Source organism: Mycobacterium sp. NPDC051804 (assembly GCF_044452905.1).
In the GTDB taxonomy this organism is placed as follows: domain Bacteria; phylum Actinomycetota; class Actinomycetes; order Mycobacteriales; family Mycobacteriaceae; genus Mycobacterium.
On sequence record NZ_JBITCD010000005.1, the window covers coordinates 290,830 to 347,085 of the forward strand.

Annotated in this window: 56 protein-coding genes (2 of these 56 cut by a window edge); 33 read left to right on the forward strand and 23 right to left on the reverse strand. The window is 64.8% G+C overall.

Annotated elements, in window-relative coordinates:
* Positions 1-138, forward strand: the 3' end of a protein-coding gene (locus tag ACIA48_RS21060; RefSeq protein WP_396735837.1) for an NAD-dependent epimerase/dehydratase family protein. 582 nt of this gene lie to the left of the window's left edge; only the last 138 of its 720 coding nucleotides appear in the window; its start codon lies off the left edge, out of view; it ends in the stop codon at positions 136-138.
* 24 nt (positions 139-162) lie between these two features.
* Here the strand turns inward: ACIA48_RS21060 and ACIA48_RS21065 are convergent, their stop codons facing one another.
* On the reverse strand, positions 163-1,023 hold the full coding sequence (locus tag ACIA48_RS21065) for a MaoC/PaaZ C-terminal domain-containing protein (RefSeq protein ID WP_396735840.1): 861 nt from the start codon (positions 1,021-1,023) through the stop codon (positions 163-165).
* Positions 1,023-2,705 carry a 3-oxosteroid 1-dehydrogenase gene (gene kstD / locus ACIA48_RS21070; RefSeq protein WP_396735843.1) on the reverse strand — a complete coding sequence of 561 codons (1,683 nt, stop codon included), beginning with the start codon at positions 2,703-2,705 and terminating at the stop codon, positions 1,023-1,025. The genes ACIA48_RS21065 and kstD overlap by 1 nt, the downstream gene beginning before the upstream one ends.
* A 71-nt stretch (positions 2,706-2,776) precedes the next feature.
* On the opposite strand from kstD, the gene ACIA48_RS21075 reads away from it, so the two are divergent.
* Genes ACIA48_RS21075 through dmpG form a run of 3 tightly spaced genes read left to right on the forward strand, consistent with a single transcriptional unit; the run spans position 2,777 to position 5,544 of the window.
* A complete protein-coding gene (locus ACIA48_RS21075) occupies positions 2,777-3,562 on the forward strand; it encodes a 2-keto-4-pentenoate hydratase (protein ID WP_396735846.1) in 786 nt (261 codons plus the stop codon).
* Positions 3,563-3,574: 12 nt separating this feature from the next.
* Entirely contained in the window at positions 3,575-4,492 is a 918-nt protein-coding gene (locus tag ACIA48_RS21080) for an acetaldehyde dehydrogenase (acetylating) (RefSeq protein ID WP_396735849.1), read from the forward strand.
* The gene (dmpG, locus tag ACIA48_RS21085) at positions 4,489-5,544 is read left to right on the forward strand and encodes a 4-hydroxy-2-oxovalerate aldolase (protein WP_396735852.1); all 1,056 of its coding nucleotides are present in this window, start codon (positions 4,489-4,491) and stop codon (positions 5,542-5,544) included. Before ACIA48_RS21080 ends, dmpG begins: the two co-directional genes overlap by 4 nt.
* Here dmpG and ACIA48_RS21090 read toward each other — a convergent pair.
* Positions 5,541-6,182 (reverse strand): DedA family protein, encoded by a 642-nt coding sequence (locus ACIA48_RS21090; RefSeq protein WP_396735854.1) that lies wholly within the window; start codon positions 6,180-6,182, stop codon positions 5,541-5,543. The two genes, dmpG and ACIA48_RS21090, sit on opposite strands and share 4 nt — an antisense overlap.
* A 74-nt stretch (positions 6,183-6,256) precedes the next feature.
* Between ACIA48_RS21090 and ACIA48_RS21095 the strand changes: the two genes are divergently transcribed.
* The 3 genes from ACIA48_RS21095 (at position 6,257) to ACIA48_RS21105 (ending at position 10,204) form a co-directional block, all read left to right on the forward strand.
* Positions 6,257-8,344 carry a RecQ family ATP-dependent DNA helicase gene (locus ACIA48_RS21095; protein ID WP_396735857.1) on the forward strand — a complete coding sequence of 696 codons (2,088 nt, stop codon included), beginning with the start codon at positions 6,257-6,259 and terminating at the stop codon, positions 8,342-8,344.
* Between the two features lie 95 nt (positions 8,345-8,439).
* On the forward strand, positions 8,440-8,853 hold the full coding sequence (locus ACIA48_RS21100) for a hemophore-related protein (protein WP_396735860.1): 414 nt from the start codon (positions 8,440-8,442) through the stop codon (positions 8,851-8,853).
* A 223-nt stretch (positions 8,854-9,076) separates the two neighbouring features.
* On the forward strand, positions 9,077-10,204 hold the full coding sequence (locus ACIA48_RS21105; RefSeq protein WP_396735863.1) for a hypothetical protein: 1,128 nt from the start codon (positions 9,077-9,079) through the stop codon (positions 10,202-10,204).
* On the opposite strand, the gene ACIA48_RS21110 is transcribed toward ACIA48_RS21105, so the two are convergent.
* The gene (locus tag ACIA48_RS21110; RefSeq protein ID WP_396735866.1) at positions 10,201-11,127 is read right to left on the reverse strand and encodes an IclR family transcriptional regulator; all 927 of its coding nucleotides are present in this window, start codon (positions 11,125-11,127) and stop codon (positions 10,201-10,203) included. The two genes, ACIA48_RS21105 and ACIA48_RS21110, sit on opposite strands and share 4 nt — an antisense overlap.
* A 69-nt stretch (positions 11,128-11,196) precedes the next feature.
* Here ACIA48_RS21110 and ACIA48_RS21115 point away from each other — a divergent pair, with 69 nt between their 5' ends.
* From ACIA48_RS21115 to ACIA48_RS21125, 3 genes are read left to right on the forward strand one after another with little or no spacing between them, the layout of a single operon-like run.
* Positions 11,197-12,324 (forward strand): hypothetical protein, encoded by a 1,128-nt coding sequence (locus ACIA48_RS21115; protein ID WP_396735869.1) that lies wholly within the window; start codon positions 11,197-11,199, stop codon positions 12,322-12,324.
* A 2-nt stretch (positions 12,325-12,326) separates the two neighbouring features.
* Positions 12,327-13,103 carry an SDR family oxidoreductase gene (locus tag ACIA48_RS21120; protein ID WP_396735872.1) on the forward strand — a complete coding sequence of 259 codons (777 nt, stop codon included), beginning with the start codon at positions 12,327-12,329 and terminating at the stop codon, positions 13,101-13,103.
* Position 13,104: 1 nt separating this feature from the next.
* On the forward strand, positions 13,105-14,259 hold the full coding sequence (locus ACIA48_RS21125) for a sulfotransferase family protein (protein ID WP_396735875.1): 1,155 nt from the start codon (positions 13,105-13,107) through the stop codon (positions 14,257-14,259).
* A gap of 3 nt (positions 14,260-14,262) precedes the next feature.
* Here ACIA48_RS21125 and ACIA48_RS21130 read toward each other — a convergent pair whose 3' ends face one another.
* The 3 genes from ACIA48_RS21130 to ACIA48_RS21140 form a co-directional block, all read right to left on the reverse strand.
* Positions 14,263-14,901, reverse strand: coding sequence for a sensor domain-containing protein (locus tag ACIA48_RS21130; RefSeq protein WP_396735878.1), 639 nt, complete (start codon positions 14,899-14,901; stop codon positions 14,263-14,265).
* A 17-nt stretch (positions 14,902-14,918) separates the two neighbouring features.
* A complete protein-coding gene (locus tag ACIA48_RS21135) occupies positions 14,919-15,335 on the reverse strand; it encodes a hypothetical protein (protein WP_396736827.1) in 417 nt (138 codons plus the stop codon).
* A gap of 179 nt (positions 15,336-15,514) precedes the next feature.
* Positions 15,515-16,687: a Rieske 2Fe-2S domain-containing protein gene (locus tag ACIA48_RS21140; RefSeq protein WP_396735881.1), complete on the reverse strand. Its 1,173-nt coding sequence runs from the start codon at positions 16,685-16,687 to the stop codon at positions 15,515-15,517.
* 132 nt (positions 16,688-16,819) lie between these two features.
* On the opposite strand from ACIA48_RS21140, the gene ACIA48_RS21145 reads away from it, so the two are divergent.
* Both ACIA48_RS21145 and ACIA48_RS21150 read left to right on the forward strand, forming a co-directional pair.
* Entirely contained in the window at positions 16,820-17,350 is a 531-nt protein-coding gene (locus ACIA48_RS21145) for a gamma carbonic anhydrase family protein (RefSeq protein ID WP_396735884.1), read from the forward strand.
* 25 nt (positions 17,351-17,375) lie between these two features.
* On the forward strand, positions 17,376-18,362 hold the full coding sequence (locus ACIA48_RS21150) for an MOSC domain-containing protein (protein WP_396735887.1): 987 nt from the start codon (positions 17,376-17,378) through the stop codon (positions 18,360-18,362).
* Between the two features lie 32 nt (positions 18,363-18,394).
* Here the strand turns inward: ACIA48_RS21150 and ACIA48_RS21155 are convergent, their stop codons facing one another.
* Genes ACIA48_RS21155 through ACIA48_RS21180 form a run of 6 tightly spaced genes read right to left on the reverse strand, consistent with a single transcriptional unit; the run spans position 18,395 to position 23,623 of the window.
* Positions 18,395-19,015, reverse strand: coding sequence for a hypothetical protein (locus ACIA48_RS21155; RefSeq protein WP_396735890.1), 621 nt, complete (start codon positions 19,013-19,015; stop codon positions 18,395-18,397).
* Between the two features lie 28 nt (positions 19,016-19,043).
* Entirely contained in the window at positions 19,044-19,460 is a 417-nt protein-coding gene (locus ACIA48_RS21160) for a nuclear transport factor 2 family protein (protein ID WP_396735893.1), read from the reverse strand.
* Positions 19,461-19,463: 3 nt separating this feature from the next.
* Positions 19,464-20,342, reverse strand: coding sequence for a TIGR03619 family F420-dependent LLM class oxidoreductase (locus ACIA48_RS21165; protein ID WP_396736829.1), 879 nt, complete (start codon positions 20,340-20,342; stop codon positions 19,464-19,466).
* Positions 20,343-20,379: 37 nt separating this feature from the next.
* Positions 20,380-21,549: a thiolase domain-containing protein gene (locus ACIA48_RS21170; RefSeq protein WP_396735896.1), complete on the reverse strand. Its 1,170-nt coding sequence runs from the start codon at positions 21,547-21,549 to the stop codon at positions 20,380-20,382.
* A 2-nt stretch (positions 21,550-21,551) separates the two neighbouring features.
* Positions 21,552-22,610, reverse strand: coding sequence for a thiolase domain-containing protein (locus ACIA48_RS21175; RefSeq protein ID WP_396735899.1), 1,059 nt, complete (start codon positions 22,608-22,610; stop codon positions 21,552-21,554).
* 14 nt (positions 22,611-22,624) lie between these two features.
* Positions 22,625-23,623, reverse strand: coding sequence for a Zn-ribbon domain-containing OB-fold protein (locus ACIA48_RS21180; protein WP_396735902.1), 999 nt, complete (start codon positions 23,621-23,623; stop codon positions 22,625-22,627).
* 58 nt (positions 23,624-23,681) lie between these two features.
* Here ACIA48_RS21180 and ACIA48_RS21185 point away from each other — a divergent pair, with 58 nt between their 5' ends.
* The 3 genes from ACIA48_RS21185 (at position 23,682) to ACIA48_RS21195 (ending at position 26,725) form a co-directional block, all read left to right on the forward strand.
* A complete protein-coding gene (locus ACIA48_RS21185; protein WP_396735905.1) occupies positions 23,682-24,713 on the forward strand; it encodes an LLM class F420-dependent oxidoreductase in 1,032 nt (343 codons plus the stop codon).
* Positions 24,714-24,792: 79 nt separating this feature from the next.
* Positions 24,793-25,512 (forward strand): acetoacetate decarboxylase family protein, encoded by a 720-nt coding sequence (locus tag ACIA48_RS21190; RefSeq protein WP_396735908.1) that lies wholly within the window; start codon positions 24,793-24,795, stop codon positions 25,510-25,512.
* A gap of 1 nt (position 25,513) precedes the next feature.
* Positions 25,514-26,725, forward strand: coding sequence for a cytochrome P450 (locus tag ACIA48_RS21195; RefSeq protein ID WP_396735911.1), 1,212 nt, complete (start codon positions 25,514-25,516; stop codon positions 26,723-26,725).
* Positions 26,726-26,917: 192 nt separating this feature from the next.
* Here ACIA48_RS21195 and ACIA48_RS21200 read toward each other — a convergent pair whose 3' ends face one another.
* Positions 26,918-27,649, reverse strand: coding sequence for a crotonase/enoyl-CoA hydratase family protein (locus ACIA48_RS21200; RefSeq protein WP_396736831.1), 732 nt, complete (start codon positions 27,647-27,649; stop codon positions 26,918-26,920).
* A 99-nt stretch (positions 27,650-27,748) separates the two neighbouring features.
* On the opposite strand from ACIA48_RS21200, the gene ACIA48_RS21205 reads away from it, so the two are divergent.
* From ACIA48_RS21205 to ACIA48_RS21215, 3 genes are read left to right on the forward strand one after another with little or no spacing between them, the layout of a single operon-like run.
* The gene (locus ACIA48_RS21205; protein WP_396735914.1) at positions 27,749-29,437 is read left to right on the forward strand and encodes an acyl-CoA synthetase; all 1,689 of its coding nucleotides are present in this window, start codon (positions 27,749-27,751) and stop codon (positions 29,435-29,437) included.
* A complete protein-coding gene (locus tag ACIA48_RS21210) occupies positions 29,438-30,559 on the forward strand; it encodes an NAD(P)H-dependent flavin oxidoreductase (RefSeq protein ID WP_396735917.1) in 1,122 nt (373 codons plus the stop codon). It abuts the gene before it with no gap.
* A gap of 26 nt (positions 30,560-30,585) precedes the next feature.
* Positions 30,586-31,293, forward strand: coding sequence for an alpha/beta fold hydrolase (locus ACIA48_RS21215; protein ID WP_396735919.1), 708 nt, complete (start codon positions 30,586-30,588; stop codon positions 31,291-31,293).
* A 3-nt stretch (positions 31,294-31,296) separates the two neighbouring features.
* On the opposite strand, the gene ACIA48_RS21220 is transcribed toward ACIA48_RS21215, so the two are convergent.
* Both ACIA48_RS21220 and ACIA48_RS21225 read right to left on the reverse strand, forming a co-directional pair.
* Positions 31,297-33,012, reverse strand: coding sequence for an LpqN/LpqT family lipoprotein (locus ACIA48_RS21220; RefSeq protein ID WP_396735922.1), 1,716 nt, complete (start codon positions 33,010-33,012; stop codon positions 31,297-31,299).
* Positions 33,013-33,191: 179 nt separating this feature from the next.
* Positions 33,192-33,908, reverse strand: a complete 717-nt coding sequence (locus tag ACIA48_RS21225; protein WP_396735925.1) for an LpqN/LpqT family lipoprotein — start codon at positions 33,906-33,908, stop codon at positions 33,192-33,194.
* 127 nt (positions 33,909-34,035) lie between these two features.
* On the opposite strand from ACIA48_RS21225, the gene ACIA48_RS21230 reads away from it, so the two are divergent.
* Positions 34,036-34,509: a VOC family protein gene (locus tag ACIA48_RS21230; RefSeq protein WP_396735927.1), complete on the forward strand. Its 474-nt coding sequence runs from the start codon at positions 34,036-34,038 to the stop codon at positions 34,507-34,509.
* Here ACIA48_RS21230 and ACIA48_RS21235 read toward each other — a convergent pair.
* A complete protein-coding gene (locus tag ACIA48_RS21235) occupies positions 34,446-35,171 on the reverse strand; it encodes a helix-turn-helix domain-containing protein (protein ID WP_396735929.1) in 726 nt (241 codons plus the stop codon). The two genes, ACIA48_RS21230 and ACIA48_RS21235, sit on opposite strands and share 64 nt — an antisense overlap.
* 39 nt (positions 35,172-35,210) lie before the next feature.
* Here ACIA48_RS21235 and ACIA48_RS21240 point away from each other — a divergent pair, with 39 nt between their 5' ends.
* The 3 genes from ACIA48_RS21240 to ACIA48_RS21250 all read left to right on the forward strand — a co-directional run bounded on the left by ACIA48_RS21240 (position 35,211) and on the right by ACIA48_RS21250 (position 38,707).
* Positions 35,211-36,737, forward strand: coding sequence for a PucR family transcriptional regulator (locus tag ACIA48_RS21240; protein ID WP_396735932.1), 1,527 nt, complete (start codon positions 35,211-35,213; stop codon positions 36,735-36,737).
* A gap of 125 nt (positions 36,738-36,862) precedes the next feature.
* Positions 36,863-38,128, forward strand: a complete 1,266-nt coding sequence (locus ACIA48_RS21245) for an NAD(P)/FAD-dependent oxidoreductase (protein ID WP_396736834.1) — start codon at positions 36,863-36,865, stop codon at positions 38,126-38,128.
* A gap of 111 nt (positions 38,129-38,239) precedes the next feature.
* Complete coding sequence (locus tag ACIA48_RS21250; RefSeq protein ID WP_396735935.1) at positions 38,240-38,707, forward strand: GreA/GreB family elongation factor; 468 nt, start codon at positions 38,240-38,242, stop codon at positions 38,705-38,707.
* A 143-nt stretch (positions 38,708-38,850) separates the two neighbouring features.
* Here ACIA48_RS21250 and ACIA48_RS21255 read toward each other — a convergent pair whose 3' ends face one another.
* The 6 genes from ACIA48_RS21255 to ACIA48_RS21280 form a co-directional block, all read right to left on the reverse strand.
* Entirely contained in the window at positions 38,851-39,495 is a 645-nt protein-coding gene (locus ACIA48_RS21255) for a trimeric intracellular cation channel family protein (protein WP_396735938.1), read from the reverse strand.
* Between the two features lie 270 nt (positions 39,496-39,765).
* Entirely contained in the window at positions 39,766-40,878 is a 1,113-nt protein-coding gene (locus tag ACIA48_RS21260; protein WP_396735941.1) for a glycosyltransferase, read from the reverse strand.
* Positions 40,879-40,888: 10 nt separating this feature from the next.
* Positions 40,889-41,509 (reverse strand): TetR/AcrR family transcriptional regulator, encoded by a 621-nt coding sequence (locus tag ACIA48_RS21265; protein WP_396735944.1) that lies wholly within the window; start codon positions 41,507-41,509, stop codon positions 40,889-40,891.
* Between the two features lie 41 nt (positions 41,510-41,550).
* A complete protein-coding gene (fadD17, locus tag ACIA48_RS21270; RefSeq protein ID WP_396735947.1) occupies positions 41,551-43,071 on the reverse strand; it encodes a long-chain-fatty-acid--CoA ligase FadD17 in 1,521 nt (506 codons plus the stop codon).
* Positions 43,068-44,180, reverse strand: coding sequence for an acyl-CoA dehydrogenase family protein (locus ACIA48_RS21275; RefSeq protein WP_396735950.1), 1,113 nt, complete (start codon positions 44,178-44,180; stop codon positions 43,068-43,070). Before ACIA48_RS21275 ends, fadD17 begins: the two co-directional genes overlap by 4 nt.
* Positions 44,181-44,193: 13 nt before the next feature.
* On the reverse strand, positions 44,194-45,375 hold the full coding sequence (locus ACIA48_RS21280; protein ID WP_396735953.1) for an acyl-CoA dehydrogenase family protein: 1,182 nt from the start codon (positions 45,373-45,375) through the stop codon (positions 44,194-44,196).
* Between the two features lie 150 nt (positions 45,376-45,525).
* Here ACIA48_RS21280 and ACIA48_RS21285 point away from each other — a divergent pair, with 150 nt between their 5' ends.
* From ACIA48_RS21285 to ACIA48_RS21335, 11 genes are all read left to right on the forward strand, one after another.
* Positions 45,526-45,717 carry a ferredoxin gene (locus ACIA48_RS21285; RefSeq protein WP_396735956.1) on the forward strand — a complete coding sequence of 64 codons (192 nt, stop codon included), beginning with the start codon at positions 45,526-45,528 and terminating at the stop codon, positions 45,715-45,717.
* A 12-nt stretch (positions 45,718-45,729) separates the two neighbouring features.
* Positions 45,730-46,638 (forward strand): 3-oxoacyl-ACP reductase, encoded by a 909-nt coding sequence (locus ACIA48_RS21290; protein ID WP_396735959.1) that lies wholly within the window; start codon positions 45,730-45,732, stop codon positions 46,636-46,638.
* A 255-nt stretch (positions 46,639-46,893) separates the two neighbouring features.
* Positions 46,894-47,655 (forward strand): MlaE family ABC transporter permease, encoded by a 762-nt coding sequence (locus ACIA48_RS21295; RefSeq protein ID WP_396735961.1) that lies wholly within the window; start codon positions 46,894-46,896, stop codon positions 47,653-47,655.
* Positions 47,655-48,497 carry an MlaE family ABC transporter permease gene (locus tag ACIA48_RS21300; RefSeq protein ID WP_396735964.1) on the forward strand — a complete coding sequence of 281 codons (843 nt, stop codon included), beginning with the start codon at positions 47,655-47,657 and terminating at the stop codon, positions 48,495-48,497. Before ACIA48_RS21295 ends, ACIA48_RS21300 begins: the two co-directional genes overlap by 1 nt.
* Before the next feature lie 14 nt (positions 48,498-48,511).
* Positions 48,512-49,702, forward strand: a complete 1,191-nt coding sequence (locus tag ACIA48_RS21305; protein ID WP_396735966.1) for an MCE family protein — start codon at positions 48,512-48,514, stop codon at positions 49,700-49,702.
* Positions 49,702-50,730: an MCE family protein gene (locus ACIA48_RS21310; RefSeq protein WP_396735969.1), complete on the forward strand. Its 1,029-nt coding sequence runs from the start codon at positions 49,702-49,704 to the stop codon at positions 50,728-50,730. Before ACIA48_RS21305 ends, ACIA48_RS21310 begins: the two co-directional genes overlap by 1 nt.
* Complete coding sequence (locus tag ACIA48_RS21315) at positions 50,723-51,769, forward strand: MCE family protein (RefSeq protein ID WP_396735972.1); 1,047 nt, start codon at positions 50,723-50,725, stop codon at positions 51,767-51,769. The genes ACIA48_RS21310 and ACIA48_RS21315 overlap by 8 nt, the downstream gene beginning before the upstream one ends.
* Positions 51,766-53,190: a virulence factor Mce family protein gene (locus ACIA48_RS21320; RefSeq protein ID WP_396735975.1), complete on the forward strand. Its 1,425-nt coding sequence runs from the start codon at positions 51,766-51,768 to the stop codon at positions 53,188-53,190. The genes ACIA48_RS21315 and ACIA48_RS21320 overlap by 4 nt, the downstream gene beginning before the upstream one ends.
* Positions 53,191-53,237: 47 nt before the next feature.
* Positions 53,238-54,362, forward strand: coding sequence for an MCE family protein (locus ACIA48_RS21325; RefSeq protein ID WP_396736837.1), 1,125 nt, complete (start codon positions 53,238-53,240; stop codon positions 54,360-54,362).
* Positions 54,362-56,119: an MCE family protein gene (locus ACIA48_RS21330; RefSeq protein WP_396735978.1), complete on the forward strand. Its 1,758-nt coding sequence runs from the start codon at positions 54,362-54,364 to the stop codon at positions 56,117-56,119. Before ACIA48_RS21325 ends, ACIA48_RS21330 begins: the two co-directional genes overlap by 1 nt.
* Positions 56,119-56,256: the start of a mammalian cell entry protein gene (locus ACIA48_RS21335; RefSeq protein WP_396735981.1), read on the forward strand. Its footprint extends 558 nt past the window's final position; only the first 138 of its 696 coding nucleotides appear in the window; it begins with the start codon at positions 56,119-56,121; its stop codon lies beyond the right edge, outside the window. The genes ACIA48_RS21330 and ACIA48_RS21335 overlap by 1 nt, the downstream gene beginning before the upstream one ends.

The window sequence follows — 56,256 nt, forward strand, 5'->3', positions numbered from 1 at the left end:
GGCCGCAACAGCGACAACACCCTGATCCAGGAGATCTACGGATGGGAACCGTCGGTCCGGTTGGCTGATGGCCTCGAAAAGACGTATCGATGGATTTTCGATGAGCTCGCCAGCCGGGAGTCGCTGCTCGCTGTCTGATGCTGACCCGTCGGGCTTCTCCGCTCAGGTCGGGATGAGCTCCACGCCCGCCAGTGCCACCGCGTTGTCGCGCTCGGGCGCGGTGACGACGGCGGTGAATCCGTCACCCTCTTTCCAGATGCTCGCCAGCAGCGTCTCACCGGGGAACACCACACCCGCAAACCGGGCGCCGTAGCTGCCGACGCGCGCGGTATCACCGTCGAGCAGGGTGTCGACCATCGCCTTGGCCGTCATACCGTAGGTGCACAGCCCGTGCAGGATCGGCCGCGGAAAGCCTGCCGCGGCGGCGAATTCGGGATCGGAATGCAGCGGGTTGCGGTCACCGCACATGCGATACAGCAGCGCCTGCTGCGGCGACACCGCGATCGAAATCTCGTAATCCGCGGCGCGCTGAGGGGGTTCTGAGGATGTCGACGGACCGCGTTCGCCGCCGAAGCCGCCCTCACCACGCGCGAAGATCGACCGCTTCTGCTTCCACAGCACCGTGCCCTCAGGTGTGGATACCGTGGTCTCCGACCAAATCACCGCGGCCTTGCCCTTGTCCCAGATGTCGGTGAACCGCGTGACAGCGATGCCGGTGCCTGACGGTGGGATCGGCCCGGGCGCGGATACCGCCTCGCTGGCGTGCAGCACCTTCGACAGCTCGATGTCGATGCCGGGGAACTGAACGCTGGGCGGTTCGGTCATGTGGAAGCTCTGCGCCACATTCGCGAAGGTCGGCAGCACCTGCGGGGTCCCGTCGGTCAGGTAACGCAGTTCACGCTTGTCCATGGGGTCGCCGCCGGCGCCGAGGCCGAGGTGGTAGAGCTGAATATCGCTACTGGTCCAAGAGAATTCGGCGGGCGGAAGCTCAGCGCCGAGCGCCTCGTCGAGATTGATCGGCATCAGTTCTTTCCTGCAATGTGGAGGGCCGCCAGGTATCCGAATGTCATGGCGGGTCCGATTGTCCCACCCGGACCCGGATACGTATGTCCCATCACCGGTGAGCTGACGTTGCCCGCCGCGTAGAGACCCTCGATGACCGAACCGTCATCGCGCAGCGCGCGCCCGTTGATGTCGGTGCGGACGCCACCCTTGGTGCCCAGGTCGCCCGGCACCATCTTCGCGGCGTAGTACGGCGCGTTGTTGATCTCTCCGAGGTTGGGGTTCGGCTTGACCGTCGGATCGCCGTAGTAGCGGTCGTATGCGCTTTCGCCGCGCTTGAAGTCTTCGTCTTTACCCGAACGTGCGAAGCCGTTGAATCTCTCGATGGTCGCGGTCAGCGCATCGGCGGACAGGCCGGTCTTCTCGGCCAGTTCGGCGATGGTATCGGCCTTGACAATGACGCCGGACTCCATCCACTTGTTCGGAATCCGTTGTCCGGGCTGCAAACCCGCGAAGATATAACGATCGCGGTAGGTCTGGTCGAACACCAGCCACGCCGGGATGTTCTCGCCGGGACCTGGGCCCTGGCCATACTGACCGCCGTACATGTGGTGGCACGCCTCGACGTAGGGCATCGACTCGTTCATGAACCGCTTGCCGGCCATGTTCACGATGATCGATCCGGGGGAGTTGCGTTCGGACAGTGCGAACCACGGCGCGTCCACCAGCGGAACCGTCGGCCCCCACCAGGCGTCTTCCATGATCTCCAGTGCGGCGCCGAGTTTTTCAGCGGCCAGGATCCCGTCACCGGTGTTGGCCTTGGCACCGACTGTCCACTCGGTGGTGATCGGAGCGCGCTGGTACTTCACCCGCATCTGCTCGTTGTGCTCGAAACCGCCCGACCCGAGGATCACGGCGCGGCGCGCGCGGATGAGCTGCGGCTCAGCCGATTCCGGGGCATCTGAAGGCCGCGCCCAGATCCCACAAACCCTGCCGTCCTCGACATAGAGGTCGGTCAGCGCGGTGTTCAGCTGGACCGGCACCCCTGCCTGCTGGAGCCCGATGCGAAGCGGCGCGATCAGCGCGCGGCCCATGCCGACCAGGTTCTTGCGGGTGGCGTTGGCCCACACCGAGCGCACGCCGACCTTGATGCTGCGGAGCACGCCGCGCGGATGACGCTTGAGCTGGTTGAGCCGCACGTAGTCCTGCTGCATCACGACCATGTTCAGCGGCACCTTGCCGTACGGCGGTTCGAGGCCCTTCTCGTCAGGGCCGAGCTTGCGCGCGTTGAACGGCTTCGGCTCGATCGAACGTCCCGCGGGCCGTCCGCCCGGTGTCTCGGGGTAGTAGTCGGAGTAACCGGGCACCCAGCACATCTTCAGCGGCGAGTTCTTGAGCACGAATGACAACATCTCGGGTCCGCGCTGCAGGTAGGTGTCGATCTTCTCCGCGGGCACGGCATCGCCGATGATCGCGTGCAGGTAGGTGCGTGCCGCTTCGGCCGTATCGGAGACCCCGTCACGCTTGAGGACCTCGTTGTTTGGGATCCACACGCCGCCACCTGACCGCGCAGTGGAACCGCCGTAGTGCGGAGCCTTCTCGACGACTACTGTGGAAAGTCCCTGGTGGGCGGCGGTGAGGGCGGCAACCATGCCGGCGGCGCCGCTTCCCACCACGACGACGTCATACTCCTGACCAGTCATGTAGAACACGTTATAGAATTGCCCGGCCGCAGGACAACTGCGCCGGTCGAACAAACGAGGGGACTTCGCAAATGCTCAGCGTTGAGGTGCGTGAACAGCTCGCAGCCGACCTGGCCCAGGCCGAACGCAGCCGCGTCCCCATCACCCCGTTGACCGACGCGCACGCCGATATCGACGTCGTCGACTCCTACGAGATCCAGCTGATCAACATCCGCCAGCGGGTGGCCGAGGGCGCCCGGGTGATCGGGCACAAGGTCGGCCTCTCGTCGGAGGCCATGCAGAAGATGATGAACGTCGACGAACCCGACTACGGGCACCTGCTCGACGAGATGCAGGTCTTCGAGGACAAACCAGTCAGGTCCGACCGGTTTCTGTACCCGAGGGTGGAGGTTGAGGTCGGTTTCATTCTGGCCGACGACCTGCCTGGTGCCGGTTGCACTGAGGACGATGTGTTGGCGGCGACGGCCGCATTCGCTCCGTCGATCGAGCTGATCGACACCCGTATCACCGACTGGAAGATCAAACTGTGCGACACCATCGCCGACAACGCGTCGTCGGCGGGCTGGGTGCTCGGAGAGGCGAGGGTTTCGCCGAAGGACATCGACATCCGCAACATCGACGCCGTGCTGACCAACAACGGTGAGGTCGTGGCGGAGGGCCGCAGCGATGCGGTGCTCGGTAACCCGGTCACCGCGGTGGCGTGGCTGGCGCGCAAAGTCGAGAGTTTCGGAGTCCGACTGAAGGCCGGCGACATCGTGCTGCCGGGGTCGTGCACTCGTGCGATAGATGCACCCCCGGGCAGCAATTTCGTCGCCGACTTCGCCGGGTTAGGTTCAGTTCGCCTGAGTTTCGAGTAGTAGGGAAATCACATGCCGCAGAAATCTTCTGTCGCGATCGTCGGGTCGGGAAACATCAGCACCGACCTGCTGTACAAACTGCTGCGCTCCGACTGGCTGGAACCGCGCTGGATGATCGGGATCGACCCCGAGAGCGAGGGTCTGGCCCGCGCGCGCAAGCTCGGTCTGGAGACTTCGCATGAGGGCGTGGATTGGCTGCTGGCCCAGAGCGAGAAGCCGGATCTGGTGTTCGAGGCCACCAGCGCCTACGTGCACCGCGACGCCGCACCGCGCTACGCCGAGGCCGGCATCCGGGCGATCGATCTGACCCCCGCGGCCGTTGGGCCAGGTGTCATCCCGCCGGCCAACCTGCGCGCCCACCTCGATGCGCCGAACGTCAACATGGTCACCTGCGGCGGTCAGGCCACCATCCCGATGGTGTACGCCGTGTCGCGCGTGGTTGATGTGCCCTACGCCGAGATCGTCGCGTCGGTGTCCTCGGCATCGGCGGGCCCGGGAACGCGCGCGAACATCGATGAGTTCACCAAGACCACCAGTGCGGGTGTGGAGGTCATCGGCGGCGCCAAGCGCGGCAAGGCGATCATCATCCTCAACCCGGCCGATCCACCGATGATCATGCGCGACACCATCTTCTGCGCGATCCCCGAGGACGCCGACCACGACGCGATCACCAACTCCATCAAGGAGGTGGTGGCCGAGGTGCAGACCTACGTGCCCGGCTACCGGCTGCTCAACGAGCCGCAGTTCGATGAGCCGTCGATCGTCAACGGCGGCAACCACGTGGTCACGACGTTCGTGGAAGTGGAGGGTGCGGGGGACTACCTGCCGACCTACGCTGGAAACCTGGACATCATGACCGCCGCGGCGACCAAGGTCGGCGAGGAGATCGCGAAAGAGTCGCTTGCGACGACAGCGGGAGGTCAGGCATGAGTGGCATCGACGACATCTATTTCGACCCGATGTGGGACATCCGGATGACGGATACGTCCCTGCGCGACGGCAGTCACCACAAACGGCATCAGTTCACCAAGGACGAGGTCGGTGCCATCGTGGCGGCGCTCGATACTGCGGGCGTGCCGGTCATCGAGGTCACCCACGGCGACGGGCTCGGCGGGTCCAGCTTCAACTACGGGTTCTCCAAAACGCCCGAGCAGGAGCTGATCAAGCTCGCGGCCGAGACGGCCAAGGAATCCAAGATCGCCTTCCTGATGCTTCCCGGTGTGGGCACCAAGGAAGACATTAAGGAGGCGCAGAACAACGGCGGGGTGATCTGCCGGATCGCCACCCATTGCACCGAGGCCGATGTCTCGATCCAGCATTTCGGCCTGGCCCGCGAACTCGGCCTGGAGACCGTCGGCTTCCTGATGATGAGCCACACCATTCCGCCGGAGAAGCTCGCCGCCCAAGCGCGCATCATGGCCGACGCCGGCTGCCAGTGCGTGTATGTCGTCGACTCGGCGGGCGCACTCGTGCTCGAGGGTGTGGCCGACCGGGTCTCAGCGCTGGTCGCCGAACTCGGCGATGACGCCCAGGTCGGCTTCCACGGTCACGAGAACCTGGGCCTGGGCGTCGCCAACTCCATTGAGGCTGTGCGGGCGGGTGCCAAGCAGATCGACGGGTCGTGCCGCCGCTTCGGCGCCGGTGCGGGCAACGCGCCGGTCGAGGCGCTCATCGGGGTGTTTGACAAGATCGGCGTCAAGACCGGGATCGACTTCTTCGACATCGCCGACGCCGCCGAAGAGGTCGTCGCACCCGCGATGCCCCAGGAGTGCCTGCTCGATCGCAACGCGCTGATCATGGGCTACTCCGGTGTGTACTCCAGCTTCCTCAAACACGCCATCCGTCAATCCGAGCGCTACGGCGTGCCGGCGCATCAACTGCTGCACCGCGCCGGCCAGCGCAAGCTGATCGGCGGCCAGGAAGACCAACTCATCGACATCGCGCTGGAGATCAAGCGCGAACAAGAAGCGGCACCGGCCTAGCCGGCCTGGGCGCGGCGGCGCCGCACCAGCCACACCACAATGAACACGCCGACGGTGGCGAACACCGCGTACTGGTAGCGCGACGCCCAGGACGACACCGCTTCCCAATTTCCGCCCAGGTGAAATCCGGCCACCACGAGCAGGCCGTTCCACACCGCGCTGCCGGCTGCCGTGAGCCCGATGAACCGCACGAAAGGCATGCGGTACATCCCGGCGGGCACCGATACCAGGCTGCGGACGACGGGGATCATGCGGCCGAACAGCACCGCCTTGGCGCCGTGGCGGTGAAACCAGGCTTCGCTCTTGGCCAGATCGTCGATCGAGAAGAACGGCAGCCGATCGACCAACCGGTGCACCCGGTCCCGCCCGAGCAAGGCGCCCACCAGATAGAGCACGACGGCCCCGACGACCGAACCCGCCGTCGTCCAGGCGATCGCCTCCCAAAGCGTCATCTCGCCGCGAGCCGCGGCAAACCCCGCCAGAGGCAGGATGATCTCGCTCGGCAGCGGCGGAAAGATGTTCTCCACCGCGATCGCGGCGCCGGCACCCAGTCCGCCCAGCATGTCCATCAACGACACCGCCCAGCCGGCCACCCCACCGATCTCGGCGGAGCCACTGGCGAGCACGGGGGTGTCCATGCCACGACCATATGGGTCGGCGAGAACAGCGAGGTCCGCGCGTCGCCGTCGGTACCGGCAGGCACGATGGGCGCATGACGACCCGCGAGCAGGCTCAGGCACTACTCGAACAGCTGGCGGGACCGACTGCCGTCCTGCGCGACGATCAATGGACGGCGATCGCGGCGCTCGTCGTGCAGCGGCGTCGGGCACTGGTTGTGCAGCGCACCGGATGGGGCAAGTCGGCGGTGTACTTCATCGCGGCCAAACTGCTGCGCGACGCGGGCCGCGGGCCGACGGTGATCGTGTCGCCGCTCTTGGCGCTGATGCGCAACCAGGTGGCCGCCGCCGAACGGGCCGGGGTGCACGCCGCCACCATCAACTCGAGCAACGTCGCCGACTGGGACGAGATCAACGAACGCGTGCAACGTCGTGAGCTCGACGTTCTACTGGTCAGCCCAGAGCGGTTGAACAACCCCGACTTTCGCGATCAGGTGCTGCCCGCGCTCGCCCATGACGCGGGCCTCGTCGTGGTCGACGAGGCACACTGCGTTTCGGATTGGGGCCACGACTTTCGCCCCGATTACCGGCGCATCCGCACGCTGATCGGCGAGCTCGGCGCCGACGTTCCCGTCCTCGCCACCACCGCGACCGCCAACGACCGGGTCGTCGACGACGTCGCCGCACAACTCGGCGTCGGCGGGCAGGACACGCTGGTGCTGCGCGGCGGCCTGGACCGCGAGTCGCTGCGGCTCTCGGTGGTCAAGGCCGGCAATCCGGCACAGCGCGCGGCTTGGCTTGCGGCACATATCGATTCGCTGCCCGGATCGGGGATCGTCTACACCCTGACCGTGGCCCAGGCGCACGACGTCGCCTCGTTGTTGCGTGAGCAGGGCCATCAGGTCGCCGCCTACACCGGGTCGACGGAGGCCGCCGAACGCGAACAGCTCGAGGCGGATCTGCTGGCGAACAACGTCAAGGCGCTTGTCGCCACCTCGGCGCTGGGCATGGGGTTCGACAAACCAGACCTCGGCTTCGTTGTACACGTCGGCGCGCCGTCCTCGCCGATCGCGTACTACCAGCAGGTCGGCCGCGCGGGACGGTCCACAGAGAGCGCACAGGTCGTGCTGCTGCCCGGCCACGAGGATCAAGACGTGTGGCGCTACTTCGCTTCGGTGGCGTTTCCGTCGGAGTCCATGGTGCGCAACGTGATTGACGCACTGGATCTCGAGCGGCCGCAGTCGACACCGGCGCTGGAACCGCTCGTCGATCTGGGACGGTCCAGGCTGGAAATGGTGCTCAAGGTGCTCGACGTCGACGGCGCCGTACGCCGCGTGAAGGGCGGGTGGGTCGGCACCGGAGCGGAGTGGGCGTACGACGAGCCGCGGTACCGGAAGCTCGACGACGCGCGCAAGCGCGAACAGCAGGCGATGCTCGACTACCAGGCGACCGACGGCTGCCGAATGGCTTTTCTGCGTGGGCAACTCGACGATCCCTCGCTCACGGCGGGCGAGCGGTGCGGCCGATGCGACAACTGCACGGGCGAACACGTCAGCGGCGACGTCGATGCCGTCACCACCGAGGAGACGAGGCAACGGCTCATGCGTCCCGGCGTCGAACTCGCGCCGCGCAAGCAGTGGCCGTCGGGATTGGCCAAGCTTGGCATCGACCTGAGCGGCAAGATCGCCGACGGTCCGGAACCGGGTCGCGCCATCGGCAGGCTGACCGACCTCGGGTGGGGTGCGCGGTTGCGCCGCGTGCTCGACGAGCCCGACGGCGAGGCGTCCGAGGACCTGGTCGCCGCCGCGGTCAAGGTGCTGGCCTCCTGGGACTGGGCGCAGCGACCGGCGGCCGTGATGGCGTTGGATTCCGACCGCCACCCGTTGCTCATCTCTTCCCTGAGTCGCGAACTGGCGCGGCTGGGCAGGCTGGCCCACCTCGGCACCCTGCAGTATTCGCCGACTCGGCGGGCGGTGACAGCGGCGAACTCGGCCTATCGGGTCGCCGCCCTGACCGGGGCATGGACGAATCCCGATCCCGGCCTCGTCGCCTCCGCCGGCGGGCCGGTGCTGCTCGTCGACGACCTGTCCGACAGCGGGTGGACGCTGACCATGGCGGCCAGGGTTCTGCGCACGGCCGGCGCTGTGGCCGTGCTCCCCTTCACGCTGGCCGCCACCAGCTGACACGCCGAGCTGGCCAGGAGTTTGTTTAGGCCCCACCCCACATCGGTTACGCCTTTTGCAGCGGCCACGAGGTCGCCAACTAGAGGAGTGATTCGATGAAGATGTCCGAGAAGACCGTGCGACGCGGCCTGTACGGCATGTTCGCCGGGGGTCTACTTGCTTTCGGTTCCGCGGCGATCGTGATTCCGGTCGTTAATGCCCAGCCCGCACCGGGTCCGGGGACGGAAACCCAGAAATGCAGCATCAGCACGATCGCCGACACCTCACGCACGGTGTCGGAGTCCACGAGCGCGTACCTGGCGTCGAACCCCGACGCGAACACCGCGCTGACGCAGATCGTGGAGACGTCGCCGGCTGATGCGACGCAGGCTTTCCGCACGTACTTTGCTGAGAATCCGACGGTCGAGTCCGAGCTGAAGACGATCAACCAGCCGGCAATCGATCTGGCCAACCAGTGTGGTGTCGAGGTGGCGCCCACCCCGATCACCGAGGCGCTGACTGACGTCTAAAGACTAACTGAATCTCCACCGCTCAATCGCGTCGGCTGTCCCGCCGGCGCGATTGAGTGTTCTCCGTACTCCACGATGTCGTTTGTCGTTCAACGATTTCCGACGCGTATCGACGTTGGCACCGCCTGCCTCCGGGTTGGGGTGTGGCTTTCTCGCCGTTCCATATATGTACCTTAGCGGTCGATATATTGACTCCTGCTGGAACGCGTCCTAGTTTCATGAGGTGTTTTCGCAGCCATTGATTGACGCGATCGCCGAAGCGGAAAGCCTCGTCGCCGCCGCACCGTTCATCGAATCGGAAGCCGACCTGTTGGAGGGTCTTCAGTATCTAGCGGGCTGTATCTCGGCGTGCACGCATCTGGCGTTCGATCACGACCGCGACCACCCCTTTATGCAATCCGGCACCGGGCCGTTCACGAAGATGGCCCTGGACAACCCCGATGCGATGTACTTCGGCACCTGGGTGCAGCCCGGTCATGAGTACGTCGTCACCGGCCGCCGGGGTACCACCACCGACCTCTGCTTCCAGATGCTCGGTGGTGAGTACACCGACGCCAACGTGCCACCAAGCCAGCTGGCTTTCGACGACCGTGAGCTCGACATCGACGCCGACGGGTACTACGAGTGGCGGATCACCCCCACGAGTCCGTCGCAGTTATTGGTTCGTGAGGTCTACAACGACTGGTCGGCACAGCGCGGATTCATCAGCATCGCCAGAACGGACACCGCGGGAACGGCCCCGCCGCCGCTGACCCGGGAGCTGATCGAAAACCGTTACGCCGTAGCGGGTAGGCAGTTGGTGCAGCGGGTCAAGACGTGGCTGCAGTTCCCGCAGTGGTACTACAACACGCTGCCGGTCAACACGATGGTCGCGCCCCGGCTGACGCCCGGCGGTCTGGCGACGCAGTATTCGTCGGTCGGCCACTTCGACCTCGCGCCGGATCAGGCGATGATCATCACGCTGCCCGTCACCGACGCGCCCTACCTCGGCTTCCAGCTGGGCAGCCTCTGGTACATCTCGCTGGATTACATCAACCATCAGACTTCGCTGAACGGCACTCAGGCGCAGGCGGATCCGGACGACAAGATCAGGATCGTGGTGTCCGACAGCAATCCCGGCGTGACGAACTGGGTGGAGACCTTGGGGCATCGCAAGGGCTACCTGCAGTTCCGCTGGCAGCGGCTCTCCCGTGAGCTCACCGCGGCCGACGGTCCGACGCTCGAGGTCGTCGCTATCGACAAGGTCGCCGCCGCGCTTCCGTACTACGAGTCCAACAAGATCTCAGACGAGGATTGGCGAGCGCGGATCGCGCTGCGCCAGAAGCAGATCAGCAACAGGATGGTTGGCTAGACGGGCTGGCGCTTCACCCCGCCAAGCTGGGTGCTGACCGCATCCGCGGTCTTGACCAGGGCACGCGCGCGCTCAACGATTTCGTTGTCTGTCAAAGCTTTTCCGATATGCATCGAGGCCACCATCACCTGCCGCTGATAGTGGTCGTAGACCGGCGCGGAGATCACGCTGATGTCATGACGCTTCCGTCCGGCAGGGCCGTTCTCGTCGCGCAGATACACGCGCTCGCCGATGTCGGAGACCAATTCGCCAAGCAGTGCGCGCAATTCGTCGGGCAGGTTGCTCGACATTCCCGCCATCAACGAATACAACCGTCGGCCGCCGGGCGTCAGCCGCTCGACCAGATAGCCGTCGTCGCGGCACCTGGCGATCACCCTGTTGAGCCGGTCCGAATGCGTGCGCAGCGGGATCGTCGGTTCCTTGGCGAGCCAATTGCGTTCGGCCTCTTCGTCCCACAACACGAACATCAAGCCCACGGGTGGGGCGAAGGGATAGCTCTGTCCGACCTCGACCCCGGGCGGCGCGCCGGCCGGGGCCACCAGGTCCAGCAGCGTGATCCGGTCGTCGATGACGCCCGACAGTGCCGCGGTGACCCCGAATCGTGCAGACAGCCGGCGGAGTTCTTCGCGTGCCGCCGGGCTGACGCGCATCGACTCCTGCGCCTTGTGGCCGAGCGTGATCAGCGACGGGCCGAGGCGATAGGTCTTGTCGGCGGCGTCGCGAACCAGGTAACCCGCCTCGGCGAGCGAAGTCACGATCCCGAGGCACGTCGGCTTACTCAGCCCGATGCGACGGGCCAAGTCGGACACTCCGAAGCGTTCCGTGGGACGGCCCGCGAGGTAGTCGAGGATTTTGACAACTCGATCCGTCGGCGGGGACGCACGGCCGGAGGACTCGGGAGCGGACACGTGCGCAGCATACATCGCGTTCCATATATGTACCGTGCTGGTCGATATATTGACTCTTGCTGGAACACGTTCTAGTTTCATGGGGTGTACTCACAGCCGTTGGCCGACGCGATCGCCGAGGCCGAGAGCCTCGTCGTCGCCGCCCCTTTCATCGAATCCGAAGCCGATCTTCTCGAGGGGCTGCAGTACCTCGCAGGATGTATTGCGGCATGCACGCACGTGGCGTTCGACTACGACCGCGACCATCCCTTCCTGCACAGCGGCACCGGCCCGTTCACCAAGATGGGCCTGGACAACCCGGACACCATGTACTTCGGCACGCGAGTGCAGCCCGGCCATGAGTACGTCGTCACCGGCACGCGGGGCACCACGACCGACGTGAGTTTCCAGTTGCTCGGCGGCGAGTACACCGACGAGGTCGTGCCGGACAGCGAGACGGCATTCGACGATCGCAAGCTCGATATCGCCTCGGACGGCACGTTCGAGTGGCGATTCACTCCGGACACCCCATCGCAATTGGTGATCCGCGAGGTCTACAACGACTGGTCCGCGCAGCGGGGGACCTTCGCCATCGCGCGTACCGACACCGAGGGCACTGCACCACCGGCGCTGACGCGCGAGTTGATCGAGAAGCGTTATGCCGTAGCGGGTAAGCAGCTCGTCCAGCGGGTCAAGACCTGGCTGCAGTTCCCCAAGTGGTTCTATGACGACCTGCCTGTCAACACTCTGACAGCTCCCCGCCTCACCCCGGGCGGTCTGGCGACGCAGTATTCGTCGGTCGGCCACTTCGACCTCGCGCCGGACCAGGCGATCATCATCACGCTTCCTGTCACCGACGCGCCGTACCTCGGCTTCCAGCTGGGCAGCTTGTGGTACATCTCGCTGGACTACATCAACCATCAGACCTCGCTGAACGGCACTCAGGCACAGGCGGATCCGGACGACAAGATCAGGATCGTGGTCTCCGACAGCAATCCCGGCGTGACGAACTGGTGTGAAACGCTGGGCCACGCCAAGGGTTACCTTCAGTTCCGCTGGCAGCGGGTGTCGCGCGAGCTCACCGAGGCCGACGGTCCGACGCTCGAGGTCGTTGACGTCGACAAGGTCGCCGCCGCGCTGCCCTACTACGAGTCCAACAAAATCTCAGACGAGGACTGGCGAGCGCGGATCGCGCTGCGCCAGAAGCTGATCGGCGACAGGATGGTGGGTTAGAAGTGCTGCTCGAAAACAAGGTTGTCGTCATCAGTGGTGTCGGCCCGGCGCTGGGCACCACGCTTGCCAAGCGATGCGCCCAGGAGGGTGCGGATCTGGTGCTGGCCGCTCGCACGGTTGAACGGCTCGAAGACGTCGCCAAGCAGATCACCGACATCGGCAGGCGTGCGGTGACGGTGGGCACCGACATCACCGACGATGCGCAGGTCGCCAATCTCGTCGAGCAGACGCTCGAGGCGTACGGCAAGGTGGACGTGCTGATCAACAACGCCTTCAGGGTGCCGTCGATGAAACCGTTCGCCAATACGACGTTCGAGCACATGAAGGACGCCATCGAGCTGACTGTGTTCGGCGCATTGCGGATGGTTCAGGGCTTCACGCCGGCGTTGGCCGAGTCCAAGGGCTCCGTGGTCAATGTGAACTCGATGGTCGTGCGCCATTCGCAGGCCAAGTACGGCGCGTACAAGATGGCGAAGTCTGCGCTGCTGGCGATGTCGCAGACATTGGCGACCGAACTGGGCGAGCAAGGCATTCGAGTCAATTCCGTTCTACCCGGCTATATCTGGGGCGGCACGCTGAAGGGCTACTTCGAGCACCAGGCCGGCAAGTACGGCACCAGTGTCGACGACATCTACAACGCCGCCGCCGCGGGATCCGACCTGAAGCGGCTGCCCACCGAGGACGAGGTCGCGTCTGCGATCCTGTTCATGGCCAGCGATCTGTCCAGCGGTATCACCGGGCAGGCGTTGGATGTCAACTGCGGGGAGTACAAGGCCTGAAATGAGTGGAACTTCCGGCCGGACCAATGTGGGTACCGTCGACGATCTGCACGCCTCGGCGACGAAGGCATGCGGACTCGACGACTTCGGTGTCGACGACGACAACTACCGGGAGGCGCTGGCCGTCCTGCTGGAGTCGTTCCGGCGCGACGCCGACCTCACCGAAATCGGCAGCAAGATGAACCGGTTCTTCGTGCGTAACGCGCTGGTGGCGCGGCTGGTGTCGGAGGCGGCGTGGAAGCAGTATCCAGAGCACGCCGACGTGACCGTCGAGCGCCCGATCTTCGTCACCGGGCTGCCGCGAACCGGCACGACCGTCATTCACCGGCTACTCACCGCCGACCCGCGGCACCAGGGTCTGGAACTCTGGCTGGCAGAGTTCCCGCAACCCCGTCCACCGCGCGAGACATGGTCGGATAACCCGGTTTTCGCGCAGATCGACGCTCAGTTCGCCAAAGCGCACGCCGAGAATCCGGATTACACCGGACTGCACTACATGACCGCCGACGAGGTGGAGGAGTGCTGGCAACTGCTGCGCCAGTCGCTGCATTCGGTGTCCTACGAGACGCTGTCGCATCTGCCGACGTACTCGCAGTGGTTGGCGAAGCAGGATTGGACCAAGGCATATCAGCGGCATCGCAGGAACCTGCAGCTGATCGGTCTCAACGACGCCGAGAAGCGCTGGGTGCTCAAGAATCCGAGCCATCTGTTCGCACTCGACGCGATTTTCGCGACCTACCCCGACGCGCTCATCGTGCAGTGCCACCGACCGGCCGAGACCATCATGGCCTCGATGTGTTCGCTGGCTCAGCACACGACCGAAGGGTGGTCGAACTCGTTCGTCGGTGCGCAGATCGGCGAGGACGCAATGGAGACGTGGACGCGAGGTCTGAAGCGGTTCAACGAGGTTCGGGCTGACCACGACCAGGCGCAGTTCTGCGATGTCGACTACTTCGAGTTCGTCAAGGATCCGGTGTCGGCGGTCGAGGGCATCTATTCGCACTTCGACATCGAGTTCACCGACGAGGCCCGCAAGGCGATCACCGACAGCCACACCGAGAGTCAACAGGGCCCCCGTGCACCGAAGCACACGTACTCGCTTGCCGACTACGGGCTGACCGACGAGCAGGTCAAGGAGCAGTTCAAGGGGCTGTGATGGTCACGCTGTCGTATTGGCCAGCGTCTCAATGCGATTCAATGCTTCGGTGGCCAGGGTGTCCACCGGGTAGCCGCCCACCGCGGCACACGTCGAGATCTCGATCGCCGCATTGTGAGCTGCGACGAACGTGCTGTCGCACGCCCAGTCGCTCGCGGTGAACGACCACAGCAGGATGTTGGGCGAGCTCGACGCCTGTAGAGGCAGCAGCGTGAAGTCGTAGGACCGGCCTTTCATGTCGGTGACCGTGAACGGAACGTCGACGCATGACTCCAGGGTCCGTTTCGCCTGCGCCAGTGCGTTCTTCGCGTCGTAGTCCGCGGGATAGACCCCGACCATCTCCTCCATGTACACCGGGTGACCGACGCCCTCGGCCATCCAGTGTCCGCCGTCGGTCGCCGCGGGATCGAGGTCGAAGATGAACGGCGGATCCACCTCTTTGGCGACGCCGGCACATTTCTCGGGTTCGACGGTGGAGAACAGATTTCCGTCGTACTTCTCGACCTTGGAACTCAACAGGTCACTGACCTGTCCGGCGGTGATCGGTGCGACGGGTGTGCGGGGCTTCGGCGGGGTGTCGATGACCTGAGTGCAGCCACTGACCGCGATCGCGAGCAGAAGCCATGACCACCGCGCCGTCATGGCTGACAGTGTAGGAGCTAGCCGTCGCCGGGGGACGGTGCCGAGGACATCTCCTCCAGGCAGCCTTCGGCGACAGCGTGTTTGATACTGCCGGCGAGCTTGGGGCAGGACCGCTCCCGCGCGGGGTCGCCGCCGGACGCCCGGATGTCGTTGAAGTAGGCGCAGCGCCGCGTCGCCTCGGCGTTCCATTGCACCGACGTGTGGGCAGGCCCGAGCTTCTTCACATCGACCGCAACGTGGCAGAACCGGCAGTCGACCGACACCAGGCCCGACGTCAGGTAGCGCTCGCGGTCGCGCGCGGTGGCCTCCCGCAGGGCTTCCGCGCGATCGTCACCGAAAGCCGGTGCTTTAGACCAGGTTCCACGCCCGTTGCCGACATCGCCGTCGCCGTGGGAGTGGTCGTCGTCATCGTGAACGCCGTGCAGAAGCAGCATCGACCTCGCCAGCTGGTCGACGTCGGCGGGGCCGACAATCTGGCCGACGTCGGCGGGGCCGACAATCTGGCCGACGTCGGCGGGGCCGACAATCTGGTCGACGTCGGCGGGGCCGACAATCTGGCCGACGTCGGCGGGGCCGACAATCTGGCCGGAGTCGGGGGCGTCCTCACGCGGGGTCATGAGCTTGCGTGCTCTGCCTTCTCTTTCTCGTCCTGCGCGGCTTGCTCGGCCTGAACCTTCAGATTCTCTTCGACCTCGACATGCCACTTCTCGTTGGCCGCCGTGGTGTCGACCTCGATCTCGAAGCGGTCGGTCATATCGGGGGTCACGTCGGCGACGTCGACGTAGAACTGCTGATACCACCGGCGCATCTGGTAAACCGCGCCGTCCTCCTCGACGAGCAGCGGATTGTCGATGCGGGTCTTGTGCTTCCAGATCTCGACGTCTTGCAGGAAGCCCTTGCTGACGCCCTCGGTGAACACCCGCGCGAGCTTGTCGGTTGTCGCCTCGTCCAGGCCCTTGGGCTTCTCGACGATGACGCCCCACTGCAACACGAAGGAGTTCTGGCTCACCGGGTAGTGGCAGTTGATCAGGATCGACTCGGCCTTGAAGCCGCCGTAGTTGTTGTGCAGCCAGTTGATCATGAAGGACGGTCCGAAGTACGACGCCTCGGAATCGAGATGTGCCTCGCCGTAGGTGGTGCCCATGTCGCTGACATCGGGCCTGCCGACATTGTGCAGGTACTGCGACGCAACGTGGCCCTCGAAGACGTTCTTGAAATACGTCGGCAACCCGAGGTGGATGTAGAAGAAGTGCGCCATGTCGGTGACGTTGTCGATGATTTCGCGGCAGTTGCTGCCCTCGATGAGCATCGTGTTCCATCGCCAGTCGGTCCACTCGTCACTGGCGAACTCGGGGATCTCGGGGATACGCACCTCTTCTTGAGGTGGGTTGCCTTCGTGGTCGTGCCAGACGAACAGCAGGCCGCCGCGGACGTCGGTGTGCCACGCCTTGGTGCGGGCCAGTCGCGGGGTGCGCTTGGCGTAGGGCACCAGCTTGCACTTGCCGTCACCGCCCCAGCGCCAGTCGTGGAACGGACAGGCAACCTCGTCGCCCTTGATCGTGCCCTGCGACAGGTTGCCGCCCATGTGACGGCAGTAGCCGTCAAGCACCTTGAGATCGCCCTTGGAGTCGGCGAAGACCACCAGCATGGTGCCGAAGATCTCCACGCCGTGCGGCTTGCCGTCCAGGTAATCCTTGACAGGGCCGAGGCAGTGCCAGCCGCGCGCAAACCTGTCCGGAAGCGCGCCGGTGTCGATTTCGCGAATGGCTGCTGTTTCGGTAGTCACGGTGGGCCTCCCGTTTCTGTGGCTCTAACTAGAACACGTTACAGTTTTTACCTCCTGACGCGCAATCGAAACTCATTTACCTGCCTCTTCGTGCACGCACTCATCGCCAGCCATCTGCGGTATATCTAAAGAATGCCGTTGTATTCGTTCGAGGGGCGCTCACCGATCATCGATCCCAGCGCTTTCGTCGCCCCGACCGCCACTTTGGTCGGCGACGTGCATGTCGAGGCGGGTGCGTCGGTCTGGTTCAACGCGGTACTCCGGGCCGATTTCGCCCCGATCGTGATCCGCGAGGGCGCGAACGTGCAGGACTGCTGCGTACTGCACGCCCCGCCGGGCATCCCGGTCGATGTCGGCCCGGGCGCCACGATCGCGCACGGGTGCGTCGTGCACGGCGTGCACATCGGCGCCGAGGCCGTGCTGGCCAACCACTGCACCGTGCTCGATGGCGCCGTCATCGGCGCCCGCAGCCTGATCGCCGCGCATTCGCTGGTCATCGGCGGCACCAAGATCCCCGACGAGGTGGTCGTGACCGGTGCACCCGCCAAGGTGCGCGGACCCGTGGCGGGCACGGGCGCGGAAATGTGGGTGAAAACCAACCCTGGCGCCTATCAGGATCTGGCCCGTCGCTACATCGCGGGGCTACAACCGATCCCCGAGTAGCGCGTGCCCCAAGTAACCTAGCCGCATGTCGTTCGGTCAGGTCACCGCGTTGTGGCGCTACCCGGTCAAGTCGCTCGGCGGCGAGCAGGTCGACCAGATCGACATCGGTACTCGCGGTCCGCAGGGCGACCGGTTGTGGGCGGTACGCGACCTCGAACGCGACGTCACCGCGACGGCCAGGCGCATCCCGAAGCTGCTCGGCGCCACAGCGCGCTACGTGGGTTCGGTCGCGCCCGACGCCGGTCCGGGCAAGGCGCCCGAGGTCGAGATCAGCTTTCCCGACGGCACCGTGTGCTCGAGCAACGATCCCGATGTGCACAAGAAGCTGTCCGAACTCGTCGACCGCGACGTCCGGCTGACCGCGCTGCCGCCGGCGGACGACACCTCGTTGCACAAGCTGAGCAAGGACGAGCGCGAGAACATGTCGATCGCCGCGCTGCGCAAAGACTTCGGAATCACCGAGGGTGAGAAGTTTCCGGACATGTCGATGTTCCGCGTCACCGACCTCACCCTGTTGGGCAGGTATTCGACCCCGCCGGGCATGTTCGTCGACCTCGCGCCCGTCCACGTCATGACCCGGACCAGCCTGGACACCATCGGAGCCGAACTCGGCGGTGACGCCACCCAGGTCGACCCGCGCCGCTTCCGCCCCAACATCCTGCTGACGCTGACCAATCCGGCCGACGGCTTGCCCGAGTCGCAGTGGACGGGCGGACAGCTCTCGCTCGGCGGGGTCGTGCTCGACGTGACGATGCCGACCATCCGCTGCGTTGTGCCGAGTCGCGCGCAACCGGGCATCGAGGTCGACCGCCGCATCACCAAGGCGGTCGCGGGCCGGGCGGGTCGATGCCTCGGTAGTTACTGCTGGGTGGCCACCGGCGGCACGGTCAATGTCGGAGACGAGGCGGCGCTGAAGGAGGCCAAGCATCGTGCGCTCGCCGATGTCGCCCGCCGTACGAAACGGTTCGCGTTCGGGGTGGCGACGTCGGCGATGGACCGGTTCTCGCGCTAGCTACCTGCATTCGGCGGGTCCTCGGCGCCGCACTACCTAGGCAACCCGGTCCTCAGCGCGATCTGCTGCATCTTGCCGACATTGATCACGAACTCATCGGTCGTGACGTCGCCCGGCGCGCTCTGGAATTCCAGGCGCACCAGCGCGGGACCCTCGGTGAATAGCAGCAGCGTGGCCGCCTTGCTGCCGTCTTTCGACATGCCGACGGCCATGGTGCCGTTGCTGCCGACGGCAACCGGTCGTGGGGTCGCGCCGGTGATCGTATTGCCGATCGTGGGCAGGGCCGCCTGCAACGTGTTGGCCGCGGTGTCGGCGTCCGGATAGATCACGATCGTGCTGGAGATGGCCCTGGTGTCGTCCTGGTTGACGAACAGAGCACTGGCACCGGGCAATCCGTCCGGACCGGACGGTGTGCTCGACTGCTCGGTGAAGGTGTCCTCATCGTCGCTGAGGTCCGCAGGCTGAAGGAGCAACCGGCTGTAGTCGACCTGGTTGTTGGCCTCGCTGGTCGTGGTCGGAGCGGCCGATGACGATGAGGTCGTCGACGCAGGCAGACCCGGAACGGTGCCGGTGGGGGTAGTGCCGGAGGAATCGCACCCGATCGCTGCCGCGCACATCAACGTTGCCAATGCGATGGTCGTTCTGGATCTCATACGTCCACGGTGCCACAGTGCCGTGGCGTCAGATCTTTCGTGCGCTCGCCGTCGCTTTGTCGACTTCCCAGAACGCCCGCAGCGCAACGATCTTGCCCTCGTCGTTCACGCGGTACGTGAAGATGCCCTCGGCCTTCACCTCGTAGCCTGCGGCCCTGATCACGATGTGACCGACATTGGCTTCCTCGTTGCCGCACTGATATGTCTTCTCGAAATGGAAGGTCAGGTCGCTGGACGCGATCGCCTTGTCGTAGAACAGCGCGATCGCTTCCTTGCCGCGGTGGCCCGTACCGTCGGGGTCGAAGTGCGACGGTCCGATCGGATCCTCGACGATCGCATCGTCGGCGAAATTCGCCAGCCACGCGTCTTTATCGTGGGCGATCGCTGCCTCACGTGAGCGTTTACCCGCCAAGTGGACCGGTGCGTTCGGATCCGTGACGGTCACGGCTCAGTCCTGCCAGCCCGAGTGGATGTACGTCTCGGCGAACCGCTTCATCGAATCGATCTTCTTGTCCACCGGGGCGTCGAAGGCGAGCCCCTCGAACACCCACGGAATCCCGATGTAGTCGGTGACACCCGCCGCGACCAGGTCGCGGTGGCCGTCGACACCGAACTTGTCGATACACACGGCCTGGTATTCGAACGGGTCGTCGGCACGGCCGTTTTCAGCAAGCAGTGTCTTCAGCTTGGCGATCGTCTCGGCCAGCTGGTCGCACGTCATCATCGCGCTGGTCCAGCCGTCGCCGATCCGGACGGCGCGCTTCAGCGCGACATCGGTGTGCCCGCCGACGTAGAACGGTATGGGCTTCGACGGTGCCGGGCTCATCTGCAGCCGATCGAAGTCGTAGAACTCGCCGTGGTGTTCGACCATGCCGCCGGCGAGCACCAGCTTGATGATGTCGATCATCTCGTCGACTCGCTTGCCGCGCTTCGCGTAGGGAACCCCGCACCACTCGAATTCCTCTGGAGCCCAGCCGATCCCGACGCCGAATCCGAACCGGTTGTTGGTGAGGTTCGCCACCGACCCGACCTGTCGGGCCAGGAGCAGTGGATTCCGCGAACCGAGCTTCATCACGTTGGTGTAGAAGCGCAGCTTCGAGGTCACCGCACCCAACGCACCCGCGAGGATCAACGGGTCGACCCACGGCGAGTTCTCGTCGAACATCCGCTTGCCGTCGGCAGTGTAGGGATAGTCGACGGACTGCTTCTCGAAATAGAAAATCGAGTCCGGCAGCGCGATGCTGTCGAAGCCGAGTTCTTCGGCCGCCTTGGCGATTTCGATCAGCTGGTCGAGTGGGCTGAACGCGATGCTGATGGTGTACTGCATCATCCATGTCTCCTCGCGCAAGCGCTCGTCGGTCGCGTCATGGTTTGTCAGCCCCAACGACCCACATCGAGTAGTACTGCGCGCCACCGCCATACGCGTGACCTAGGGCTTTACGTGCGTTGGGAACCTGGTGGTCGCCCGCCTTGCCCATCACCTGAATGGCCGACTCGGCGAACCGGATCATGCCCGACGCGCCGATCGGATTAGACGACAGCACACCGCCGGAGGCATTCAACGGGATCTTGCCGGTGATCTCGGTCTCGCCGGCCTCGGTGAGCTTCCACCCTTCGCCCTCGGCCGCAAAGCCCAGGCTTTCCAACCACATCGGCTCGTACCAGGAGAACGGGACGTACACCTCGGCGGCGTCGATCTCATCGATGGGGCTCGTGATGCCGGCCGCTTTCCACAGGGCAGCGGCGGCGTCGCGACTGGCCTGTGGGTTGACCTGATCGCGGCCCGCGTAGGCAAGCGGTTCGGTCCGCAGTGACGTGGCGTGAATCCACGCGACCGGATGGCCGTTGGCGATATGCGCTTCTGCCGCTTCCTCATTGCCGATCACCATGGCCGCCGCACCGTCCGACGACGGGCAGGTCTCGTCGTAGCGGATCGGGTCCCACAGCATCGGGGACTCCATCACCTTTTCGACGGTGATGTCGGGCTGGTGCAGATGCGCCAACGGGTTCTTGGCGCCGTTGCGGCGATCCTTCACGGCGACGATCGCGCCGATGTGGTTGGGTGCTCCCGAGCGACGGATATATGCGCGGATGTGCGGAGCGAAGTATCCGCCCGCACCCGCACCGACGGGCTTGGTGAACGGCACCGGAATGCTCAACGCCCACATGGCGTTCGACTCGGACTGCTTTTCCCACGCCATCGTCAGCACGCGCTTGTACTTGCCGGACTGCACGAGGCTGGCCGCGACGATGGCGGTCGAGCCGCCAACCGAACCGGCGGTGTGCACCCGGATCAGCGGCTTGTTCGTCGCGCCGGTGGCGTCCGCCATGAACAGTTCGGGCATCATCACGCCCTCGAAGAAGTCGGGCGCCTTGCCCACCACCACGGCGTCGATGTCGTCGAACGTCGAACCGGAATCCTCCAGCGCTCGGTCGATGGCCTCGCGAACCAAGCCGTTCATCGACACGTCGTGGCGCTTGGCGACGTACTTCGTCTGCCCGGTGCCCAGCACCGCTGCGAGTTGGCCCGCCATTTCTAGTTCTTCCCTTCCAGAACGGCAACCAGATTCTGTTGCAGCGCAGGGCCGCTGGTCGCGTGGGCCAGCACCCGCTGCGCGGAGCCGTTGAAGATGTGCTGTGCGGCGAAGCCGATGCGCTCCAGGCCTGCCGAGAACATCGGGTTGGCAGCCAGCGCGCCACCCGAGGGGTTCACCTTCGTATTGTCCGTCAGCCCGATCGCTTCTTTCAGGATCAGCTGCTGGTGGGTGAACGGTGCGTAGATCTCCGCCACGTCGATCGAACCGGCGTCTCCGCCGGTCGCGACCTTGGCCGACGCTGCCGTCGACGGTGAGGTGGTCAGATCACGCGCGCCGAGGACCGGTGTCTCGATGCGATGCTCGAAACCCGTTATCCAGGCCGGGTTCTCGCGCATTTCCTTGGCTTTGTCGCCGGCGGCCAGCACGATGGCCGACGCGCCGTCGGTGATCGGGGCGATGTCGTGACGGCGCAGCGGGTCGGCGAAGAACGGGCGCGACAACAACTCGTCGATGCTGCCGGTGACCTCTTCTTTGTCGGTGCGGCCGCCGGCGGCGTAGGAATCCAGCGCCACCTGAGCCATCTGCTCGGCGGTCCACTTGCCCGCGTCCAGACCCGCCCGCGCCTGCAGACCGGCCATCGACACCGAGTCCGGCCACAGCGGCGCAACGGTGTACGGGTCGGTCTGCATCGCCAGCACCCGGCGCAACGTGCCCGCCGAGGACTTACCGAAGCCGTAGACCAGCGCGGTCTCCACCTGGCCGGTCAGCAGCTTGATGTAGGCCTCGTACAGCGCCCATGCCGCGTCCATCTCGACGTGGCTTTCGTTGATCGGCGGCACCGCACCGATCGAGTCGATCGCCGAGATGAACGAGAACGCGCGGCCGGCAAGGTAATCCGAGGATCCGGAGCACCAGAAGCCGATGTCGGTCTGCTGCAGTCCGAGCTCGTCATAGAGCTTGTGGAAACACGGCATCAGCATCTCGACGCCGTTGGTGGTGCCGTCGGTACGGCGAACGTGGGGCGCGTGCGCGAAGCCCACCACTGCAATGTCAGTCATGTGTTTGTGTCCCTTTACAGGTGGTGCCGGTAGGACTCGTAGTCGGCGTCGGGCTCGTCCGTCGGCCGGAAGTAGTCGATGTTGTCGATGCCCAGGCCCCACTCCTCGCGGGGCTTCCACACCGCTTGCACCCGCATGCCCATCCGGACATCCGCCGGATCGATCTCGGTGACCAGATGCAGGAACGGGATGTCGGCGCCGTCGAGCAGCACATAGGCCGCAACGTAGGGCGGCTTGATCCGTTGTCCCGGGAACGGGATGTTGATGATCGCGTAGGTGGTGACGGTGCCCTTGTCCTCGAGTTCGAGGAACTGGTCGAGCTCCTGGCCGGTGGCCGGATCGGCTTCCTTGGGCGGGAAGTAGACCTTGCCGTTGTCCCCGGTGCGCGCCGCGAGCAGCTTGCCCTCCTCGAGCGCGCGCAGGAACTTGCTCTCGGGCAGCGATGCCGTGTGCTGGATCTCGATCGCCGACGGCGTCACCTGGATCTTGACCGGCTCGCGGTCGTCGGAATCTGAGGAGGGCTCGACTGCCTCTTCTTCGTCACCCGCCACGAAATACGCGATATCGGTGATCGCGCCGACCGGCTCATCGATCCAATGCGCGTGCACCCGCGTCCCGGTGCTGAGCTCGTCAGACGATGCGGCGTTGACCGCATGCAGCAATGGGGTGTCGGCGCCGTCGAGCTTGATCAGCGCCCACGCGAACGGCTTGTCCAGCGGCTGACCCTCCAGCGGGGTGGATTGCCAGGTCCACGAGACGACGGTGCCGACGCTGCTGACCGGAACAACCTCGGTCAGAGCGTCGTAGGTCACGGGGTCATACTCAGCGGGCGGCACGTGAACCCGCCCATCCGAACCGCGCACACCGACGATCCGTCGCTCGCGCAGGGCGGTGAAGAACTGGGACAGGAGTGGTCCGACTGAACGGGTGTAGTCGAATGAGAGCCTCAGCGGCGCTGAGAGAGGCCGCTCATGCTTGTCGATCTGCACCGGGCTGCTTTGGCCTGTGGTCACGGCATCGAGTAGAACAGGTTCTAATAATAGTTTCAACCATGGGTCGAAAGGCGGGCTAATGAAGCTTGGATTGCAGCTCGGATACTGGGGCGCACAGCCGCCGGAGAACCATGCCGAACTCGTGGCAGCGGCCGAGGAAGCCGGGTTCGACACGGTGTTCACCGCGGAGGCTTGGGGATCAGACGCCTACACGCCCCTGGCCTGGTGGGGCCGCGAGACGACGAAGATGCGATTGGGCACGTCGGTGCTGCAACTCTCGGCGCGAACCCCGACCGCGTGCGCGATGGCCGCTCTGACGCTGGACCACCTGTCCGGCGGCCGGCACATCGTCGGTCTCGGGGTGTCCGGGCCGCAGGTCGTCGAGGGCTGGTACGGCGCGAAGTTTCCCAAGCCGCTGGCCCGCACCCGCGAATACATCGACATCATGCGTCAGGTCTGGGCGCGCGAGGCGCCGGTGCGCAGCGACGGGCCGCACTACCCGCTGCCGCTGACCGGCGAGGGCACCACCGGCCTTGGCAAGAATCTCAAGCCGATCACCCACCCTCTGCGTGCCGACATTCCGATCATGCTCGGCGCCGAGGGCCCGAAGAACGTCGCGCTGGCCGCCGAGATCTGCGACGGCTGGCTGCCGATCTTCTACTCGCCGCGCATCGCGGGCATGTACAACGAGTGGCTCGACGAGGGATTCGCGCGGCCGGGGGCACGGCGGACCCGCGAGACGTTCGAGATCTGCGCGACCGCCCAGGTGGTCGTCACCGACGACCGGGCCGAGATCATGGAGTTGATGAAGCCGCACCTGGCGCTCTACATGGGCGGGATGGGCGCGGAGGACACCAACTTCCATGCCGACGTCTACCGCCGGATGGGCTACGCCGAGGTCGTCGACGACGTCACCAAACTGTTCCGCACCGACCGCAAGGACGAGGCGGCGAAGATCATCCCCGACGAGCTCGTCGACGACTCGGCGATCGTGGGTGACCTGGCCTACGTGCAGGAACAGATCAAGGCGTGGGAGGCCGCCGGAGTGACGATGATGGTCGTCGGCGCGCGCTCGGTCGAGCAGATCAGGGATCTCGCCGCACAGGTGTAGACCTCGGCGGCGAGCCGCCGATCCAACCCGAGTAGACACTTCCTTGCTAGTTGTCTAGTCCGCGTTCTAGATTGACCCGATGACTGCTAGCCAGCACACGATCGCGGGCACCGTGCTCACCATGCCGGTGGAGATCCGCAAGGCCGAACAGCACGTGGCGATGTTCTCGGTCGACGCCGACGCCGCCCAAGCGATGATCGACTACAGCGGTTTGCAGGTCTGCCGCTACCTGCCGGGGAAAGCGGTAGTCGCGCTGATGTTGATGCATTACATCGACGGCGATCTCGGTCAGTATTACGAGTACGGCACCAACGTCATGGTCAACCCGCCGGGTTCCGAGGCGAAGGGTCCGCGCGCGCTGCAGTCCGCGGGTGCATTCATCCATCACCTTCCCGTCGATCAGGAGTTCACGCTCGAGGCCGGTACGAAGATTTGGGGTTACCCAAAGGTGATGGCCGACTTCACGATTCGCGACGGACATACGTACTCGTTCGATGTGACGATCGACGGCCAATTTGCGATCGGCATGGATTTCAAACGCGGACTACGGGTGCCGGCGGCATTCACCTCGAAGCCGCAGGACCCGCCCACCTACGCTTATCGCGATGGAGTGCTGCGCGAGACCGTCGGGGTGATGAGGTCGACGGATGTGCGCTACCGCCCGGGTGGTGCGAAGGTTCGGCTCGGCGAACATCCCTACGCGAAAGAACTGGCCTCGCTAGGCTTCCCCAAACGCGCGATGGTCTCCGGATCGGCGGGCAACGTTGAGATGACATTCGCAGACGCGCAGGAGGTTTGACATGGTGGCGCCGACGGTATCGACGAAACCTGACGTGGACCTTGCCGACGGCGGGTTCTACGCCGACCGGCCCGCATCCCGCGACGCGTACAAGTGGATGCGCGCCAACGAGCCGGTGTTCCGGGACCGCAACGGATTGGCTGCGGCGACAACCTACGAGGCCGTGATCGACGCGGAGCGAAACCCCGAGTTGTTCTCGAACGCCGGCGGTATCCGTCCCGATCAAGACGCGCTGCCGATGATGATCGACATGGATGATCCGGAACATCTTCTGCGCCGCAAGCTCGTCAATGCCGGCTTCACGCGGAAGCGGTTGAAGGTTCAAGGCGATTCGATCAGCTCGCTGTGTGATTACCTCATCGACCGGGTCTGCGAAAAGGGTGAGTGCGACTTCGTCAAAGACATCGCCGCGCCGCTGCCGATGGCGGTGATCGGCGACATGCTCGGGGTGCTTCCTGAAGAACGAGAACTGTTCCTCAAGTGGTCTGACGACATGATGGAAGGCCTGAGTTCCACTGTGTCCGAGGCTGATATGCAGGTCACCTTGGATGCCTTCATGGCATACAACAACTACACGATGGACAAGATCGAACAGCGTCGAGCAGAGCCGACCGAGGACCTGATCAGCGTCCTGGTGCATGCCGAGGTCGATGGCCAACGGTTGTCCGACAACGACATCCTGCAGGAAACTCTGCTCATCCTTGTTGGCGGCGACGAGACGACGCGCCACACCATCTCCGGCGGGATCGAACAACTCATCCGCCACCCTGAGCAGTGGGAGCTGTTGCAGAAGAACCCCGACCTTGTCCCCGTAGCCATCGAGGAGATGCTTCGCTGGACCTCGCCGTTGAAGAACATGGCGCGCACGATCACCGCCGATACCGAGTTTCACGGAGCGCAGCTGCGCAAGGGCGAGAAGATGCTGCTGATGTTCGAGTCGGCGAACTTCGACGAGGCCCAATTCGGTGATCCCGAAAACTTCAACATCCAGCGAGATCCCAACAGCCATTTGGCATTCGGCTTCGGCACGCATTTCTGTCTCGGCAACCAGCTGGCCAGGATCGAGCTGATCAACATGATCGGCGCGGTTCTGAAGCGCCTGCCTGATCTGCAGTTGGCATCCGACGCTGTGCTTCCGCTGCGGCCGGCCAACTTCGTCAGCGGCCTGGAGGCTATGCCGGTGACGTTCACCCCGTCGAAGCCCCTCGCCTAGCGGCCTTGGCGAGCGTGCGTGTCTGACGGCGACACACCGCGCAAAAACCCGATTCCGCGCACGCTCGTCGTGCCCAGTGCCGACGGCCGTCGCGTACGTCTACTCGTGAGCGTGCGTAGAGTCCGGCCAATCAACGGCGTGTTGCCCTCTGGGCCCACCGCGAAGCGCGGGGAACACGCACGCTCGGCGGGGTTACTTCATCTTCCAGTTGGGCTTGCGCTTCTCCAGGAACGCCTTGGGCCCCTCTTTGGAGTCCTCGGAGAGGAACACGGGAATGCCGTTCTGGGTGTCCGGCTTGAAGGCGTCGTTCTCGTGCATACCCTCGGTCTCGCGAATCGTCTTCAGGATGGCCTGCACGGCGAGCGGACCATTGTTGTTGATCACCTCGGCGATCTCCAGCGCCTTGTCCAGCGCCGAACCGTCCGGCACAACGTAGCCGATCAGCCCGATCTCCTTGGCCTCAGCGGCGGTGAGGTGCCGTCCCGTCAGCAGGATGTCGCAGGCGATCGTGTAGGGGATCTGACGCACCAGACGGACCGCGGAGCCGCCCATCGGGTACAGGCTCCACTTGGCCTCCGAGACGCCGAACTTGGCGCTCTCGCCCGCGACCCGGATGTCGGTGCCCTGCAGGATCTCGGTCCCGCCGGCAATGGCCGGGCCCTCGACGGCCGCGATCAACGGCTTGGTCAGGCGGCGGCCCTTGAGCAGTCCGTCGATGCGCGTCGGGTCGAAGCCACCCTTGAAGCTGTCGCCGGGCGACTGCTGGTCGGCCTTCTTGAGGTCCATCCCCGAGCAGAAGTAGCCGCCCGCGCCGGTCAGGACGCAGGTACGGATCTCCGGATCACTGTCGACGCGGTCCCAGGCGTCCACCATGATCGAGAGCATCTCGGTGGAAAGTGCGTTGCGCTTCTCCGGCCGGTTCATGGTGACGATCAAAGTGTGTCCGCGCTGCTCAACGAGGGCGTCGGGGCCGTTTTGATGGTCGCTCACAGGGGTCCGCCTTCCAGCGTCGATGCCACAGACTTGTCTGGAAATGTAACACGTTCTAGTTTAGGTGCCGTGGCCCTGAACATCGCTGATCTTGCCGAGCACGCCATCGACGCCGTGCCAGACCGTGTCGCCCTCATTTCCGGCGACGAACAGCTGACCTACGCCCAGTTGGAGGAGAAGGCCAATCGCCTGGCGCACTACCTCCGCGACCAGGGTGTGAAGAAGGACGACAAGGTCGGTCTGTACTGCCGCAACCGCATCGAGATCGTCATCGCGATGCTGGGCATCGTCAAGGCGGGCGCCATCCTCGTCAACATCAACTACCGCTATGTCGAGGGCGAGCTGAAGTACCTGTTCGAGAACTCGGACATGGTCGCGCTGGTGCACGAGCGCCGCTACGCCGACCGGGTCGCCAACGTGCTGCCCGAGACGCCGAACGTCACGACCGTCCTGTCAGTCGAGGACGGCAGCGACGACGACTACCAGCGCTACGGCGGTGTCGAGTTCTACTCCGCGCTCGAGCAGGCATCGCCGGAGCGGGACTTCGGCGAGCGCAGTGCCGATGACATCTATCTGCTCTACACCGGCGGCACGACCGGATTCCCCAAGGGCGTGATGTGGCGCCATGAGGACATCTACCGAGTGTTGTTCGGCGGCACCGACTTTGCGACGGGCGAGTTCGTCAAGGACGAATACGACCTGGCCAAAGCCGCCGCAGAAAACCCGCCGATGGTCCGCCACCCGATCCCGCCGATGATCCACGGCGCCACCCAGTCGGCCACCTGGATGTCGATCTTCTCGGGCCAGACCACCGTGCTGGCACCGGAGTTCGACGCCGACGAAGTGTGGGCGACCATCGAGAAGCACAAGGTGAACCTGCTGTTCTTCACCGGCGATGCGATGGCCCGTCCGCTGCTCGACGCGCTGACCAAGCTGCACGACGCGGGCAACGAACCCGACCTGTCGAGTCTGTTCCTGCTCGCCAGTACTGCCGCGTTGTTCTCGACGAGCATCAAGGAGAAGTTCCTCGAACTGCTGCCCAACCGGGTGATCACCGACTCGATCGGTTCGTCGGAAACCGGCTTCGGCGGCACCAGCATCGTGGCGAAGGGCCAGTCGCACACCGGCGGTCCGCGGGTGACCATCGACCACCGCACCGTCGTTCTCGATGAGGACGGCAACGAGGTCAAGCCAGGCTCCGGAGTGCGCGGCATGATCGCCAAGAAGGGCAACATCCCGGTCGGCTACTACAAGGACGAGAAGAAGACCGCCGAGACGTTCAAGACCTTCAACGGTGTCCGCTATGCGATTCCGGGTGACTTCGCGGAGGTCGACGAGGACGGCAGCGTGACGATGCTCGGCCGCGGATCGCAGTCGATCAACAGCGGCGGCGAAAAGATCTACCCAGAAGAGGTCGAGGCCGCGCTCAAGGGTCATCCGGACGTGTTCGACGCGCTGGTCGTCGGCGTCCCCGACGAGCGCTACGGCAACTGCGTCGCGGCGGTCATCCACCGTCGGCCGGGCACCAATCCGACGCTGGCCGAACTCGACGCGTTCGTCCGCAATGAGATCGCGGGTTACAAAGTGCCGCGCAAGGTTTGGTGGGTCGACGAGATCCACCGGACGCCTGCGGGAAAGCCCGACTACCGCTGGGCCAAGGACACCACCGAAGAGCGGCCGGCCGATGACGCGCATGCCAATCACGTGGGGTCGTCGACGTAGATGCGTACCGAACTGTGTGACCGCTTCGGCATCGAATATCCGATATTCGTCTTCACGCCGTCGGAGAAGGTCGCGGCCGCCGTCAGCAAGGCCGGCGGTCTCGGTGTGCTCGGCTGCGTGCGGTTCAACGACGCCGACGACCTCGAGAACGTGCTGTGCTGGATGGACGAGAACACCGACGGCAAGCCGTACGGTGTCGACGTCGTGATGCCTGCCAAGATTCCGCAGGAGGGCACGGCCAGCGATATCAGCAAGCTGATCCCGCAGAGCCACCGCGACTTCATCGACAAAACCCTTGCCGATCTTGGTGTTCCGCCGCTCCCCGAGGACGAAGAGCGCAGCGCCGGCGTGCTCGGCTGGCTGCATTCGGTGGCTCGCTCGCACGTCGACGTGGCGCTCAAGCATCCGATCAAGCTGATCGCCAACGCCCTTGGCTCACCGCCGAAGGACGTGATCGATCAGGTGCACGCGGCCGGTGTGCCGGTGGCGGCTCTGGCCGGTAGCGCCAAGCACGCTCAGCGCCACGTGGAGAACGGTGTGGACATCGTCGTGGCCCAGGGCCACGAGGCGGGCGGACACACCGGCGAGATCGGCTCGATGGTGCTATGGCCGGAAATCGTTGACGCGCTTGACGGTAAGGCGCCGGTGCTCGCGGCCGGTGGTATCGGTACCGGTCGGCAGGTTGCCGCGGCGCTTGCCCTCGGCGCACAAGGGGTGTGGATGGGCTCGGCGTTCCTGACGTCGGCCGAATACGACCTCGGCCACCGCAAGCCGTCGGGTGTGTCGACGATCCAGGAGGCCCTGTTGCGGGCCACCTCGAGCGACACCGTGCGCCGCCGGATTTACACGGGTAAGCCTGCGCGCCTGTTGAAGTCGAAGTGGACCGACGCCTGGGATGCGCCCGATGCGCCCGAGCCGCTGCCGATGCCGCTGCAGAACATCCTCGTCAGCGAGGCACACCAGCGGATGAACGAGTCGGACAATCCCGACACCGTCGCGATGCCCGTCGGTCAGATCGTCGGCCGGATGAACGAAATCCGGCCCGTCGCAGACATCATCGCCGAGCTGGTCTCCGGTTTCGACGAGGCTTCGAAGCGACTCGACGGCATTCGCGGGGGCTAAACCATCCGTAGGCGTATCGTTCGCACATGGCGACCTATGCCCTGGTGCACGGAGCGTGGCACGGAGCATGGTGCTGGGAACGTCTGACACCCGAACTGGAAGGCATGGGCCATCGGGTGATCGCGATGGATCTCCCGATCGAGGACAGCGGGGCGACTTTCGACGATTACGCGACCGTGGTGTGTGACGCCACGAAGGACGTCACGGATGAGGACCTAGTGCTGGTCGGCCACTCGATGGGCGGACAGACCGTCCCGATCGTGGCAGGGCGGCGACCACTGCTACGCCTTGTCTACCTCTGCGGGGTCCCTCCGATTCCGGGGAAACCATTCGTGCAGCAGATGGCCGAGGAATCGGAAATGCTCAATGTCGACTATCAGCGGGGCCTCGGTGAAAAGGATTCCGCAGGGCGACGGGGATGGGTCGACAAAGAACGAGCACATTTCCATCTTTACGGTGACTGCGACGAAGCGTCGGCATCCGTAGCGTTCATGCGGCTCCGTCAGCAGTCCCTGGCGCCCTACAAGCTTCCGTCCTCTTTGGCCGCGTATCCCGCCGTCGACACCACCTACGTCTTGTGCAGCGATGATCGGATGGTAAACCCCGATTGGTCGAGGCGAATCTCACGCGACTGGCTCAACGCCGAGCCCATAGAAATTCCCGGAAGTCACTCACCGTTCTACTCACGCCCGAGAATGCTTGCTGCGCTGTTGAATCAGTTGACGGGGCGCTGATCTTCACGGTGTGATCTTCGTCTGTTCGTCGACGACAACCGTGGCTGCGCCGACGATGTCCAGTTGGTTCTCCAGACCGTCTGCATTGAGCTGCAGTACATAGAGGCCGTCGGCGGCGGGGATGACGACGGTCTTTTGGGCGACGACCTTGGTTTGGCCTTCGGAATCCCAGGTGCCGCCCTGCTGGTAGGCCGGGAAGTTGTCGAGGGTGGTCTTCTCGCCGTCGTTCGATGGGACCCAGCCGGGCAGGTTCTGCAGTTCGCCGGGAGCGAGCTCGAGGATTTTCTGCGCGTCGATGTTGCCGGTCAGCTTCGAGAGCAGCGCGACGATGCTCGGTGAGTACTCGGCGGCCTCGGGTCCGGTATAGACGATGGCGCCGTAGGCCCACTCCGGGGTGTCCGCGCCTGCCGGCTCCCAGCTCTGGGGGACCGGTAGCTCGACGGTCGGCGCGCCGGGGTCCCCCTGCTTGACGGGAGTCTCCTGGATGTTGTTCTCGGCGATGTAGCTGGCGATGGTCGGCTGGGGCCCTGGCGGGTCCTCGTCGCGCGGTGCCACGGACGGCGTGGGGGTGGGCCTGGTCCTCGTCGTGGTGGAACCAGAAGTCGAGGTGTCGGGGGACGCAGTCGGCGCCGCGGCGGTGTCGGTTCTGCTGAGGGAGACCACGACCGCGATGATCGTCACGGCCAGCACGGCCACCGCAAGGAGAACAGCTGCACCGAGCAAGACTCTGTTGCTCTGCACTTTCTTGGGCGCCGGTTCGCTTGGTGGTGGTTGCTGCGATGGTGGAGGTGGAGGCTCGTACTGGGAGGCGTAATACGTTGGTGCAGATACAGTTTCGATGTTCCTCGGCGATGCGGCGAACGGCGCCGGAGTTGGCGCGGGTGCTTGCGGCAGTGGCCCACTTGGCGAGGTGTCGAGAGCTGCCCGTGCGGCATGGGCAAGATCCATCGGTGAGCGATAGCGATCGGAGGCGTTCTTGGCCATTCCCCTCGCCACCACCGTATCCAAGTTCGTCGGCACTCCCCGGGTGATCAGGGATGGCCGCGGCGGTGGCGTCATCAGATGCGCGGTGATCTGTTGTTCCGCACTGTCTCCCGGAAAGGGCCGGGTTCCGGTCAGGCATTCGTGCAGGACGCAGGTCAGCGCGTAGATGTCAGCGGACGTATCCGCCTGTCCAGAGGTGAAACGCTCCGGCGCCATGTAATGCCAAGTGCCGAGCGTACTTCCGGTGTTGGTCAGTCTGCCGTCGCCGGTCGCATGCGCGATACCGAAGTCGATCAAATAGGCGAAGTCGAACTTTGCGAGCAAGATGTTGGACGGCTTGATGTCCCGATGGACGAGTCCGACCTCGTGCGCCGCTTCCACGGCCATCGCGATCTGCTCGACGATGTAGACAGCACGACCGGGAATCAACGGGCCGGCCCGAAGAACTGTCTGCAGGTCACTTCCTTTGATCAACCGCATGTCCACAAAGAGACGGCCGTCGATTTCGCCGTAGTCGTGAATGGGGACGACGTGCGGCTCGTTCAGACCCGCTGCGGCGTGCGCTTCGCGGCGAAAACGCTCTTGAAAGACGGTGTCGGCGGCCCAGTGCGGGAGCAGTACCTTGACCGCGACGATCCGATCGGTGGCGGTGTCCTCGGCACGCCAGACTTCGCCCATCCCGCCGCGACCCAACAGCTCCAACAGGCGATAGCGACCGAAGTCCGTTCCCTGCATCGCCGTTCCCTCAGCTGCCGAAATCGGTGGGTTGCCACGTAGGTGTGGACCAGTATGACCAGTCCGATCGGAGATTTTCGTCGAATGACGAGACCGCTGACCGGGTCCCGGCCCCGACTCTTCCCAACGCAAACGCCGCCCGAACGCGTGAGCGCTGGGCGGCGTTGCCTCACTGCTGATTACGGCGTGATTTTCGTTTCCGCGTCGATGACTTCCGTTGCCGCGTTGACCAAGTCGCGCTGGTTCTCCAGACCGTCGGCGTTGAGCTGTAATACGTAGAGGCCGTCGGCGCCCGGAATCACCACGGTCTTCTGGGCGACGATCTTCCGCTTACCCTCCGACTCCCAGGTGCCGGCGAGCTGATAGGCGGGATATTCACCGAGGGTGCTCGTCCGACCGTCGTTGGACGCTTCCCAACCCGGCAGATTCTGCAGCTCGCCAGGAGCCAGATCGATGATCTGCTGCGGGTCGACATTGCCCGTCAGCTTCGAAAGCAGCGCGACGATGCTCGGCGAGTACTCTTCGGCTTCGGGGCCCGTGTAGACAATGGCGCCGTAGGCCCACTCTGGCTTGTTCTCACCGGCCGGCTCCCAGCCCTGGGGGATCGGCAGATCGATGGTCGGTGCGCCGGCATCCCCCGGCTTGACGGGAGTCTCCTGAATTTGGTTCTCCGCGATGTAGCTGGCGATCGTCGGATTCGGGCCAGCCGCATCCTCTTCGCGCGGAGCAACCTTCGCCGTCGTCGTTGGTTCGGCCCTGGCCGTCGTCGTGGTGCTTGTCGTGGTCTCCGACTCGCTGGTGCTCGGTTCGGTCTTGGTGTCCGAACCGCAGCCCGACAACACCAGGGCCAGGGCGGCAGCCAACGCAGCCGCTCCGGTGATCGCCGTGCGCCTCATCAGTCAACTCCTGTCGTTGTGCACCGCCTGTCACCGTTGTCGGCAAACATGTCCGGTTGCATAGGTCGTGACGAAGCGTAATCCAAAAGGGCGGTTATGACGGGAGAGTAGATCTACTCGATTCGAAATGGGCAAACCCGCTTCATGGACGGTGTCCGATTTGTTCACGACACCTCGGGTGCGATCGACATACCGTCGGCGGCATGGACATTCGTCTGACATTTACCGTCTTTCAGGATTCACCAGCAATCTCACAGCATCGCTGGACTTCTACCGGCTGTTGGGCCTTCCGGTGCCGGACGCCGACGCACCGCATGTGGTGGTCGAATTGCCCGGCGGCAATACCCTGTCGTTCGACAACGAGGAGACCATCGCCGCGATGCATCCCGACTGGGCGGCACCTCGGTCGTCGCACAGCAGGCTCGCGCTCGCGCTCGGTGTGGGAACACCCGGGGAGGTGGATGCACTCTTCGAAAAGGTAACGGCAGCAGGGTATTCCGGTGTGCTGACGCCGTACGATGCGCCGTGGCAGCAGCGCTATTCGACCGTCGCAGATCCCGATGACAACTGGGTGGATCTGTTCGCCCCGCTGGAGTCCTGACCGAACCATCCGAGCGGGACGCCTGCGAGCGCACGGACCTCACGATGCAGATGCGGTTGATCGGCGTAACCGGCGAGGGCGGCGACGTCGGAGAATGGCAGACCGTCGTCCAGCATGCGTCGGGCACGGCGGAATCGCAGGATGCGTCGCAGCGTCGCGGCACCGTAGCCATAGACCGCCGTGCAGTGGCGCTGCAGGGTGCGCGGTGACCAGCCGAGGTCCAGCGCGACGGCGGCGACGCCGGATCCGGCCGCGAGGCTGCCGGTGACATGTCTCAGCTGCGGCAACGTCCACGGCGCGGTTTCAGGGCGCGGACCGTCGGCCGCCAGTCGTGTGGTCAACTCCGTCAGCGAACGGGCCTTCGACAGCCGTCGCAGGTCCGAGAGTGGCACCCTGCTGTCGCGTATGTCGCCTGCCGGAATGCCGAGCAGCCGCGGGAGGATGCCGGGGCGAAACCGCAGGCCGACGTAGGGGTCACCGTCACGCGTCGTCATCACCGGGGCGGTATCCGGACCTGCGACGACGATGCCGTCGTCCATCGCGATGAGATCCATGCACCCGTCTGGCAGCACCCGCACAGGTGCCGGCGGTCCGTCCATCGCCCACGCGACCTCGATCAGGTCGTTCAATTCAGTGGGCGGTGCGTACTCGCGGTATCCCACGGTGACCGACAATAGACTCGGCGTGAGAAGGAGAAACGTGTGGTCACCTTGGACCGCCTGGTGAATGTGCTGGGCAGCTACGGCGTCCGACTGCGAGTTTGTCCCATGGCGCGTACCCAAGAATTGGGCAGCGTCGTCATTCACGAGACTGTAGGCGCTGGCACAATCACCGGGGACGTGCTGCTGGCTGTCGGCGCCCGCTCGGTCGACGAGGCCCTACGGTGGGCGGTCGCGGCGCGCGCGGTCGTCGTACTCCTGCGTGATGGCGATGACGACACCGTGTTCACGGGAATGGTTGAGGGTGTCGCAGTAATGGTCGTCGACGCCTCCGTGTCGTGGAGTGAGATTTCTGCAGTTGTATACGGGTTGGTTCTGGAGGGCCGCGAGACCGAATCCGGCCGTGGTCCAACAGATCTCTTCGCATTAGCCGACAGCCTTGCTGAGACGACAGGTGGTGCGGTGACCATCGAGGATCCCTTGTCGAGAGTGCTCGCGTACTCAACGATGCAGCAGAACGCCGACCCCGCTCGTATCGCGACGGTCATGGACAGGCAGGCACCGCTTTCGCTACGTGAATTCTTCGAGGCGCGAGGAGTTTTCGCCCACCTCGCGACTTCTGACGAGCCGGTGTTCGTCAGCCCGGCCGCCGAGCACGGAGTGACGGGTCGGATGGTTGCGGCAGTGCGCTCAGGCCGGGAACTCATGGGGTCGTTGTGGGTTGCTTGCGTGAAGCCGCTCGTCGAACCCGAACGCACCGCGCTGGCCGACGGTGCACGCACAGTGGCGTTGCATTTGCTGCGGTCCCGCGCAAGTGCGGATCTGGAGCGCCAAGTCGAATCTGAATTGGTGCTTCGATTGCTGAATGGCAGCGCCGACTCCGCAGCCTTGGCCAGTCGACTGGGCTTGCCGCAAGGCGCCATGCGGGTCATCGCCGTGCAGGCGTTCATCGGCCCCGATCGCGACGCGGGGCTCCTGCTGGCTTTTGAAGGGGCGACAACCGGTTTCGGTTGGTCTCGCCCTGGGCGAAGTGCTCTGGCGGGCAACACTGTCTATACATTGCTGCCCGGCGAGGAGGCGGTGGGGGCCAGGCGGTGGGTGGCTGCCCTGCGGACGTCGCTGACCGATCGGATCACCGTGGTGGCTGGAATCAGTAAGTCGGCCGATACGACCGACCTGCCTGCGGCGCGCAAGGAAGCCGACGAATGCCTGGCGCTGCATGAGACAAAGCGGCTGGATTCCGTTCCACCGGCGTATGACGAATCGTGGGACGAGATCTTGTTACAGCGGCTTCGGACTGCGGGGCTCTCTGGCCGGACGCCGGATCGTGGGCCCGTCGCTGAGCTGCGACGCCACGACTCTGATCACGCCACGGACTATGTGTCGACTTTGCGGGCGTGGCTGGAGGCGCTAGGTGACCCAGCTGAGGCCGGCGACCGATTGGGCGTCCACGAAAACACGGTGCGTTATCGGCTGCGCAAGATGGGTGAGCTCACTGACCTGCAGATGGGCGACGCCCGCAAGCGGCTAGCCATGATGATCGAACTTGCCGCGACCGACTCCGACTGACCAGGTCGCTTGTCGGATCATCACAACGGCACCATCGCTGGTTGTTCCGTTGAGGCAACCGTCGCCGGCTCGGGCGGGCAACCATTGAACTTGTCCGTGTGGGTCAAATGATGGAGGTAAAGGCAATGGTCGGCGGCGAGCGATTCGATGGCGGACCGCGGTCAGCGGTCGTGGTCGGCGCGGGGATCGTCGGATTGTCGACGGCGTGGTTCCTGCAGGAGAGGGGTGTAGACGTCACCGTGGTGGACCGCGCCGGCGTCGCCGCTGGTGCCTCGTGGGGTAACGCCGGGTGGATAGCGCCCGCACTGACGATGCCACTGAACTCACCGAAAGTCCTTCGCTACGCGCTGCGTTCGTTCTGCGACCGGAACGCTCCGCTGCATATCCCGCTGACGACAGATAGTTCGCAGTGGCAATTCCTTACCCAGTTCACCGTCAACTGCCGATCCTCGACGTGGAACCGCGCGGTACGGGCTAACGTCCCGCTCAACGAGGAGTGCATCGAGGCTTTCGACGTCCTCCTGGGGAACGGGGTTGAAGCCCCGGTGACCGACGCGCCTATCACCGCGGTCTTCCGCACCACGCATGACGCGGAGAACATGATGCGCGATCTTCGTGCAGTGCAGAACGCCGGGCAATCGCTGTTCGTGACTGGGCTATCTGGTGAGGCATTGCGCGAGCAGGTGCCATTGGCGTCGCATGCGATCACCGCCGCGATCAACGTCAACGGCCAGCGATACGTCGATCCAGGGCGCTTCGTCACGGCCCTAGGGAAGTCGGTTGCACAGCGCGGGGCGACCATGCAGACGCATGATGTGCGCGGCGTGTTCAGCTCCGGCAACACAGCGACCGTCCTGCTGGGCCACGGCGACTCGCTGACGGCGGATGCTGTCGTGGTCGCGACGGGTGCCTGGTTGTCGCGACTGACAGACCGGCGACTGCGGGTGCCGGTCGGGTCGGGTCGCGGCTACTCGTTCACCGTGCCCGTGGACCGGCCCATACCCGGACCCATCTACTTGCCCGCCGTTCGCGTGGCGTGCACTCCGTACAACGGTGGGCTTCGGGTGGCGGGCACAATGGAGTTTCGAGACCCTCGTGAGCCAGTGATAGCTGAGCGCATAGGTGCGATCGTCGCGTCCGCAAGCCCCTTCCTGGACGGCGTTCGGTGGTCCGAACGAAGTGACATCTGGGTCGGTCCGCGCCCGATCACGCCGGACGGACTGGCGTTGATTGGTGAGATGTCGCGCAATGTGTACGTCGCCGGCGGCCACGGCATGTGGGGTTTGGCCCACGGACCTGTGACGGGCCGATTACTCACCGAACAAATCACCACCGGCAAGCAATCCGAAGCGCTGCGGCCGTTCGATCCGCTGCGGCGAGCTGTGGCCTAGGCCAGGACCCGGCCCTGTGAGGGCATCGCGAGTCGTCAGGGGCGGCGCATTTGCTGGAGCCCGCCCCTGACGGCGACCACTTCTCGAACAGATGATCACGAAAGGACTGAAATGACTGGCATGAAACGTGTCTGGATTTCCCCGCAGGCGCACGAAAGCCTGCACCAAGAACTGGCCGCACTGCGTGAATTATGTTCGGCGGCAGCTGAGGACGGGGAAACAGGCGAGAACGCCACTGCCATTCAGCGGGCCCGCCAGAAGCGCATTCAACAGATCCACGACCTGCTCATCAACGCGGTAGTGGGTGAGGATCCGCCTGATGACGGTATCGCCGAGCCGGGCATGGTTGTCACCATCTGCTACGACGACACTGGTGAAACCGAGTCGTTTCTCCTCGGTCTCCGCGGGGTCGAGCACGGTGATACTGAGGTCTACTCCATCGAATCTCCCCTTGGCGCCGCCATTTTAGGCGCGCGCGCTGGTGAGCGTCGCGCATACCGACTGCCAAGTGGCGCTGAGCTTTCCGTGACGATGCTCACGGCGGTTCCATACGGTCTGCACAACGCTGCGGCAAGCTGAGAACGAAAAAACGATGACCACCTCGATCATCGGTCCGAGCGATGCGCCCGGGCCCCCGCGAGCCGCGCGCAACGACGAGCGCGTGTTACCTTCAATCGCGCTTGCGCGGTGGGAGTCTGAAGGGGGAGCGCTTCACAACAGCATCACCGGCTATCCGTGGGACCACGCCAGCCCGGCGGCGCAGGCGCGTGCAGATCGAATCTGATGCCAATCACGCGCACCGCGAAGCACACCGCAGCGGCGCCGACTGCAGCCATCGTCCCGTGATAGCCGAGGCCGTTGGCGACCGCCGCGCAGCCCGCACCGATAAGGGCGGGTATGGCGTACAACTCGCTGCGAAGAACCGTGGGTATCCGGCCGATCAGCACATCGCGGATCGTGCCTCCGCCAACGGCAGTGATCGCCCCGACAATGACCGCCTGAACCACACCGAACCCCATATCAAGCGCCTTGAAGGCGCCTAGGACCGCAAAGACACTCAGTCCGATCGCATCGAGAATGTTGATGGCGACAGCAAGGCGGTCGAGCATACGACTGAGCACAAAGGCGATCAACCCGCCGGCCCCGGCTACCGCCAGGTAGCGCCAGTCGACGAAAGTGGCCGGCGGCAGGGCATCGAGTAGAACGTCACGGATGGTACCCCCGCCGAGTCCGGTGAACATGCCCAGTGTGATCACACCGACGATGTCCAGTCGCTCGGAGCGCACTGCGGTCAACGCGCCGTTGAGCGCGAATGCGAAGGTGCCCACCAGATCGAGTACCAACCACAACGGCGTCTCGGCCAACATGTTTGAGGTATACCGCGTATGTCCCCGGGATCACTAGATCCACGCCCTCCTACGGTTGAATTGCCGGCGTGGAGGACGCTAAGGCCGCCGGACGGCCCCGTGACGCGTCGATCGACGCGCGGGTTTTCGCCGCGACAGCATGCGGACGATCGCAATGCGTTCGGGTGTCAGTCGTCCGAGTCAGCCATCGGTGGGAGTCGAAGGCCGACCTGGTGCTGCACGCGATTCTCGGCGAGACAACTGACCTTGCGGTATCCCACGTACGCCACGCTACCGATGCCGGCTGACAGCTGTTGAGCGCAGAAACTCTTCGATCGCATCGGCTGCCATGTCGGCGCCGTCGTGTTCTCGGATTCGGGCCCCGATGCCGGAGGCGGCAGCGCGGTACGCGGGGTCATTCAGCGCCTTCTCGATGGCTTCGCGAATACGTGTGATGCCGGCATTCTTAGGCAGAGAAATGCCGGCGCCGACCTTAGCCAGTTGCGCTCCGACCCGTCTTTGGTCGATGAGCGGATTGGCCGGCATCACCACCATCGGCACACCGAATGACAGTGCGCGCATCGCGGTGCTGTGGCCGCCGTGCCCGACCACCAGCGACGCGCCAGCGAGCACTTCGTCATGGTCGAGCCATGAATGCATGGACGCATTGGCCGGCACCCGCAGTCCAGCGGAGTCGATGGCGGGCCCCACGGTGACGGTCGCCTCCACGGCCAGGGGTTCGATGGCGTCGAGGATGTTCTGCAGCATGCGCCGTTGCCCGGCGTAGGCACATGTGCTCAGGCTGACCAGAATTCGCGGTACCGGAGCCGGGATCGCCTGTGTCGGTGGGCCTTGCCACACCACCCCGACGTGGCGCACCGGCGGACAGCCCCGCACGGGGTCGAGATCTGTTCGTGCAGTGACGATCTGCAACAGATCACCGGGGTCGGCACGCAGCGGCGTGATGCCGCGAAGCCGCTGCAGCCATCCAACGGGACTTGACAGGAAGTCTTGGACACCCCGGTAGAAGAAGTGCACAAAGGCCACCGTCGGGATGTTCGTTTTCAACGTCTCGGTGATAGCGGCGGCGAACACGACGTCGACCACGACGGCATCGGCTCCGATACGCCGTGCCACGTCGACCGCGCAGTGCCCGTAGCGCCTATCCATCGTGACCTTGGCGAAGTCGGCCATCATTGCGGGCAACGAGCGTTGGGCGACCGGATTGAACGGGCGACCGTCGGCGAACACCTCGAATGGAAGCCCTTCGCGTTCGATGCGCTCCCGTATGCCCCCATGACCGAGGACGTGGATGTCGGCGCCTCGGTTCCGCAGTGCGCGTGCAACTTTCACCTGTGGCGGGATGTTGCCGCCGCCATCGAACATGACGAACAGAATTTTCATCGCGTCTCCCCTATCCCCCCGTGCGGTGACGCGTAGGCGCAGTGAGCAGCGCCTCCGTCATCAGCAGCATGCGATCGGAGACGTCGTCCACCGACAGTCCGCGGTCGTGGCGCAGCAGTTTCCAGGTATAGACATCGGTTGCGACCACCAGCATGTCGACCAGCCGGGAGCGCGCGGCGGGTGGTTCGGGTAACTGGGTGTCGAACACCTGCTTCACCCACGCACGGTGGCCACGGCGGCCCACGCTGTTCATCCGTTGTGCTCGGGGATCTTTGTCTTCTTGCGCGAGCATGGCGAGCACCATGGTGCCGCGACGCTCGTAGTGCTCGATCAGTACTTTCAGCGCGGTGTCCGGATCGTCAGGAGGAGGCTCACGCTCGGCGCGGATATCGTCGAAGAGCCGCTGCCACGCAGCGTCGATCAGCGCGTCGCGATTCCCGAAATGACGCAGCACCGTCTTGACTGTGACATCCGCCCGCTCAGCCACCGCAGGCAAAGTGATCGAGAAGCTACGTTCCGCCTCGAACGCGTCGATCGCAGCGTCGATGATCGCGTCCCGGGTGGCGTCTTTTGCCAGCTGACGCGCGCGCATGTCGTACTTGCGCATGTTCATGTCCATGGCAATGTACATCAATTCGACTTTTGATGTCCATACCAAGGGACACCGATTTCTCAGTGCCGAATCGGATACACCCGATCGCCGCAGTCAATGCCTTCCGCCTGCAGCCGGCGTTTGATCACCTTGAACGTCTCGGTCCGCGGCAGATCGGTACCGACGCGCACGAACGACGGCCACTGCTTGGGTCCGAGGTCGGATTGCCCGGCTAGGAATTCCCGGAACTGCTCGGGGTCGAACGACGCGCCCTCGGTCAACACCACCGCCGCCATCACTTGGTCTCCGACGTCGGGCGCGGGTATCCCGTACACCGCGACCTCGACAACGTCGGGATGACGCAGCACCACTCGTTCGATCGGCGCCGAGCCGAGGTTCTCACCGTCGACGCGCATCCAGTCGCCCAGCCGGCCGGCGAAGTACGCATAACCGTTCTCGTCGCGGTATGCGAGATCGCCGCTGTGGTACGACCCGCCGCGCATGCGCTCGGCATCGGCGCCCGGATCGTTGTAGTAACCCTCGAAACGTCCTGCGTCAGAGGTGTTCACCAACTCGCCGGTGACACCGGGCGGACACGGCTCTCCGGTCTCGACGTCGAGAATCTCCGTTCCTGCGGGCAGTGGGCCGAGGGCCCCCGGCGGGGTGTCCGGTGTGCGGCCGATCGCGATACCACCCTCCGTCGAACCGAACCCGTCCATCACCAAGGTGTTGAACCGGCTGGCGAACCTCTCGACGTCGGCAGGCGCACCCTCGTTGCCGTAGACCGCGCGCAACGGATTGTCGGCATCGTCGGGCTGTTCGGGAGTGGCGAGCACATACGACAGGGGCTTGCCCACGTAGTTGGCATACGTGGCGCCGAACCGGCGCACGTCCGGCAGGAACTGCGAGGCGGAAAACTTGCGCCGCAACGCAAGTGAGCTCTGCGAGGCCAACGCCACCGACCAGCCCACCAGCACCGCGTTGGAGTGGAACAACGGCATCGACACGTAGCAGACGTCGCTGGAGCCGAGGTCGAACCGCTGCGTCATCATTGTGCCCGCGATGGCGACCTTGCCCTGGCTGCACTTGACCGCCTTGGGGTCGCCGCTGGTGCCCGACGTGTAGATCAACATGAACAGATCACCCGGGTCGGCGTCGTACGCGACGACGGGTTCGTCGGCGTAGCGCGCCACCTCGGCAGCCCACTGGGGTGAGTCGACCGCGATGTGCTCGATGTCGCCGACGACGGCCGCCGATGCCGAATCCGCAAGTACCACCTGGCAATCCGCATGGTCGACGTCGCGCTGCAGCGCTGCGCCCCGGCGCACCGGGTTCAGGCCCACCGGCACCAGGCCCGTCAGCGCGGCCGCCATCAGAACCGACGAGAAGAACGGTGTGTTCTGCAGCAGCACACCGACATGCGGCGGCTTGTCGGGATCCATGCGGGCGCGCAGTGCTGCCGCCACCGCAGCACCGTTGGCGATGTGCTCGCGCCACGAGGTGAACGTGTCCTCGAAGTACACCCCGCGGTCGTCGACCTCGACCAGCGGTGCGATCAGCGAGGTTACGGTGGGGAGCTCGCTTCCCGTCGCCGGATTCAAGCGGGAGTGTCGGCCAGTTCGCGTCCGATGCGAAGCAGCTGCCCGGTGGCGCTGCCGACCGCGAACTCGGTCTGCTTGGCCGCCAAGAAGTACCTGTGCACCGGGTGATCGGTGTCGATCCCGACGCCGCCGTGGACGTGCACCGTGGTGTGCGCGACCCGATGGCCGGCCTCAGCCGCCCAGAACGCCGCAGTGTTGACCTCGACCTCGGCGGGAAGATCCTCGGACAACCGCCACGCCGCCTGCGTCACCGTCAGGCGCAGCGCCTTGACGTCGATGTAGCCGTCAGCCAGCCGGGACGACACCGCCTGGAAGCTGCCGATCGGCCGCTCGAACTGCTCACGCTCGCGGGCGTATTCGGACGTGAGCTCCAACGCCCGCTCCACGACGCCGAGCTGGAAAGCACTGCGGCCCAACGTGCCTTGCGTGGTGAGCCAACCGACGACCTCGCCGCCGGCTGAGCCGGAGTCACCCACGATCCGGTCCGCAGCCAGCTCGACACCCCGCAGTTCGAGGTGCCCGACGCTGCCGTGGCCGGTGGTGCTCAGCGATTCGACCGTCACGCCGGAGTCGGAAGCGGCGACCACGAAGACCTTGGTGCCCGAATCGGTTTCAGCAGGGACGAGGAACGCGTCGGCAACCGGGGCGTAGGCGACCTGGGTGCGGCTGCCGGTCAATCGGTATCCGTCGCCGTTCGCACTCGCTTGGACCGGGCCTTCGCCCATCTCGCCGTCGAGCGCTGCGGAGAGGATCTTCTGGCCGTTGACGGCTGGCACTGCCCACTCCTGCTGCAATGCTTCCGACCCGAACTTCGCCAGGGCGCCCGCCGCGACCACCGCCGACTCCAGGTACGGCACCGCCGCCAACTGCCTGCCGAGTGCGACGAGTACCGCGACCTGCTCGAGTGCGCCGAACCCGCCGCCGCCCAGGGACTCCGGCGCAGCGGTGGACAGGATGTCGGCCTCGATCAGCTTGTTCCACAGCGTCTTGTCGAAGCGTTCCTCGAGGCCGTCGAGTTCGCGCTGGCGTTCCGGCGTACTGACCGACTCGGCGATGGTGCGCGCCAGTCCGCCGAGATCCTCTGATGCCTCAGTCGTCTTGAAATCCATTGTCTCTCAGTCCTTACCGGTTGACCCTGGGCAGGCCGAGCGCGACCATGCCGATGATGTCGCGCTGGATCTCGTTCGTGCCGCCGCCGAAGGTGAGGATCAGGCACGAGCGGTGCATGCGTTCGATGCGGCCCCGCAGCAGCGCGCCCGGAGTGTTGGTGCGCAGGGTGGCGGCGGTGCCGAGCACCTCCATCAGCAGCCGGTAGGCCTCGGTGGCCAGTTCGGTGCCGTAGACCTTCGCGGCCGACGCGTCGGCGGGGGAGGGCGCGGAATCCGTGGAAGACGCGAGCTCCCAGTTGATGAGCTTGAGCACCTCGGCCTTGGCGTGCACCCGCGCCAGGTTCAGCTGCACCCATTCGGAGTCGATCACGCGTCTGCCGTGGGCGTCCTTGGTGTTCTGCGCCCACTCGCGGACCCCGTCGAGCGCCGAGAAGATCGGCTGCGCGGAGACCAGTGCGACGCGCTCGTGGTTGAGCTGATTGGTGACCAGCTTCCAGCCCGCGTTCTCCTCGCCGACAAGGCTGGACACCGGCACCCGCACGTCCTGGTAGTAGGTCGCGCTGGTGTCGACGCCTGCCATCGTGTGCACCGGAGTCCACGAGAAGCCCTCGGCCGTCGTCGGCACGATGAGCATCGAGATGCCGCGGTGCTTCTTCGCCTCGGGATTGGTGCGCACTGCGAGCCACACGTAGTCGGCGTAGGCGATCAGGCTGGTCCACATCTTCTGACCGTTGATCACGTAGTCGTCGCCGTCGCGTACGGCCGTGGTCCGCAGTGCGGCCAGATCGGTGCCCGCGCCCGGCTCGGAGTAGCCGATCGCGAAGTGCAGTTCACCGGCGGCGATCTTGGGCAGGAAGAACTTCTTCTGCTCCTCGGTGCCGAAGTGCATGATCGTCGGCGCGACGCTGTTGATCGTCAGGAACGGCACCGGGACATTGGCGATGGACGCTTCGTCGTTGAAGATCAGCCCGTCCATCGGCGGGCGCTCCTGGCCGCCGTACTCTTTGGGCCACGACAGCGTCAGCCACCCGTCCTTGCCCATTTGGGCGACGGTGTCGCGATAGACGTTGCCCCGCCCCATCTCGCCATCGCTGGAGGCCAGCGCCTCGGCGCGCTCGGGGGTCATCAGCTTGGTGAAGTACGCCCGCAGCTCGCGACGCAACTCCTCCTGCTCTGGGGTGTAGCCGATCCGCATCGCCTTGTCCTAACTTCTGTAAGAGGCACCGGCAGGCTCGAACCGAAGTCCAGCCCGACTTCACCCCCGGTTGTAACACGTTCTAGTCTTGGGGTCCAGGCCGGTGCCACACTGGCTGCGCGATGCAGCCCCGAGCGCAAGGAGAGCGTCATGCGAGTGGAAGTGGACCGTGACCGTTGCGAAGGTAACGCCGTATGCGTGGGAATCGCCCCCGACCTGTTCGATCTCGACGACGAGGATTACGCCGTCATCAAGGCTGATCCCGTGCCTGCCGACCAGGAGGAGCTGGCCGAGCAGTCGATCGCCGAGTGCCCTCGAGCAGCCCTGATCCGCAGAGACTAGAGGTATTCATAAATGACTGCAGATGCGACTGATCTTTCCGGCCTCGTTGCCGTCGTCACCGGCGCGGCGGCGGGGCTGGGCCGCGCCGAGGCGATCGGGCTTGCGCGTGCCGGCGCCACCGTCGTGGTCAACGACATCGCCGGCGCGTTGGACCGATCCGACGTCATCGACGAGATCGTCGCGGCGGGTTCCAAGGCAGTCGCAGTCGCCGGTGACATCAGCGAGCGGTCGACGGCCGACGAGCTGGTGTCCACCGCCGACGGTCTCGGTGGTCTGAGCATCGTCGTCAACAATGCGGGCATCACGCGTGACCGCATGCTGTTCAACATGACCGACGAGGACTGGGATGCGGTCATCGCGGTCCATCTGCGTGGTCACTTCCTGCTGACCCGCAACGCCGCCACGTATTGGCGTGCCAAGGCCAAGGAGAACGATGGCCAGGTCTACGGACGCGTCATCAACACCTCGTCGGAGGCCGGCCTGGTCGGGCCGGTCGGCCAGGCGAACTATGGTGCCGCGAAGGCCGGCATCACCGCGCTGACGCTGACGATGGCACGGGCCCTGGAGCGCTACGGCGTGCGAGCCAACGCCATCGCGCCGCGTGCCCGTACCGCGATGACGGCCGACGTATTCGGCGATGCGCCGGAACTGGCCGAGGGGCAGATCGACTCGCTGTCACCAGAGCACGTCGTCACGTTGGTGCGGTTCCTGGCATCGCCCGCCGCGGAAGGCGTCAACGGACAACTGTTCATCGTTTACGGTCCTACTGTGACGCTTGTTGCCGCGCCGACGGTCGAGGCTCAGTTCAGCGCGTCAGACGACGCCTGGAAACCTGCGGACCTGTCAATTACGTTGCGGGACTACTTTGCTGAACGTGGTTCGGATGCAAATTTCGCGGCGACTCAGGTTATGAATTCATAAGGTCGATATTCGTGAGTGCCGCGCACCCGGGGGACTAGAACACGTTCTAGCGTGGCCTGTGTCACACCGGTTCTGACCAGCGCTGATATAACAATTTGATCCTTTTTTCCAGTTCTTTGACACTGTGAACTTGTTCTAGTTAGTATGATCCGGCTCACTAAGAGCAGCGCTTAAACCAAGGGTGTCAGGCCCGCGTCCCGAAGTCTTCGCCACGCGAGCCCACAGCCCGCACTGCACGAGAAACGGAGCCCGAGGTTGATCGAACAGCTCGCGGCACCGACTCGGGCCGTGGGCGGCTTCTTCGAAATGTCGATGGACACGTTCGTCAAGATATTTCGACGCCCCTTTCAGTTTCGGGAGTACCTCGATCAAACGTGGATGATCGCACGGGTCTCACTCATCCCGACCCTGCTGATCTCGATCCCGTTCACGGTCCTGGTCGCGTTCACTCTCAACATCCTCTTGCGCGAGATCGGCGCCGCCGACTTGTCCGGCTCCGGTACCGCGTTCGGCACCGTGACTCAGCTGGGGCCCATCTCGACTGTGCTCGTGATTGCCGGCGCCGGGGCCACCGCCATCTGTGCCGACCTGGGTGCCCGCACCATCCGTGAAGAAATCGACGCGATGCGGGTGCTCGGCATCGATCCGATTCAGCGCCTTGTGGTTCCGCGCGTGCTGGCCTCGACCACCGTCGCGCTGTTGCTCAACGGCCTGGTGATCGCGATCGGCCTGGTCGGCGGCTATGTGTTCTCCGTACTTCTGCAGGGCGTGAACCCCGGCGCGTTCATCAACGGTCTGACGATCCTGACCGGCTTGGGCGAGTTGGTGATCTCCGAAGTCAAGGCATTGCTCTTCGGTGTGATGGCAGGCCTCGTCGGTTGCTATCGAGGCCTGACCGTCAAGGGCGGTCCTAAGGGCGTCGGCGAGGCGGTCAACGAAACCGTCATCTATGCGTTCATCTGCCTGTTCGTGATCAACGTGCTGATGACCGCAATCGGCGTTCGGGTCCTCGGCTGATGAGCTACGACGTGACACTGAAGATGCGGCGAGCGCTGGGCCTGGTGCCCAAGGCGGTCGACAACTTCGGCGAGCAGGCACTGTTCTACGCCGAGTCGGTCCGGTACATGCCGAACGCCGTGCGGCGGTATGGCAAGGAAACGACCCGGCTGATCGCGGAGATGACGCTGGGCACCGGCGCCCTGATCCTCATCGGCGGCACGGTCGGCGTCGCAGCCTTTCTGACCCTGGCCTCCGGCGGTGTCATCGCGGTGCAGGGTTACGAATCGCTGGGCAACATCGGGATCGAGGCCCTGACCGGGTTCCTGTCCGCCTACCTCAACGTGCGGATCGTCGCACCGATCATCGCCGGCATCGCGCTCGCCGCGACCATCGGCGCGGGCACCACCGCCCAATTGGGTGCCATGCGCATCTCCGAGGAGATCGACGCCGTCGAATCGATGGCCGTGCACTCGGTGTCCTACTTGGTGTCGACCCGCATCGTCGCCGGGCTGGTCGCGATCATCCCGCTGTACTCGCTCGCCGTGCTGGCCGCGTTCTTCTCAGCTCGCACCATCACGGTCTATGTCAACGGACAGTCCGGCGGTCTGTACGACCACTACTTCAATACGTTTCTGATCCCCACCGATCTGCTGTGGTCTTTCGCTCAGGCCATCGTGATGGCCGTCGCGGTGATGCTCGTCCATACCTACTACGGCTACAACGCATCCGGCGGCCCCGTCGGCGTCGGCGTCGCCGTGGGTAAGGCGGTCCGGACGTCGCTGATCGTCGTCGTCATCATCACTCTGTGCATCTCCCTGGCCGTGTACGGTGCCACCGGAAACTTCAACCTGTCGGGTTAGAGGGAAGAGAAACCATGTCGAGGACAGCCGCGATCAGGATCGCCGCCGCGGTGCTGGCGGCGATCATCGTGGCGTTCTCGGTGTTCACCTATCTCTCGTACTCCGCCGCGTTCACGCCGACCGAGACCGTGACGGTCACCTCGAAGCGGGCCGGTCTAGTCATGGACCGCGACGCCAAGGTCAAGTACCGCGGTATCCAGATCGGCAAGGTCGAAAGCATCTCCTATACCGGTGACGATGCGAAGCTGACGCTCGCCATCAACAAGGGCGAGCTGCGCTACGTGCCGTCGAACGCGCCGGTCCGGATCGGCAGCACGACGGTGTTCGGCGCGAAGTCGGTGGAATTCCTTGCGCCGGAACAGCCTTCGGGTAAGCCGATGGCCGCGGGGGCGGCCGTCAAGGCTGACGATGTCCAGCTGGAAGCGAACACGCTGTTCCAGACGTTGATCGAAGTCTTGAACAAGGTCAATCCGATTCACCTGAACGCGACCATGTCGGCGCTCGCGGAGGGCCTGCGCGGTCACGGTGACGACTTCGGTGCCAGCTCGGCGGGACTGAATCAGTGGCTCGCGCAGCTGAATCCCAAGCTGCCGCAGGTCGAATCGGTTCTTGCGCAGACGAACACGGTGGCCAATATTTACGGTGACGCCGGCCCCGACCTGGTGACCGTGATCAAGAACGTGCCGGCCATCAGCGAGACCGTCGTCGATCAGCAGGAGAACCTGAACGCGACGCTGCTCGCGACGATCGGGTTGGCGGACGAGGGTTCCGAGACCCTGGAACCCGGGGCGGAGGATTACATCGCCGGGATCCAGCGGATCCGGGCACCATTGAAGGTGCTCCACGACTACTCGCCCGTCCTCGGCTGCATCATCCAGGGCGTCGCGAAGGGCCGCCAGCGCGGCGCAGACATCCTCGGTGGCTACAAGCCCGGCGCCATGGTCAGTTCCAGCTTCGTGCTGGGTGTGCCGTCGTACACGTATCCGGAAAGCCTGCCGATCGTGAACGCGACAGGTGGTCCGAACTGCCGTGGCCTGCCGAACATCCCTAACCTGCAGTTCGGTGGCTCGTACTTCCGGTCACCGTTCCTGGTCACCGACAACGCGCTCATCCCGTATGAGCCGTTCACCGAGGTGCAGGTTGACGCCCCGTCGACGTTCCAGTTCCTCTTCAATGGTGCATTCGCAGAACGGGACGACTTCTGATGAGGGGAATTCTGACGAAGGTCGGCATCTTCGTGGTGGCGATGCTGTTGGTCAGCGCCGGGTTGATCGTGATCTTCGGCGAGTTCCGGTTCGCGTCGACCAACAGTTACCACGCCACGTTCAAGGACGCGTCGAGGCTCGAGGGCGGTAACGACGTACGAATCGCAGGCGTTCCGGTCGGCACGGTCGAAGGTGTGAAGCTGAACCCCGACAACACCGTCGATGTGCAGTTCACGCTCGACAAGAAGTACCAGCTCTACACGTCGACGCGAGCTGTGATCCGTTACGAGAACCTGGTCGGCGATCGCTTCATGGAGATCACCTCGGGTCCGGGCGAACTCAGGAAGCTGCCCAAGGGCAGCACCATTTCGAGCGAGAACACGCAGCCGGCCCTCGACCTGGACGCGCTGCTCGGCGGACTGCGCCCGGTGGTGAAGGGTCTCGATGGCGAGCAGGTCAACCAGATCAGCAACGCGATCCTCGAGCTGCTGCAGGGCCAGGGCGGTGCACTGTCTCAATTGCTCTCGGAGACAGGCTCGTTCAGCCAGACGCTCGGTGATCGGTACCAGGTCATCTCGGAGGTGATCCAGAACCTCAACCAGGTGCTGGGGACCATCGACTCCAAGAGTGCCGAATTCAATGCCAGCGTAGACGAACTGCAGAAGCTGGTCACCGGACTCGCGGAGGGCCGGGACCCGATCGCCGGCGCGATTCCGCCGCTGGCGTCCGCTGAGTCGAATCTGACGGACATGCTGGCGAATTCGCGACGGCCGATTCAGGGCGTACTCGAGAACCTCCGTCCACTGGCCACCGAGTTCGACAACCGCAAGGCCGAGGTCAACGCGGTCATCGAACCGCTCGCAGAAAACTATCTGCGGCTGAATTCCCTTGGTGCCTACGGCTCCTACTTCAACTACTACATTTGCTCGGCGACGCTCAAGTTCAACGGGCCGGCAGGCAGCGACATCCTCCTCCCGATAGGCGGCGTGCCGGACCTCTCGAAGGGCAGGTGCTCAGTCAATGGATAAGACGCTCCGAGCGGGCATCTTCGGCGTCGCGATCGTGGTCATGGTCCTGATCGTCGCGTTCGGCTACAGCAGCCTGCCGTTCCTTCCGCAGGGCAAGCAGTACGAAGCGTTCTTCGCCGATGCCGGTGGCATATCGCCGGGTAACGACGTCAACATCTCGGGCATCACGGTCGGCAAAGTGAGTGAGGTCGCCCTCGCCGGAGAGTTCGCGAAGGTGGACTTCACCGTCGACCGCGACATCAGGTTGGGCGATCAGACCCTCGTTTCAATCCGGACGGACACCGTTCTCGGTGAGCGATCGCTCGGTATCTCCCCGGCGGGCGGCGGGTCGGTGACCTCAATTCCGGTGTCCCGCACGACAGTTCCGTACACCCTGAACATGGCCCTGCAGGACCTCGGGCAGAACGCCAGCGCGATCGACCAGGAGCAGCTGACCCAGGCGCTGGGTGTTCTGACGGATTCGTTCCGCGATGCAACGCCCGAACTTCGTCGCACGCTCGACGGTGTGGCGACGCTGTCGCGCAGCATCAACGCCAACGACGAAGCACTGGGCCAGCTGCTGACGCGTGCGAAGACGGTGACCGGGACACTGGCCGATCGGGCCGGTCAGGTGAACCAACTCGTCACCGACGGCAACAAGTTGTTCGCCGCGCTCGACGAGCGACGCGCCGCCCTCAGTACGTTGATCGCGGGCATTGACGATGTGTCACAGCAGCTTTCGGGTTTCGTAAGCGACAACCGTCGCGAATTCGGACCGGCCCTGAGGAAACTGAATCTGGTGTTGGACAACCTGCTCGAGCGCCGTGAGCACATCAGCGAGGCGCTGAAGCGTCTTCCGCCGTACGCCACCGCGCTCGGTGAGTCGGTTGGTTCGGGTTCGGGCTTCATGGTCAACCTGCCCAACGCGATTCCGAACACCACTCAGGAAGCTGCGCTGTTGGACCTCTATTTCCAGCCGGGCAAGATTCCCGACAGCCTCTCTGACCTCCTGCGCGGATTCATCAACGAGCGCCTGATCATCAAGCCGAAGTCACCATGAGCCGGCTCGTGCGTTTCGGAATCATCGGCGCCCTGGTGGTGGCGCTGATCGGTGGCCTGTACGTGATTTTCCCGCGTGTCACCACATACAAGGTCGTCGGCTACTTCGCCTCAGCTGCAGGCGTCTACCCGGGCGACGAAGTGCGCGTGGTCGGCGTTCCCGTCGGCAAGATCGAATCGATCACGCCCGAGGCCGATGCCGTCAAGATCACCATGCGGGTCAACGACGACGTCAAGGTTCCGGCCAATGCCCGTGCAGTGATCATGTCACCGAATATCGTTGCCGCCCGGTTCATTCAGCTCACTCCTGTCTACAAGGAGGGCGCGGAGATGCAGGACGGCGGCACCATCGACCTGAAACGTACTGCCGTGCCGGTGGAGTGGGACGACGTCAAGACCGAGCTCACGAGGCTGAGCCAGCAGCTCGGTCCGTCGGCAGGCCAGGTTCAGGGGCCGCTGAGCGAGTTCGTCAATCAGGCCGCCGACACCTTCGACGGCAACGGCGATTCGTTCCGCAATGCCCTGCGCGAACTGTCACAGACCGCGGGAAGGTTGGGTGACTCGAGCACCGACCTGTTCGGCACGGTCAAGAATCTGCAGATCCTGGTCGACGCGCTGTCGAGGAGCAACGAGCAGATCGTCCAATTCAGTGGGCATTTGGCCTCGGTGTCTCAGGTGCTGGCGGACAGCACCGTGGGACTCGACGGAATGCTGGGAAGCCTCAACCAGGCGCTCTCAGACGTCCGCGGCTTCCTGGACGAGAACAACGAGACGCTCGTCGGCAGCATCGACAGGCTGACCGACTTCACCAGCATCCTGACCAATCAGACCGACGACGTCGAGCAGATCCTGCACGTCCTGCCGAACGCGATGACGAACTTCTACAACATCTACAACCCGGCCCAGGGCACCGCCAACGGTCTGCTCGGCCTGCCGGAGTTCCAGAACCCGGTGCAGTTCATCTGCGGAAACTTCGACGGCGCCGGCATGCCCGACTACGACAAGCGGGCCGAGATCTGCCGCCAGCGGATGGCTCCGGTGCTGAAGCGCCTCGCGATGAACTTCCCGCCGTTCATGGAGCACGGGATCAATACGATCACCGCCTACAAGGGTCAGGTCATCTACGACACCCCGGCGACCGAGGCCAAGGCCAAGACGTACATCCCGTACCTCGAGTGGGTGCCGGCCGACGGGCGCTTCCCGCCACGGCAAGGCGATCCGGGAGACCCCAGCGCGTTGCTCCTGCCGCAACCCGCAGTTCCGGGCCCGCCGCCGCCGGCACAGCCGTACACGCTCGGCCCGGTGATACTGCCGCCAGGCCCAGCACCCGCCCCTGGTCCGGTTCCGGGTGCGCCGGCACCCATTCCGCCCGGTCCGCTTCCAGCCGAAGCCGGCGGAGTCCCGCATGGAGGTGGACAGTGACACGCAAGCGCGCGACCACCCGAACACTGGCCATCGGCTCCGGCGCGATGCTGCTGGCCGGCTGCCAGTTCGGCGGGCTGAACTCGCTCGACATGCCCGGTACCGCAGGACACGGCAAGGGCTCCTTCTCGATCACGGTGGAAGTTCACGACGTGGCCACGCTGCCACAGAACTCGCCGGTGCTGGTTGACGACGTCACAGTCGGCAGCGTTTCGGGAATAGAGGCCGTGCAGCGTCCCGATGGCAGCTTCTTCGCGGCGGTGAAACTGTCGCTGGACGAGAACGTCATACTGCCGGAGAACTCGACAGTGCGCGTCGGGCAGACCTCGCTGTTGGGGTCGCAGCACATCGCGCTGGCGCCGCCGATCGGGCAGGCGCCAGTCGGCCAGTTGCGTGAGGGAGCGCAGATTCCGCTGAGCGACGGTAGCCGCGCTCCGACGACCGAGGAAGTGCTGTCCGCGTTGGGTACGGTCGTCAACAAGGGCAATCTCGGTGCGCTCCAAGACATCACACAGGAGCTTTACAATGCGGTCGCCGGCCGCGAAGGGCAGTTCGCCGGCCTGATCCCGCGGCTCGCCGAACTGACCTCGTCGCTGAACCGTCAGACCGACGACATCATCGCGACGGCCGAGGGCCTGAACCGATTCGCCAGTGTCCTCGCGCGCAGCAAGGACGACCTGGGTCGGGCGCTCGACACTCTGCCGGGAGCGCTACGGGTGCTGAACGAGAACCGGGGCCACATCGTCGATGCCTTCGCCGGGCTGCAACGTCTCGGCACCGTGGCGTCACGCATCCTCTCCGAGACCTCCGAAGATTTCACCCAAGACATGATCGCCCTGTACTCGGTCATCAAGCCGATCAACGACAATCGCGCCGATCTCGTGTCCAGCCTCGACAGCCTGGCGACGTTCCCGTTCCCCGGCAGGAACCTGCATAAGGTTGCGCGAGGCGACTACTTCAACGTCTTCTCGACGTTCGACCTGACGATCCGACGGCTCGGCGAAACCATCTTCACGACATCGTTCTTCGATCCGAACATGAAGCGCCTCGCCGAAGTAGTGAGTCCGCCGGAATTCCTCACCGGAGAGATGGCCAACCTGTCAGGCCAGGCCGCTGACCCGTTCAGTATCCCGGCAGGCACCGCGTCGGGCCAGGAGGTGCCAGCGGAGTAATGTACAGCCGAACTACGCGAATTCAGTTGTGGGTCTTCGCCATTGTGACGGTGATGGCCGTCGGCGCGATCGCCCTGCTCTACGTGCGGATCCCCGCCCGACTGGGCCTCGGTACGTACGAGGTGACCGCGAATTTCGTTGCGGGCGGCGGGCTGTACGAGAACGCCAACGTCACCTTCCGCGGTGTGCAGGCAGGCCGGGTCGAGTCCGTCAAACTGACCAATGACGGTGTGGCCGCGCGTATGCGGATCAACAGCAGCGTCAAGATCCCGGAGAACTCCACCGCCACCGTCAAGAGCGTGTCGGCGGTCGGCGAGCAGTACGTGGACTTCGTTCCGCCCGCGGATCCCTCGCAGGCGCTGTTGCGCAACGGCGCAACCATTCCCGAGGATCGGACGGCGATCCCGCAGGACGTTGCCGAGCTGTTGCAAGAGGCCGAGAGCTTGGTGACCAGCCTCGACAACACCCGCCTTCAGGACCTGCTGCGTGAGACGTTCGCTGCGTTCAACGGTTCGGGGCCCGAACTCGCGCGACTGCTCTCCTCGGCACGAAAGTTGATCGACGAGGCCAATGCCAGCTGGCCGCAGACCTCGACGCTGATCGATCAGGCGGGACCGTTCCTGGACGCGCAGATCCAAAGCGGCGATGACATCCGGTCGTTCTCCGAAGGTCTTGCGCGCCTCACCACTGAAGTGGCAGGTGCCGACTCCCAAGTGCGCAACCTGCTCGCCACCGCGCCGGGAGCCGCCGCCGAGGCCAGCGAGACCTTTGCGGGCATCCGGCCTTCGTTCCCGGTGCTTGCCGCGAACCTTGCCAACTTCGGCCGGGTCGGGGTGATCTATCACAAGTCGATCGAACAGGCGCTGGTCGTTTTTCCCGCGCTGCAGGCGTCACTGCTGACCATCGGCGGCCAGCTGCCCGTGAGCGAGGGCGGTAAGCAGGACTTCAAGATCTCGATCAACGACCCGCCGCCGTGCACCACCGGATTCCTGCCGGGCGCGGACATCCGCACACCCGGTGACACGACCATTCGTAACCTGCCCACGGACCTGTACTGCAAGGTTCCGCAGAACGATCCGAGCGTGGTGCGTGGCGCGAGGAACTACCCGTGCCAGGAGTTCCCCGGTAAACGGGCGCCAACGATCCAGTTGTGCCGCGACCCAGTCGGCTACGTGCCGCTCGGCAACAACCCGTGGCGCGGACCGCCGGTGCCGATCGGCACGCCGTCGGACGTCATGGAGGATGACACGCCCGAGGATGGGCGTAACATCCTGCCGCCCAACAAGTTCCCGTACATCCCGCCGGAAGCCGATCCGGACCCGGGATATCCCGTCGCGCCGGGTCTCCTTCCGCCGGACGCGCCGAGGGGCCCCGGGCCGGCGCCACACCAGCCGTGGCCGTACATTCCGCCGCCGAACTCGGGACCGCCACCGCCGCCGTATACGGCGTGGATCCCGCCGGCACCGTATCCGAACGCGTGGCCTCCGCCCGCGATCCCGCCGGGCTGGGCGACCAACCCGACCAATCCGCCGGACATCTTCGCCGGGCCCTACGGTCCGGCACCACCGCCCGCGCCGGCACCGCCGCCTCCGGGACTGCCACCTGCGGCCAGTGGGGCTTCCTACGGGACGTACGATCAGCACACAGGAGTCTTCGTTGACCCGGCCGGCGGTACGGGGGTGTACGCGCCCGGCGCCGCTGATCTGCGGCCAACAGAAAACTGGCTTGATCTGATGCTGTATCCGAAGCAGGTGTAATGACGTCCACCCCGACACCACCGGGGAAGCCCGTCCGCCGGCGCGCTTCCCGGCCGGCAGGTCCGACCAACGGCAAGGCCCCCGAGGCCACCGCCGTGCGCGTTGCGACGGCTGATCCGGTCAGTGCGACCCCCGTT

Excerpts from the sequence above, each read along its gene's own strand:
- ACIA48_RS21110 (WP_396735866.1), bottom strand. The coding sequence starts at position 11,127 with ATGTATGCTGCGCACGTGTCCGCTCCCGAGTCCTCCGGCCGTGCGTCC.
- ACIA48_RS21225 (WP_396735925.1), bottom strand. The coding sequence starts at position 33,908 with ATGAGGCGCACGGCGATCACCGGAGCGGCTGCGTTGGCTGCCGCCCTG.
- ACIA48_RS21150 (WP_396735887.1), top strand. The coding sequence starts at position 17,376 with ATGTCGTTCGGTCAGGTCACCGCGTTGTGGCGCTACCCGGTCAAGTCG.
- ACIA48_RS21280 (WP_396735953.1), bottom strand. The coding sequence starts at position 45,375 with ATGCGGATCGGCTACACCCCAGAGCAGGAGGAGTTGCGTCGCGAGCTG.
- ACIA48_RS21175 (WP_396735899.1), bottom strand. The coding sequence starts at position 22,610 with ATGACTGACATTGCAGTGGTGGGCTTCGCGCACGCGCCCCACGTTCGC.
- ACIA48_RS21125 (WP_396735875.1), top strand. The coding sequence starts at position 13,105 with ATGAGTGGAACTTCCGGCCGGACCAATGTGGGTACCGTCGACGATCTG.
- ACIA48_RS21320 (WP_396735975.1), top strand. The coding sequence starts at position 51,766 with ATGAGCCGGCTCGTGCGTTTCGGAATCATCGGCGCCCTGGTGGTGGCG.
- ACIA48_RS21260 (WP_396735941.1), bottom strand. The coding sequence starts at position 40,878 with ATGAAAATTCTGTTCGTCATGTTCGATGGCGGCGGCAACATCCCGCCA.
- ACIA48_RS21290 (WP_396735959.1), top strand. The coding sequence starts at position 45,730 with ATGACTGCAGATGCGACTGATCTTTCCGGCCTCGTTGCCGTCGTCACC.
- ACIA48_RS21130 (WP_396735878.1), bottom strand. The coding sequence starts at position 14,901 with ATGACGGCGCGGTGGTCATGGCTTCTGCTCGCGATCGCGGTCAGTGGC.
- ACIA48_RS21245 (WP_396736834.1), top strand. The coding sequence starts at position 36,863 with ATGGTCGGCGGCGAGCGATTCGATGGCGGACCGCGGTCAGCGGTCGTG.
- ACIA48_RS21325 (WP_396736837.1), top strand. The coding sequence starts at position 53,238 with ATGCTGCTGGCCGGCTGCCAGTTCGGCGGGCTGAACTCGCTCGACATG.
- ACIA48_RS21155 (WP_396735890.1), bottom strand. The coding sequence starts at position 19,015 with ATGAGATCCAGAACGACCATCGCATTGGCAACGTTGATGTGCGCGGCA.
- ACIA48_RS21255 (WP_396735938.1), bottom strand. The coding sequence starts at position 39,495 with ATGTTGGCCGAGACGCCGTTGTGGTTGGTACTCGATCTGGTGGGCACC.
- ACIA48_RS21210 (WP_396735917.1), top strand. The coding sequence starts at position 29,438 with ATGCGTACCGAACTGTGTGACCGCTTCGGCATCGAATATCCGATATTC.
- ACIA48_RS21305 (WP_396735966.1), top strand. The coding sequence starts at position 48,512 with ATGTCGAGGACAGCCGCGATCAGGATCGCCGCCGCGGTGCTGGCGGCG.
- dmpG (WP_396735852.1), top strand. The coding sequence starts at position 4,489 with ATGAGTGGCATCGACGACATCTATTTCGACCCGATGTGGGACATCCGG.
- ACIA48_RS21100 (WP_396735860.1), top strand. The coding sequence starts at position 8,440 with ATGAAGATGTCCGAGAAGACCGTGCGACGCGGCCTGTACGGCATGTTC.
- ACIA48_RS21185 (WP_396735905.1), top strand. The coding sequence starts at position 23,682 with ATGAAGCTTGGATTGCAGCTCGGATACTGGGGCGCACAGCCGCCGGAG.
- ACIA48_RS21275 (WP_396735950.1), bottom strand. The coding sequence starts at position 44,180 with ATGGATTTCAAGACGACTGAGGCATCAGAGGATCTCGGCGGACTGGCG.
- ACIA48_RS21090 (WP_396735854.1), bottom strand. The coding sequence starts at position 6,182 with ATGGACACCCCCGTGCTCGCCAGTGGCTCCGCCGAGATCGGTGGGGTG.
- ACIA48_RS21230 (WP_396735927.1), top strand. The coding sequence starts at position 34,036 with ATGGGCAAACCCGCTTCATGGACGGTGTCCGATTTGTTCACGACACCT.
- ACIA48_RS21300 (WP_396735964.1), top strand. The coding sequence starts at position 47,655 with ATGAGCTACGACGTGACACTGAAGATGCGGCGAGCGCTGGGCCTGGTG.
- ACIA48_RS21220 (WP_396735922.1), bottom strand. The coding sequence starts at position 33,012 with ATGCAGGGAACGGACTTCGGTCGCTATCGCCTGTTGGAGCTGTTGGGT.
- ACIA48_RS21170 (WP_396735896.1), bottom strand. The coding sequence starts at position 21,549 with ATGGCGGGCCAACTCGCAGCGGTGCTGGGCACCGGGCAGACGAAGTAC.
- kstD (WP_396735843.1), bottom strand. The coding sequence starts at position 2,705 with ATGACTGGTCAGGAGTATGACGTCGTCGTGGTGGGAAGCGGCGCCGCC.
- ACIA48_RS21310 (WP_396735969.1), top strand. The coding sequence starts at position 49,702 with ATGAGGGGAATTCTGACGAAGGTCGGCATCTTCGTGGTGGCGATGCTG.
- ACIA48_RS21215 (WP_396735919.1), top strand. The coding sequence starts at position 30,586 with ATGGCGACCTATGCCCTGGTGCACGGAGCGTGGCACGGAGCATGGTGC.
- ACIA48_RS21095 (WP_396735857.1), top strand. The coding sequence starts at position 6,257 with ATGACGACCCGCGAGCAGGCTCAGGCACTACTCGAACAGCTGGCGGGA.
- ACIA48_RS21200 (WP_396736831.1), bottom strand. The coding sequence starts at position 27,649 with ATGAACCGGCCGGAGAAGCGCAACGCACTTTCCACCGAGATGCTCTCG.
- ACIA48_RS21250 (WP_396735935.1), top strand. The coding sequence starts at position 38,240 with ATGACTGGCATGAAACGTGTCTGGATTTCCCCGCAGGCGCACGAAAGC.
- ACIA48_RS21080 (WP_396735849.1), top strand. The coding sequence starts at position 3,575 with ATGCCGCAGAAATCTTCTGTCGCGATCGTCGGGTCGGGAAACATCAGC.
- ACIA48_RS21195 (WP_396735911.1), top strand. The coding sequence starts at position 25,514 with ATGGTGGCGCCGACGGTATCGACGAAACCTGACGTGGACCTTGCCGAC.
- ACIA48_RS21075 (WP_396735846.1), top strand. The coding sequence starts at position 2,777 with ATGCTCAGCGTTGAGGTGCGTGAACAGCTCGCAGCCGACCTGGCCCAG.
- ACIA48_RS21330 (WP_396735978.1), top strand. The coding sequence starts at position 54,362 with ATGTACAGCCGAACTACGCGAATTCAGTTGTGGGTCTTCGCCATTGTG.
- ACIA48_RS21145 (WP_396735884.1), top strand. The coding sequence starts at position 16,820 with ATGCCGTTGTATTCGTTCGAGGGGCGCTCACCGATCATCGATCCCAGC.
- ACIA48_RS21265 (WP_396735944.1), bottom strand. The coding sequence starts at position 41,509 with ATGTACATTGCCATGGACATGAACATGCGCAAGTACGACATGCGCGCG.
- ACIA48_RS21285 (WP_396735956.1), top strand. The coding sequence starts at position 45,526 with ATGCGAGTGGAAGTGGACCGTGACCGTTGCGAAGGTAACGCCGTATGC.
- ACIA48_RS21315 (WP_396735972.1), top strand. The coding sequence starts at position 50,723 with ATGGATAAGACGCTCCGAGCGGGCATCTTCGGCGTCGCGATCGTGGTC.
- ACIA48_RS21065 (WP_396735840.1), bottom strand. The coding sequence starts at position 1,023 with ATGCCGATCAATCTCGACGAGGCGCTCGGCGCTGAGCTTCCGCCCGCC.
- ACIA48_RS21190 (WP_396735908.1), top strand. The coding sequence starts at position 24,793 with ATGACTGCTAGCCAGCACACGATCGCGGGCACCGTGCTCACCATGCCG.
- ACIA48_RS21135 (WP_396736827.1), bottom strand. The coding sequence starts at position 15,335 with ATGCTGCTTCTGCACGGCGTTCACGATGACGACGACCACTCCCACGGC.
- ACIA48_RS21165 (WP_396736829.1), bottom strand. The coding sequence starts at position 20,342 with ATGCAGTACACCATCAGCATCGCGTTCAGCCCACTCGACCAGCTGATC.